This window comes from Aeromonas sp. s10 (assembly GCF_040907975.1).
Lineage (GTDB): Bacteria > Pseudomonadota > Gammaproteobacteria > Enterobacterales > Aeromonadaceae > Aeromonas > Aeromonas caviae.
This window is the reverse complement of the sequence record NZ_JBFOCV010000035.1, coordinates 54,649-109,263: the sequence shown is the minus strand read 5'-3', so window position 1 is coordinate 109,263 and position 54,615 is coordinate 54,649. Positions and strand designations below refer to the sequence as shown.

60 protein-coding genes (2 of these 60 cut by a window edge) are annotated in these 54,615 nt (G+C 61.7%); 14 read left to right on the top strand and 46 right to left on the bottom strand.

Annotated elements, in window-relative coordinates; genetic code table 11:
• Together pdhR and ampD are read right to left on the bottom strand one after the other, a co-directional pair.
• A protein-coding gene (gene pdhR, locus AB5Y59_RS11875; protein WP_010675815.1) for a pyruvate dehydrogenase complex transcriptional repressor PdhR crosses the window boundary here: on the bottom strand, window positions 1-233 show its 5' portion. It extends 532 nt beyond the left edge of the window; the window shows 233 of its 765 coding nt (coding positions 1-233); it begins with the start codon at window positions 231-233; its stop codon lies beyond the left edge, outside the window.
• A 276-nt stretch (window positions 234-509) separates the two neighbouring features.
• Window positions 510-1,082, bottom strand: a complete 573-nt coding sequence (gene ampD / locus AB5Y59_RS11870) for a 1,6-anhydro-N-acetylmuramyl-L-alanine amidase AmpD (RefSeq protein WP_239054130.1) — start codon at window positions 1,080-1,082, stop codon at window positions 510-512.
• Window positions 1,083-1,210: 128 nt separating this feature from the next.
• Between ampD and AB5Y59_RS11865 the strand changes: the two genes are divergently transcribed.
• From AB5Y59_RS11865 to yacG, 9 genes are all read left to right on the top strand, one after another.
• Window positions 1,211-1,681: a TIGR02281 family clan AA aspartic protease gene (locus tag AB5Y59_RS11865; protein ID WP_042015101.1), complete on the top strand. Its 471-nt coding sequence runs from the start codon at window positions 1,211-1,213 to the stop codon at window positions 1,679-1,681.
• Window positions 1,682-1,684: 3 nt separating this feature from the next.
• Complete coding sequence (gene nadC, locus AB5Y59_RS11860; RefSeq protein ID WP_368212023.1) at window positions 1,685-2,548, top strand: carboxylating nicotinate-nucleotide diphosphorylase; 864 nt, start codon at window positions 1,685-1,687, stop codon at window positions 2,546-2,548.
• A 310-nt stretch (window positions 2,549-2,858) separates the two neighbouring features.
• Window positions 2,859-3,293, top strand: a complete 435-nt coding sequence (locus AB5Y59_RS11855) for a prepilin-type N-terminal cleavage/methylation domain-containing protein (protein ID WP_139737860.1) — start codon at window positions 2,859-2,861, stop codon at window positions 3,291-3,293.
• A 3-nt stretch (window positions 3,294-3,296) separates the two neighbouring features.
• A complete protein-coding gene (tapB, locus tag AB5Y59_RS11850) occupies window positions 3,297-5,003 on the top strand; it encodes a PilB family type IVa pilus assembly ATPase TapB (RefSeq protein WP_041213997.1) in 1,707 nt (568 codons plus the stop codon).
• A 127-nt stretch (window positions 5,004-5,130) separates the two neighbouring features.
• A complete protein-coding gene (locus tag AB5Y59_RS11845; protein ID WP_010675822.1) occupies window positions 5,131-6,372 on the top strand; it encodes a type II secretion system F family protein in 1,242 nt (413 codons plus the stop codon).
• A gap of 77 nt (window positions 6,373-6,449) precedes the next feature.
• A complete protein-coding gene (locus AB5Y59_RS11840) occupies window positions 6,450-7,325 on the top strand; it encodes an A24 family peptidase (RefSeq protein ID WP_368212021.1) in 876 nt (291 codons plus the stop codon).
• Between the two features lie 18 nt (window positions 7,326-7,343).
• Window positions 7,344-7,958 carry a dephospho-CoA kinase gene (gene coaE / locus AB5Y59_RS11835; RefSeq protein WP_286701036.1) on the top strand — a complete coding sequence of 205 codons (615 nt, stop codon included), beginning with the start codon at window positions 7,344-7,346 and terminating at the stop codon, window positions 7,956-7,958.
• 37 nt (window positions 7,959-7,995) lie between these two features.
• Complete coding sequence (zapD, locus tag AB5Y59_RS11830; protein WP_180344884.1) at window positions 7,996-8,718, top strand: cell division protein ZapD; 723 nt, start codon at window positions 7,996-7,998, stop codon at window positions 8,716-8,718.
• 10 nt (window positions 8,719-8,728) lie between these two features.
• Window positions 8,729-8,923 (top strand): DNA gyrase inhibitor YacG, encoded by a 195-nt coding sequence (gene yacG / locus AB5Y59_RS11825; RefSeq protein WP_223953957.1) that lies wholly within the window; start codon window positions 8,729-8,731, stop codon window positions 8,921-8,923.
• Between the two features lie 57 nt (window positions 8,924-8,980).
• Here yacG and mutT read toward each other — a convergent pair whose 3' ends face one another.
• The 20 genes from mutT to AB5Y59_RS11725 all read right to left on the bottom strand — a co-directional run bounded on the left by mutT (window position 8,981) and on the right by AB5Y59_RS11725 (window position 31,893).
• A complete protein-coding gene (gene mutT / locus AB5Y59_RS11820; RefSeq protein ID WP_171864957.1) occupies window positions 8,981-9,385 on the bottom strand; it encodes an 8-oxo-dGTP diphosphatase MutT in 405 nt (134 codons plus the stop codon).
• Between the two features lie 8 nt (window positions 9,386-9,393).
• On the bottom strand, window positions 9,394-10,578 hold the full coding sequence (locus tag AB5Y59_RS11815) for a tetratricopeptide repeat protein (protein WP_319911634.1): 1,185 nt from the start codon (window positions 10,576-10,578) through the stop codon (window positions 9,394-9,396).
• A gap of 65 nt (window positions 10,579-10,643) precedes the next feature.
• Complete coding sequence (gene secA, locus AB5Y59_RS11810; RefSeq protein WP_041211791.1) at window positions 10,644-13,364, bottom strand: preprotein translocase subunit SecA; 2,721 nt, start codon at window positions 13,362-13,364, stop codon at window positions 10,644-10,646.
• A gap of 57 nt (window positions 13,365-13,421) precedes the next feature.
• Window positions 13,422-14,327 (bottom strand): M23 family metallopeptidase, encoded by a 906-nt coding sequence (locus AB5Y59_RS11805; RefSeq protein WP_039040495.1) that lies wholly within the window; start codon window positions 14,325-14,327, stop codon window positions 13,422-13,424.
• Window positions 14,328-14,467: 140 nt separating this feature from the next.
• Window positions 14,468-15,391 (bottom strand): UDP-3-O-acyl-N-acetylglucosamine deacetylase, encoded by a 924-nt coding sequence (gene lpxC, locus AB5Y59_RS11800; protein WP_010675831.1) that lies wholly within the window; start codon window positions 15,389-15,391, stop codon window positions 14,468-14,470.
• A gap of 102 nt (window positions 15,392-15,493) precedes the next feature.
• Window positions 15,494-16,645, bottom strand: coding sequence for a cell division protein FtsZ (gene ftsZ, locus AB5Y59_RS11795; RefSeq protein WP_005305686.1), 1,152 nt, complete (start codon window positions 16,643-16,645; stop codon window positions 15,494-15,496).
• Between the two features lie 39 nt (window positions 16,646-16,684).
• On the bottom strand, window positions 16,685-17,944 hold the full coding sequence (gene ftsA, locus AB5Y59_RS11790; protein WP_010675832.1) for a cell division protein FtsA: 1,260 nt from the start codon (window positions 17,942-17,944) through the stop codon (window positions 16,685-16,687).
• On the bottom strand, window positions 17,925-18,677 hold the full coding sequence (locus AB5Y59_RS11785) for a cell division protein FtsQ/DivIB (protein WP_029314839.1): 753 nt from the start codon (window positions 18,675-18,677) through the stop codon (window positions 17,925-17,927). Before AB5Y59_RS11785 ends, ftsA begins: the two co-directional genes overlap by 20 nt.
• A gap of 97 nt (window positions 18,678-18,774) precedes the next feature.
• On the bottom strand, window positions 18,775-20,229 hold the full coding sequence (murC, locus tag AB5Y59_RS11780; RefSeq protein ID WP_041211792.1) for a UDP-N-acetylmuramate--L-alanine ligase: 1,455 nt from the start codon (window positions 20,227-20,229) through the stop codon (window positions 18,775-18,777).
• A 110-nt stretch (window positions 20,230-20,339) separates the two neighbouring features.
• Window positions 20,340-21,407 (bottom strand): undecaprenyldiphospho-muramoylpentapeptide beta-N-acetylglucosaminyltransferase, encoded by a 1,068-nt coding sequence (murG, locus tag AB5Y59_RS11775; RefSeq protein ID WP_010675835.1) that lies wholly within the window; start codon window positions 21,405-21,407, stop codon window positions 20,340-20,342.
• On the bottom strand, window positions 21,404-22,588 hold the full coding sequence (gene ftsW, locus AB5Y59_RS11770; RefSeq protein ID WP_043154095.1) for a cell division protein FtsW: 1,185 nt from the start codon (window positions 22,586-22,588) through the stop codon (window positions 21,404-21,406). The genes murG and ftsW overlap by 4 nt, the downstream gene beginning before the upstream one ends.
• Window positions 22,585-23,868, bottom strand: coding sequence for a UDP-N-acetylmuramoyl-L-alanine--D-glutamate ligase (gene murD / locus AB5Y59_RS11765; protein WP_043154094.1), 1,284 nt, complete (start codon window positions 23,866-23,868; stop codon window positions 22,585-22,587). Before murD ends, ftsW begins: the two co-directional genes overlap by 4 nt.
• A gap of 3 nt (window positions 23,869-23,871) precedes the next feature.
• Window positions 23,872-24,954 carry a phospho-N-acetylmuramoyl-pentapeptide-transferase gene (gene mraY, locus AB5Y59_RS11760; RefSeq protein WP_010675838.1) on the bottom strand — a complete coding sequence of 361 codons (1,083 nt, stop codon included), beginning with the start codon at window positions 24,952-24,954 and terminating at the stop codon, window positions 23,872-23,874.
• Window positions 24,948-26,303, bottom strand: a complete 1,356-nt coding sequence (murF, locus tag AB5Y59_RS11755) for a UDP-N-acetylmuramoyl-tripeptide--D-alanyl-D-alanine ligase (protein WP_262000188.1) — start codon at window positions 26,301-26,303, stop codon at window positions 24,948-24,950. Before murF ends, mraY begins: the two co-directional genes overlap by 7 nt.
• Window positions 26,300-27,784, bottom strand: a complete 1,485-nt coding sequence (gene murE, locus AB5Y59_RS11750) for a UDP-N-acetylmuramoyl-L-alanyl-D-glutamate--2,6-diaminopimelate ligase (protein ID WP_139737868.1) — start codon at window positions 27,782-27,784, stop codon at window positions 26,300-26,302. Before murE ends, murF begins: the two co-directional genes overlap by 4 nt.
• Before the next feature lie 95 nt (window positions 27,785-27,879).
• Window positions 27,880-29,646, bottom strand: a complete 1,767-nt coding sequence (locus AB5Y59_RS11745; RefSeq protein ID WP_010675841.1) for a peptidoglycan glycosyltransferase FtsI — start codon at window positions 29,644-29,646, stop codon at window positions 27,880-27,882.
• Window positions 29,643-29,957 (bottom strand): cell division protein FtsL, encoded by a 315-nt coding sequence (gene ftsL, locus AB5Y59_RS11740; RefSeq protein ID WP_010675842.1) that lies wholly within the window; start codon window positions 29,955-29,957, stop codon window positions 29,643-29,645. Before ftsL ends, AB5Y59_RS11745 begins: the two co-directional genes overlap by 4 nt.
• Window positions 29,958-29,960: 3 nt before the next feature.
• Window positions 29,961-30,899, bottom strand: a complete 939-nt coding sequence (rsmH, locus tag AB5Y59_RS11735) for a 16S rRNA (cytosine(1402)-N(4))-methyltransferase RsmH (protein WP_042015088.1) — start codon at window positions 30,897-30,899, stop codon at window positions 29,961-29,963.
• On the bottom strand, window positions 30,900-31,358 hold the full coding sequence (gene mraZ / locus AB5Y59_RS11730) for a division/cell wall cluster transcriptional repressor MraZ (protein WP_039040489.1): 459 nt from the start codon (window positions 31,356-31,358) through the stop codon (window positions 30,900-30,902).
• Window positions 31,359-31,596: 238 nt separating this feature from the next.
• A complete protein-coding gene (locus tag AB5Y59_RS11725; RefSeq protein ID WP_041211797.1) occupies window positions 31,597-31,893 on the bottom strand; it encodes a hypothetical protein in 297 nt (98 codons plus the stop codon).
• A gap of 255 nt (window positions 31,894-32,148) precedes the next feature.
• Here AB5Y59_RS11725 and AB5Y59_RS11720 point away from each other — a divergent pair, with 255 nt between their 5' ends.
• Complete coding sequence (locus tag AB5Y59_RS11720) at window positions 32,149-33,006, top strand: lytic transglycosylase domain-containing protein (RefSeq protein WP_045522257.1); 858 nt, start codon at window positions 32,149-32,151, stop codon at window positions 33,004-33,006.
• On the opposite strand, the gene AB5Y59_RS11715 is transcribed toward AB5Y59_RS11720, so the two are convergent.
• The 11 genes from AB5Y59_RS11715 to lafA (AB5Y59_RS11665) form a co-directional block, all read right to left on the bottom strand.
• Entirely contained in the window at window positions 32,942-33,400 is a 459-nt protein-coding gene (locus tag AB5Y59_RS11715) for a PilZ domain-containing protein (RefSeq protein ID WP_042015087.1), read from the bottom strand. The genes AB5Y59_RS11720 and AB5Y59_RS11715 overlap by 65 nt on opposite strands.
• Entirely contained in the window at window positions 33,387-34,334 is a 948-nt protein-coding gene (lafU, locus tag AB5Y59_RS11710; protein WP_368212018.1) for a lateral flagellar motor protein LafU, read from the bottom strand. The genes AB5Y59_RS11715 and lafU overlap by 14 nt, the downstream gene beginning before the upstream one ends.
• The gene (gene lafT, locus AB5Y59_RS11705; RefSeq protein ID WP_041211799.1) at window positions 34,334-35,191 is read right to left on the bottom strand and encodes a lateral flagellar motor stator protein LafT; all 858 of its coding nucleotides are present in this window, start codon (window positions 35,189-35,191) and stop codon (window positions 34,334-34,336) included. The genes lafU and lafT overlap by 1 nt, the downstream gene beginning before the upstream one ends.
• A 50-nt stretch (window positions 35,192-35,241) precedes the next feature.
• The gene (gene lafS / locus AB5Y59_RS11700) at window positions 35,242-35,952 is read right to left on the bottom strand and encodes a lateral flagellar system RNA polymerase sigma factor LafS (RefSeq protein ID WP_045522170.1); all 711 of its coding nucleotides are present in this window, start codon (window positions 35,950-35,952) and stop codon (window positions 35,242-35,244) included.
• Between the two features lie 5 nt (window positions 35,953-35,957).
• Window positions 35,958-36,416 carry a lateral flagellar basal body-associated protein LafF gene (lafF, locus tag AB5Y59_RS11695; protein ID WP_368212017.1) on the bottom strand — a complete coding sequence of 153 codons (459 nt, stop codon included), beginning with the start codon at window positions 36,414-36,416 and terminating at the stop codon, window positions 35,958-35,960.
• A gap of 39 nt (window positions 36,417-36,455) precedes the next feature.
• A complete protein-coding gene (locus AB5Y59_RS11690; protein WP_368212015.1) occupies window positions 36,456-37,484 on the bottom strand; it encodes a flagellar hook-length control protein FliK in 1,029 nt (342 codons plus the stop codon).
• A gap of 11 nt (window positions 37,485-37,495) precedes the next feature.
• Window positions 37,496-37,834: a hypothetical protein gene (locus AB5Y59_RS11685; RefSeq protein ID WP_041214009.1), complete on the bottom strand. Its 339-nt coding sequence runs from the start codon at window positions 37,832-37,834 to the stop codon at window positions 37,496-37,498.
• 120 nt (window positions 37,835-37,954) lie between these two features.
• Window positions 37,955-38,347 carry a lateral flagellar export chaperone LafC gene (lafC, locus tag AB5Y59_RS11680; RefSeq protein ID WP_041211804.1) on the bottom strand — a complete coding sequence of 131 codons (393 nt, stop codon included), beginning with the start codon at window positions 38,345-38,347 and terminating at the stop codon, window positions 37,955-37,957.
• A gap of 39 nt (window positions 38,348-38,386) precedes the next feature.
• Window positions 38,387-39,670, bottom strand: coding sequence for a lateral flagellar capping protein LafB (gene lafB / locus AB5Y59_RS11675; RefSeq protein WP_202044632.1), 1,284 nt, complete (start codon window positions 39,668-39,670; stop codon window positions 38,387-38,389).
• 113 nt (window positions 39,671-39,783) lie between these two features.
• Entirely contained in the window at window positions 39,784-40,650 is an 867-nt protein-coding gene (gene lafA, locus AB5Y59_RS11670) for a lateral flagellin LafA (RefSeq protein WP_368212013.1), read from the bottom strand.
• A gap of 179 nt (window positions 40,651-40,829) precedes the next feature.
• Window positions 40,830-41,690, bottom strand: coding sequence for a lateral flagellin LafA (lafA, locus tag AB5Y59_RS11665; protein WP_323912326.1), 861 nt, complete (start codon window positions 41,688-41,690; stop codon window positions 40,830-40,832).
• Between the two features lie 210 nt (window positions 41,691-41,900).
• On the opposite strand from lafA (AB5Y59_RS11665), the gene fliB reads away from it, so the two are divergent.
• Entirely contained in the window at window positions 41,901-43,064 is a 1,164-nt protein-coding gene (gene fliB, locus AB5Y59_RS11660) for a flagellin lysine-N-methylase (RefSeq protein ID WP_368212011.1), read from the top strand.
• Between the two features lie 60 nt (window positions 43,065-43,124).
• On the opposite strand, the gene AB5Y59_RS11655 is transcribed toward fliB, so the two are convergent.
• From AB5Y59_RS11655 to lfgB, 12 genes are all read right to left on the bottom strand, one after another.
• The gene (locus AB5Y59_RS11655) at window positions 43,125-44,126 is read right to left on the bottom strand and encodes a hypothetical protein (protein ID WP_042015081.1); all 1,002 of its coding nucleotides are present in this window, start codon (window positions 44,124-44,126) and stop codon (window positions 43,125-43,127) included.
• 19 nt (window positions 44,127-44,145) lie between these two features.
• Window positions 44,146-45,045 carry a lateral flagellar hook-associated protein LfgL gene (gene lfgL / locus AB5Y59_RS11650; RefSeq protein ID WP_041214013.1) on the bottom strand — a complete coding sequence of 300 codons (900 nt, stop codon included), beginning with the start codon at window positions 45,043-45,045 and terminating at the stop codon, window positions 44,146-44,148.
• Between the two features lie 10 nt (window positions 45,046-45,055).
• On the bottom strand, window positions 45,056-46,375 hold the full coding sequence (gene lfgK, locus AB5Y59_RS11645) for a lateral flagellar hook-associated protein LfgK (protein ID WP_041211811.1): 1,320 nt from the start codon (window positions 46,373-46,375) through the stop codon (window positions 45,056-45,058).
• Window positions 46,375-46,773, bottom strand: coding sequence for a rod-binding protein (locus AB5Y59_RS11640; RefSeq protein ID WP_041211812.1), 399 nt, complete (start codon window positions 46,771-46,773; stop codon window positions 46,375-46,377). The genes lfgK and AB5Y59_RS11640 overlap by 1 nt, the downstream gene beginning before the upstream one ends.
• Before the next feature lie 8 nt (window positions 46,774-46,781).
• Window positions 46,782-47,888, bottom strand: coding sequence for a lateral flagellar basal body P-ring FlgIL (gene fgIL / locus AB5Y59_RS11635; protein WP_041214014.1), 1,107 nt, complete (start codon window positions 47,886-47,888; stop codon window positions 46,782-46,784).
• 8 nt (window positions 47,889-47,896) lie between these two features.
• Window positions 47,897-48,568, bottom strand: a complete 672-nt coding sequence (flgH, locus tag AB5Y59_RS11630; RefSeq protein ID WP_041211814.1) for a flagellar basal body L-ring protein FlgH — start codon at window positions 48,566-48,568, stop codon at window positions 47,897-47,899.
• Window positions 48,568-49,353, bottom strand: coding sequence for a lateral flagellar basal-body rod protein LfgG (gene lfgG / locus AB5Y59_RS11625; RefSeq protein WP_041211815.1), 786 nt, complete (start codon window positions 49,351-49,353; stop codon window positions 48,568-48,570). The genes flgH and lfgG overlap by 1 nt, the downstream gene beginning before the upstream one ends.
• Window positions 49,354-49,428: 75 nt before the next feature.
• On the bottom strand, window positions 49,429-50,163 hold the full coding sequence (gene lfgF / locus AB5Y59_RS11620) for a lateral flagellar basal-body rod protein LfgF (protein ID WP_041214015.1): 735 nt from the start codon (window positions 50,161-50,163) through the stop codon (window positions 49,429-49,431).
• Between the two features lie 10 nt (window positions 50,164-50,173).
• Window positions 50,174-51,367 (bottom strand): lateral flagellar hook protein FlgEL, encoded by a 1,194-nt coding sequence (gene flgEL / locus AB5Y59_RS11615; protein ID WP_041211817.1) that lies wholly within the window; start codon window positions 51,365-51,367, stop codon window positions 50,174-50,176.
• 17 nt (window positions 51,368-51,384) lie between these two features.
• Window positions 51,385-52,068 (bottom strand): flagellar hook assembly protein FlgD, encoded by a 684-nt coding sequence (locus AB5Y59_RS11610; RefSeq protein ID WP_042015076.1) that lies wholly within the window; start codon window positions 52,066-52,068, stop codon window positions 51,385-51,387.
• Window positions 52,069-52,494 carry a lateral flagellar basal body rod protein FlgCL gene (flgCL, locus tag AB5Y59_RS11605; protein ID WP_041211819.1) on the bottom strand — a complete coding sequence of 142 codons (426 nt, stop codon included), beginning with the start codon at window positions 52,492-52,494 and terminating at the stop codon, window positions 52,069-52,071. It abuts the gene before it with no gap.
• Window positions 52,495-52,496: 2 nt separating this feature from the next.
• Window positions 52,497-52,886, bottom strand: coding sequence for a lateral flagellar basal body rod protein LfgB (gene lfgB, locus AB5Y59_RS11600; protein ID WP_041211820.1), 390 nt, complete (start codon window positions 52,884-52,886; stop codon window positions 52,497-52,499).
• A 61-nt stretch (window positions 52,887-52,947) separates the two neighbouring features.
• Here lfgB and lfgA point away from each other — a divergent pair, with 61 nt between their 5' ends.
• The 3 genes from lfgA (at window position 52,948) to flgN (ending at window position 54,531) form a co-directional block, all read left to right on the top strand.
• On the top strand, window positions 52,948-53,739 hold the full coding sequence (lfgA, locus tag AB5Y59_RS11595; protein WP_368212008.1) for a lateral flagellar basal body P-ring formation protein LfgA: 792 nt from the start codon (window positions 52,948-52,950) through the stop codon (window positions 53,737-53,739).
• A gap of 79 nt (window positions 53,740-53,818) precedes the next feature.
• Window positions 53,819-54,091, top strand: a complete 273-nt coding sequence (gene flgM / locus AB5Y59_RS11590) for a flagellar biosynthesis anti-sigma factor FlgM (protein ID WP_041211822.1) — start codon at window positions 53,819-53,821, stop codon at window positions 54,089-54,091.
• On the top strand, window positions 54,088-54,531 hold the full coding sequence (gene flgN / locus AB5Y59_RS11585) for a flagellar protein FlgN (RefSeq protein WP_042015073.1): 444 nt from the start codon (window positions 54,088-54,090) through the stop codon (window positions 54,529-54,531). The genes flgM and flgN overlap by 4 nt, the downstream gene beginning before the upstream one ends.
• A gap of 4 nt (window positions 54,532-54,535) precedes the next feature.
• On the opposite strand, the gene lfiJ is transcribed toward flgN, so the two are convergent.
• Window positions 54,536-54,615 carry the 3' portion of a lateral flagellar protein LfiJ gene (gene lfiJ / locus AB5Y59_RS11580; protein WP_201890386.1) on the bottom strand. 337 nt of this gene lie beyond the right edge of the window, so the window shows 80 of its 417 coding nt (coding positions 338-417); its start codon lies off the right edge, out of view; it ends in the stop codon at window positions 54,536-54,538.

The window sequence follows — 54,615 nt, the reverse complement described above, 5'->3', positions numbered from 1 at the left end:
AGGGCATTTTGTACGTAAGTGCCACCGCCCTGACGACGATACAAGAGTCCTCTCGCTTCCAGGCGCTGGATGGCTTCGCGCAAGGAAGGGCGCGACACCTGAAACTGGATGGCGAGTTCCCGCTCGGGCGGCAACTTCTGGCCCGGCTGCAGGCTGCCTTCCAGAATCATGCTTTCCAGCTCGGCGACAATGGCGTCGGCCAGCTTGGGCTGAGTTATCTTGATATAGGGCATGAGGCTACTTTGTTAAATTGGTATTACCAATTTTATGATTGGGGCGAAAATTAGCAGAGGGCTTGAAAAAAGTCCACCCAAAAGATGATCTGAATCAAGAAGCTCGGTTGCCACTTTGGGGGTAAAAACGCGGAATCATGATATAGCTCATAGAAAATGGTCTGACCAATATTTGTGAGCTTGCTCATCGATAACATTTGGCCAACAGCATGAAAAATGGCTTGCCAGACAAGGCAAGCCATTGATTCTAAAAACACAAAATAATTTTTAGATTTTTCACTCAAAGTTAAGTTTTTCCCGATAGCGAGGCCATTCGAAACTGTCACCCGGATCCGTCTTGCGGCCCGGCGCGATGTCGCAGTGACCGACAATACGGTCCGCCGTGATGGCGGGATAACGGTGCACAATCGCCCGGCTAAGGTCCGACAGTACCTCGTATTGCTTGTCGCTGTAGGGAAGCTCGTCGGTCCCTTCCAGTTCGATCCCGATGGAAAAATCGTTGCACGCCTCCCTCCCCTCCCAGCTCGAGACTCCCGCATGCCATGCCCTGGCGCCAAAAGGCACGTACTGTACCAGTTCCCCATCGCGGCGGATCAGGCAGTGGGCCGAGACCCTCAGTTGATGAATACCGGCGAAATAGGGGTGAGCACCGGGATCGAGCCGCCCCAGAAACAGATCGTCGATAAAGGGGCCACCAAACTGCCCGGGGGGCAGGCTGATGCCGTGTATCACCAGCAAGGAGACATCCTCCGGGCTGAGCCTCTCATTGTGATGGGGGGAAGGCACCTTGCGGGCCTGCTCGCACCATCCTTCTCGATCGATGGAAAACAGGGTTGTGGGTTGTGTCATCGTCTGCTCGACTCACAAATGGAAGCGATGTGCCTCTGGCGGGATGGGAAAACTGGGAACAAGTCTCTGAATTCATGGATAACGCTATGTTAGGCTGAGCCATTCACTCGCGCGATATGGGACACACTATGCACCCGATGGCACGCCGTCTCTGGCTGCTCGCCTGGCTCTCGCTGCTGGGTCTGCTGACCCTCTACTTTCATGGTCGTGAACAACCGTCGGTGACCGCCAGCGGCGATCTGCTGCTCAGGGCCGATGCCAGCGGCCATTATCGTCTGGAGGGTGCCATCAACGACCAGCCGGTGCAACTGCTGCTGGACACAGGAGCAACCCGGGTGACCATACCGAGCCAGGTGGCCGCCCGGCTCGGCCTCGTCGCCACGGGCCGCAGCCGTGTCAATACGGCAGCCGGAGAGATCCAGGTCGAAACCGGCCGGATCGAAAGTCTGGCGATGGGTCCGCTGACCCTGTACGATTTGTCCGTCTTTATCAATCCGGCTGCCGACGGGGAGGAGATCCTGGTGGGCATGAATGCCCTGGGCAGGCTGGAATTGCGCCAGAAAGACAGGCAATTGCTTCTCAGACCCTTGCAGGAATAAGGCATGTTACAACAGGACATCCGCCGCGCCGTGCGCGCCGCACTTCTCGAAGACTTGGGCGATGCCCTCACCGCGCTGGATCAACCGGATGCCGGCGCCGACATCACGGCCCAGCTGATCCCGGCCGATCGCATCTCGACCGCGCGAGTCATCACCCGCGAGGCGGGCGTCTTCTGCGGCCAGCCCTGGGTCGACGAGGTGTTTGCCCAGCTCGGTGGCGAAGTGAAGGTCGAGTGGAAAGTGCAAGATGGTGAACGCCTTGCCCCCAATCAGGAGCTGTTCCGCCTCCATGGCCCCGCCCGCGTGCTGCTGACCGGCGAGCGCAATGCGCTGAACTTCGTGCAGACCCTTTCCGGGGTCGCCACTCTGACCGCCCGTTATGTGGCCGAGCTGGAAGGCACTGACTGCCGCCTGCTCGATACCCGCAAGACCCTGCCCGGCCTGCGCAGCGCCCAGAAATATGCGGTCACCTGCGGCGGCGGCAAAAACCACCGTATCGGTTTGTTTGATGCCTACCTCATCAAGGAGAACCACATTCTCGCCTGCGGTGGCATCGCTGAAGCAATCAGCGAAGCGCGCCGCCTCAATCCGGACAAACCGGTGGAAGTCGAGGTCGAATCCCTGGCCGAGCTGGAGCAGGCCCTGGCCGCACGGGCCGACATCGTGATGCTGGACAACTTCGACATCCCCATGATGCAGGACGCTGTTCGCCTCAATCAGGGCAGAGCCAAGCTGGAAGTCTCCGGCAACGTCACCCTCGATACCCTTGCCGGATACGCCGCGACCGGGATCGACTTCATCTCGGTGGGAGCGCTGACCAAGCATGTGCGGGCACTGGATCTCTCCATGCGCTTTGTCGCGGCTTGAGCAAGCCCCATCCGTTGCTCGTGCCCAAAAATATTACAGGGCTCGAAACTTGCAAAAGGCGCCATCGGCGCCTTTTCTTTATGCAGGATCCCACGACATAAGGAGTGTGAAGATGGGCCCTCCCGCCTCATGACAAGTGCCAATGGAAGCCATTTAATCTTTGATTTTTCTACACATTTCACTAAATGACATAAAAGTGGCTAACAAGCTCCCCGCCTCTGTTGCCAACCCGAAGCGCTCGGATAAGATACCAGCGTGGATAGCATTCCACCGGTGCTTATCAGGAAACATGGAAAAAAGGATATTTCACATGAAAAGACAGTCAGGGTTTACGCTAATCGAATTGATGATCGTCGTTGCGATCGTCGCCATCCTCGCCGCTATCGCCTTGCCGGCGTATCAGAGCTATACCAAACGCGCCAAATTCTCCGAGGTCATTGCCGCTGTAGGTCCGGCCAAGACCGCCGTAGAAGTCTGCGTTCAAGGGTGGGCTGGCACATCTGCAGCCCTTGGTAACAGTTGTGCAGCAGCAGGTAACAATGCAGTATCTGGTGCCAGTGCACAAACCGATAATTTTGATAACGTCGCTGTTTCCAATGCTGGTAGCATCATTACCATTACCGGTACAGCAGCCGAAGCTCTGGATAATTCCACTTATCAGCTGGTAACTTCTGGAGCAGTCCAAGCCGGACGGCAAGTTTTGTGGAAAATTTCTGGCTCTTGCGTCACCGACGGCAAATGCTAACGCATGACCTCTAGCCTCAATAGCGGCCTGGCCACCAGCTTGGCCGCTTCTTCCCTCCTCAGTGAGCCGGACTCACAGCGCTATCTGAGCCAGGCCAAGGCGCAGCGCAAGCCCTTTGTCACCTTCCTGATTGAAAACGACATCCTCGACAGCAAAGCCCTCGCCGATTTCTGCGAGCTGGAATATGGGGTACCTCTGCTGGATCTGGCGGCCTTCGATCTCGCCGAGATCCCGCAGAAATACCTCAATCAAAAGCTGATTGAAAAGCACCATGTCCTGCCCATCTACACCCAGGGGCATACCCTCTATATCGCCATGTCCGATCCGACCAATGTGTCGGCTCTGGAGGATTTTGGTTTCAGTTTTGGCCTGCACACGGAAGCCCTGCTGGTCGAAGAGAGCAAGCTGACCGCCGCCATCGGCAAGCTGATGGAGAGCGAGCAGGATACCCTGGGCATGGATCATATCGACGAGGCCGAGATCTCCGAACTCGAGGTCTCCGACGAGAGTTCCCGCCTCGACGAGAGCGTCAACACCGCGGACGATGACGCCCCCATCGTCAAATACATCCACAAGATCATGATGGATGCCATCAAGCGCGGGGCCTCCGACCTGCATTTCGAACCCTACGAGACCAAGTACCGGATCCGCTTTCGGGTAGACGGCATACTGCACGAAGTCGCCACGCCGCCGGTCAACCTGGCCAACCGCTTCGCGGCTCGCCTCAAGGTGATGGCGCGGCTCGACATTGCCGAACGGCGCCTGCCCCAGGATGGCCGGATCAAGCTCAAGATCTCACGCAACAGATCCATGGACATGCGGGTCAACACCCTGCCCACCATGTGGGGCGAAAAGATCGTGATCCGGTTGCTGGACTCCTCGGCCGCCCGGCTCAATATCGATCAACTCGGCTTTGACGACCGGCAGAAGACGCAATACCTGCACGCCCTCTCCAAACCTCAGGGCATGATCCTGGTGACCGGCCCGACGGGGTCAGGCAAGACGGTCTCACTCTATACCGGCCTCAACATCCTCAACACCAGCGAGGTCAATATCTCCACCGCCGAAGATCCGGTCGAGATAAACCTGCCCGGCGTCAACCAGGTGCAGATCAATCCCAAGGCGGGGCTCACCTTCGCCAGCGCCCTGCGCTCCTTCCTGCGCCAGGATCCCGACATCGTCATGGTGGGGGAGATACGGGATCTGGAAACCGCCGAGATCGCTATCAAGGCCGCCCAGACCGGTCACCTGGTGCTCTCCACCCTGCACACCAACTCGGCGGCAGAAACGCTCACCCGGATGATGAACATGGGGGTGCCGGCCTTCAACATCGCCTCTTCGGTCACCCTCATCATGGCCCAGCGCCTTGCCCGCAAACTCTGCGATCACTGCAAGGCGCCGGAAGTGGTGCCGGAAGCCGAGTTGCTGGAGCTGGGCTTCACCCAGCAGCAACTGGCCGCCGGGTTGCGGCTGTTCAAGCCCGTGGGATGCAAGGAGTGCTCGGGAGGCTACAGAGGCCGGGTCGGCATCTATGAGATCATGCTGATGTCCGACAACATCGCCAAACTCATCATGCAGGGAGCCAACTCGCTGCAGATTGCCGCGATAGCCCAAAAGGAAGGGATGCGCACCCTGCGCACATCCGGCCTCGAGAAAGCGCGTCTTGGCGTCACCAGTCTGGCCGAAATCAACAGGATCACCACCAACTGAGTTCGCAGTGCCCGAGTCATCTCGCCGGGTGAAGCCGCTGTAATCACCCCGATGACCTTCTTCAAGCCAAGATGAGCCGGACAGGCAGCAGCATCCGGCCACCGTCGCCCAATTGCAGGATGCAGTGATGGCCACATTAGCTCAAAAACGCAACGCACCGAAAAAAGTCTTCTCCTACCGCTGGCACGGCGTCAACCGCAAGGGACAGAAGGTCTCCGGCGAGCTGCAAGCCGACAGCATCACCACCGTCAAGGCCGAGCTGCGCAAGCAGGGCGTCAACGTCACCAGGGTCAGCAAGCAGAGCCAGGGGCTCTTCTCCAAGGGCGGTGCCAAGATCAAGCCGATGGACATCGCCGTCATCTCCCGCCAGATCACTACCATGCTCTCCGCCGGCGTGCCTCTGGTGCAGAGTCTTCAGATCATCGCTCGTGGCCACGAGAAAGCGGCGGTGCGCGAGCTCATCGGCCAGATCGCCGCCGATGTGGAAACAGGCACCCCGCTCTCGGAGGCGTTGCGCCGCCATCCCCGCCACTTCGACGACCTCTATTGCGACCTGGTCGAGGCCGGGGAGCAATCCGGTGCACTGGAGACCATCTACGACCGTATCGCCATCTACCGCGAGAAGAACGAAGCCCTCAAATCCAAGATCAAGAAGGCCATGTTCTATCCGTCCATGGTCATTCTGGTAGCCATCGTCGTCACCTCCATCCTGCTGCTCTTCGTCATTCCCCAGTTCGAGGATATCTTCAAGAGCTTCGGTGCCGAGCTGCCCGCCTTCACCCGGTTCGTCATCGCCATCTCCCGCTTTATGCAGGAGTGGTGGTACGCCATCTTTGGCGGCGCTGCTCTCGCCGTCTTCCTCTATGTGCGGGCCTGGCGAAAATCCCAGAAGGTCAGGGACAACACGGACAAGTTCATCCTCACCATTCCCGTGGTGGGCAACATACTGCACAAGGCGGCCATGGCCCGCTTTGCCCGCACTCTCTCCACCACCTTCTCCGCCGGTATCCCGCTGGTGGATGCCCTGGTCTCGGCGGCCGGAGCATCCGGCAACTATGTCTATCGCACTGCGACCATGGCCATTCGCAACGAGGTGGTGGCCGGCATGCAGATCAACGTCGCCATGCGCACCGTGGATCTTTTCCCCGACATGGTGACCCAGATGGTGATGATCGGTGAGGAATCCGGCGCCATCGACGACATGCTCTCCAAGGTCGCCGCCATTTTCGAACAGGAGGTGGACGACATGGTCGACGGCCTCACCAGCCTGCTCGAACCCATCATCATGGTGGTGCTCGGGGTGCTGGTCGGCGGCATGGTAGTAGCCATGTACCTCCCCATTTTCAAGCTGGGCTCTGTGATACACTGACCCCCTCGACAGAGGGCCAGGCGGTGCATTTCCCCCGGCCATCTGTCATCCCCGTTCCCGACACAAGCGATTGATCTATGGTGCCTTTGATCGAACTGGCCCAGGGCTTGCCCTGGCTCTATCTCTCCTTGATTTTCCTTTTCTCCCTGATGGTGGGCAGCTTCCTGAACGTGGTGATCCATCGCCTGCCCATCATGATGGAGCGGGCCTGGCATGCCGAATACAGCGACTATTTCGGTGACGGTGAAGAGACTCCTCCTGCAACCGGACGATACAACCTCATGGTACCTCGCTCCCGCTGCCCCCACTGCGACCACTCCATAGGGGCGCTGGAGAACATTCCCCTGCTGAGCTGGCTATGGCTCAGGGGGCGCTGCCGCAACTGCCACGCCCCCATTTCGGCTCGCTATCCCCTGGTCGAGCTGCTCACCGCCCTGCTGTCGGTCTCGGTAGCAGCCGCGCTTGCCCCCGGCTGGGGCACCCTTGCCGCTCTGCTGCTCACCTGGACATTGGTCGCACTGACCTTCATCGACCTGGACAAGATGCTCTTGCCGGATCAGCTCACCCTGCCCCTGCTCTGGGGTGGCTTGCTGTTCAATCTGGCGGGCGGTTTCGTGCCCCTGGCCGATGCGGTGATCGGTACCATGGCGGGCTATCTGGTGCTCTGGAGCCTCTACTGGGCCTTCAAGCTGCTGACCGGCAAGGAAGGGATGGGCTATGGCGACTTCAAACTGCTGGCGGCGCTGGGCGCCTGGCTCGGCTGGCAAGCCTTGCCCATCGTGCTGCTGCTTTCCTCGCTGGCAGGCGCCATCATCGGCATCGGTCTCATCCTGCTGCGCAATCACCACCAGGGCAAACCCATTCCCTTTGGCCCCTATCTCGCCATCGCGGGCTGGATAACGCTGCTGTGGGGCGATAGCATCACCCGCTGGTATCTTGATGTCGTGCTCTAGCAAAAGGATCTCTGACCCATGTATGTAGTCGCAATCACAGGGGGAATCGGCAGCGGCAAGACCACGGTTGCCAACCGCTTTGCCGAGCTGGGCATCGAGGTGGTGGATGCGGACATCATCGCCCGCGAGGTGGTGGAGCCCGGCACCCCTGCTCTGGCTGCCATCGCCGCCCATTTTGGCCCGGATGTCGTTGCCCCCGATGGCCAGCTCGATCGCCGCCGGCTGCGAGAGCGGATCTTCACCGACTCGCAGGCTAAGGAGTGGCTCAATGCCCTGCTCCATCCCCTCATCCGCAGCGAGATGCTGCGCCAGTGTGCGGCAACCCGCTCCCCCTACTGCCTGCTGGTCGTCCCCTTGCTGGTGGAAAACAGGCTCACTTCCCTCGCCGATAGGGTACTGGTGATCGATGTGGACGAAGCGACGCAAATCGAGCGTACCTGCCACCGCGATGGCGTCAGTCGGGAACAGGCCCAGGCGATACTGGCGTCCCAGGCGAGCCGCAGCGAGCGCCTGGCGATGGCCGACGACGTCCTGGACAACCAGAGTGGTACGAGTGAGACCATCGGGCAGCGAATTTTCGCCCTGCACCAGACATATCTGGCATTTGCCTCTCAACAAGCCCACCAACTGTGAGTACACTAGGCCGGTTTATGGCTGGCCAGGATTAGGCATGATTTACGATTTCCCCCTCAATGAAAAAAGCCGGACCTATCTTCGTCTGGAGTCCCTGTTTTCCCAGATCCGCGACAATCTGGAGAGTGACCAGTCCTGGGCACATATCGCCTTCTTCAAGGGGTTGTTCGATTTGCAGGAGTTGCTGGAGCGTGGTGACCTGCGTGCCGATCTCATCAAGGATCTGGAGCGCCTCGGCCAACGCCTAAACCACTGGGCCAGTCTGCCTGACGTCGATCTCGAGCAGATCCAGCGGATGCAGCAGGAGAGTACCCAGCTCTCCCGCAACCTGCTGAACTCCCCGCGCCCCGGCGCCCGTCTGAAAGAGGATCGCCTGCTCGGCTCCATTCGTCAGCGCTTCTCCATTCCGGGTGGTCTGTGCGCCTTCGATGTGCCGCAACTGCACCACTGGCTGGCGACCCCGGCCGTCATCCGCCACCAGCAGATGCAGCAATGGCTGAGTGACATCACCTTGCTGATGAACGCCATCTCCCTGTTGCTGCGCCTGTGGCGCGAGTCGGGCAACTTCAGCGACCAGGTGGCCACCAACGGCTTCTTCCAGGATACCGCCGAAGGGGCTGAACTGATCCGCATCCGTCTGGCGGGCACCCAGCCCTGCTATCCGACCCTGAGCGGCCACAAGAACCGCTTCGCCCTGCGCTTCCTGCCGACGACGGAACAGCAGATAGGCGACGTTTCCTTCCAGCTCGCCTGTTGTTGAGGAGCGCCCCATGGTGACCAAGGTAAAGTGCCCGACCTGTCAGAGCGAGATCGAATGGGGCCCGCAGAGCCCGTTTCGCCCCTTCTGCAGCAAGCGCTGCCAGCTGATCGACCTCGGCGAGTGGGCGGATGAACAGAAGCGCATCCCGGGCGAGATCAACCCGGATCTGCTGCCCGACCCGGAACAGAGCGATCCCTGGCAATAAACACTTCACGATCAAAAAAGGGCCCTCAGGCCCTTTTTCGTTGGTATCGATTCCCTTTCAGGCTAGCGAGGCCTGCAACCGCGCGACGATGGGGCCGTTGGCATCCGGGAAGCGGTATTCGTGCAGCGAGGCCAGTGGCACCCAGCGGCACTCCTGTCCCTCCTTGCCAAAGGGCTCGCCGTGGAAGCGGGTCACCTTCCAGATATCCAGCAAGACCTGCTTGTCGGGGTAATCGTGGTGCAGCTCCATGAAGGGGGCACAATCCTGCACCCGGATCCCGATCTCTTCCCACAATTCCCTGTCCAGCGCGGTGAGCAGATCCTCCCCCGACTCCACCTTGCCGCCGGGAAACTCCCAGCGATCCCCCTGATGGCGATCGGCTGAGCGTTTGGCGATGAAGATATCGCCCCGTTCGTTCTCGATGACGCCCACCGCCACCCAGATCCGTTTCTTCTGTTCCATCATTGTCCTCAGCGTAAACACGGCAAACGGGCGATCCAGGGGGCAAGCCGAATGGCCTGCTGATCCCCCCAGGCCCTGAAGAGATCCTGCCCGACATGCTCATTGCCCGGCGGCGCAACCTGCGGCCAGGGCACCGCACCGGGCGGAGTGAAACAACGATCGTGTACCCGCGCGCTCTGGCGCAGATAGCGCCATAAACAGTCTCGCAAGAACCACTGGTCGATGTTCGGTGTTTCCATGGTACTGGGCTGATAGCTCGCCATCAGCGGCGCAAGGGGAGGCAGCACACCGGCCACACCGCCCCACATGCCGGCCAGCACCAGATCGGTGTGGCTCCACCAGTCACGCATGATATGGAACCAGCGCCCCGATGCAAGCCAGTCATCGACCGCAAGCCGCTCCCGCAGATTCAGCACGGAGTCCGCATCGCGCACAAGAAAGCGCCCCACTCCGGGATCATTGGCGACCTGGAAGCGCCAGCAGAGGCGCTGACGCTGGGATTGGCCATCGGGCTGCACCTTTATCTCGGCGCCATGTTCTTGCAGGCAGGCCAGAAACCCCTGAGGGACACTGCCATCCACATAAAAACGCACCCGCCAGCCCGGATAGAGGTAAGCTGCGGCCAGCACATTGTCGAGCGCTCCCCGCAAATAGCGGGGCTGTACTCCCCACAAGGAGAAGGCGATGACTGCCTGCTTCTCCCCCTGCTCCGCGAGCCAGTCATCCGGCCCCTCTGCCGGCAGCACCCACCCCGCGACAGGCTGCGAGACGGCCTCATCCTTGAGAGTCAGGGCACGGGTTCCCGCTTGTGCCGCTTCTTCATGGCGTCCTAGCTTGGCAAGGGAAGTGCAAAGCCCGTCATGGACCAGATAATCATCCGGCTCGCGCCGCACCAGTTCGACCAGGTGCATCACGGCCCGCTCATGTTGTTCGGAGCGCGAGAGGCAGACACAGAGATTGCGCAGCACCTCAGTGTTATCGGGCGCGGACCGGTACGCCAGCGTCAGCACCTGGGCCGCCGAGGCGGGATCGCCGGACAAAAAGAGGTAATAGGCAAACTGCAGTTGCAGGGGAACAGATTTGTTCGTCTCTGCGTTCAGCCTGCTCAGCACACAACGGATCGCCTCCTGGCGTCTCTCCTGCAGCCAGTGCCCATGTGCCTCCCCATCCCATCCCGCCGGCAATCTGCTCATCGTCCCCTCCTTGGTCCGAAAATGAATACACCGCCCGGAGGCGGTGTATTCATCATGGCAGGGTGTCAGGTCAGCTGACCGTGACAGTGCTTGTATTTTTTACCCGAACCACAGGGGCAGGGATCATTGCGCCCGATCTTCTGCTCGTCGCGCACGAAGGTGGTATGGCCCTCGGCCCCACCCGTATCCTCGTCAGCCAGCTGGTTTTCGGCCGTGGCATGGGTGTAGGTACGGGGAGCTGCTTCGGCCTGCTGGCGCTGCTGCTCTTCCATCGCCTCCACATCCCGCTCCTGCACCTGTACCCGGCTCAGGATGCTGACCACGTCGCGCTTGAGGGTCTCCAGCATCTGGGTGAACAGATCGAAGGATTCGCGCTTGTACTCCTGCTTGGGGTTCTTCTGGGCGTAGCCGCGCAGATGGATGCCCTGGCGCAGGTGATCCATGGCCGCTAGGTGCTCCTTCCACAGACCATCCAGCGTTTGCAGCATCACCGCCTTCTCGAAGTTGCGCAGCACCTCCTTGCCGACCAGCTCTTCCTTGTGGGCATAGAGCTTGGTGGCTTCATCCAGGATGCGTTCGCGCAGCTTCTCTTCATACAGCTTGTCGTCTTCCGCCAGCCACTGCTGCAGCGGCAGATCCAGGGCGAAATCGGACTTCAGACGCGCTTCCAGACCCGGCACGTCCCACATTTCTTCCAGGGACTGGGGCGGGATGTACTCGTCGATGATGGCGCCGTAGACGTCGTCACGGATGACGTGAATGGTCTCGGAGATGTCGTTGGTGTCCAGCAGTTCGTTGCGCTGCTCGTAGACCACCTTGCGCTGATCGTTGGCCACGTCGTCGAACTCGAGCAAGTTTTTACGGATGTCGAAGTTGCGACCTTCCACCTTGCGCTGGGCATTCTCGATGGCCTTGGTTACCCAGGGATGCTCGATGGCCTCGCCCTCTTCCATGCCCAGCTTCTTCATCATGCCGGTCACGCGGTCGGAGGCGAAGATCCGCATCAGGGTATCTTCCATGGAGAGGTAGAAGCGGGAGGAACCCGGATCACCCTGACGACCGGAACGGCCGCGCAGCTGGTTGTCGATACGACGGGATTCGTGACGCTCGGTACCGATGATGTGCAGGCCACCGGCCGCCAGCACTTCGTCATGACGCACCTGCCAGGCCGCTTTCAGCTCGGCAATCTGCTCGCTTGACGGGTTTTCCAGCTGGGCGATCTCCGCCTGCCAGTTGCCGCCCAGCACGATGTCGGTACCACGACCGGCCATGTTGGTGGCGATGGTGACGGCGCCGGTCTGGCCGGCCTGGGCGACGATCTCCGCTTCCATGGCATGGAACTTGGCGTTCAGTACCTTGTGCGGGATATTTTCCTTGGTCAGGATGCCGGAGAGCAGCTCGGAGTTCTCGATGGAGACGGTACCGACCAGCACGGGCTGGCCGCGCTTCACGCACTCGCGGATGTCCTGCACGATGGCCGCGTATTTCTCCTGGGCGGTCAGGTAGACGAGATCGCCCATGTCCTTGCGCACCATCGGCTTGTTGGTCGGGATGACCACGGTATCCAGGCCATAGATCTGCTGGAATTCAAAGGCTTCGGTATCCGCAGTACCGGTCATGCCTGCCAGCTTGTCGTACAGACGGAAGTAGTTCTGGAAGGTGATGGAGGCCAGGGTCTGGTTCTCGTTCTGGATCTTGACCCCTTCCTTCGCCTCGACCGCCTGGTGCAGACCGTCTGACCAGCGACGACCCGGCATGGTGCGGCCGGTGTGCTCGTCGACGATGACGATCTCGTCTTTCTGGACGATATAGTCGACGTTGCGCTCGAACAGGGTGTGCGCGCGCAGGCCGGCATTGACGTGATGCAGCAGGCTGATATTGGTGGCGGAGAACAGGGAGTCATCCTCGGCCAGCAGTCCCTCTTTCTTGAGCAGCTCTTCCACGAAGATCTGGCCGTTTTCGGTCAGCAGCGCCTGGCGGTTCTTCTCGTCTACCGTGTAGTGGCCGTCGCCGGTGTACTCCTCGGAGTCTTCCTTGTCCTGCTTGACCAGCAGCGGGATCAACTTGTTGATCTGGGTGTACATGGCGGAGCTGTCTTCCGCCGGACCGGAGATGATGAGCGGGGTGCGGGCTTCATCGATGAGCACCGAGTCCACCTCATCCACCAGCGCGTAGTTGAGCGGACGCTGTACACGCTGCTCCGGCGAGAATGCCATGTTGTCGCGCAGGTAGTCGAAACCGAATTCGTTGTTGGTACCGTAGGTGATGTCGGCAGCGTAGGCATCGCGCTTCTGGGACGCATCCATGCCGGGCACGTTGCAGTCCACCGTCATGCCGAGGAAGGCGAACAGCGGGCGGTTGGCTTCCGCATCACGCTTGGCCAGATAGTCGTTCACCGTCACGACGTGCACACCGCGGCCGGTCAGGGCGTTCAGGTAGGCCGGCAGGGTGGCCGTCAGGGTTTTACCTTCACCTGTCTTCATTTCGGCGATGCGGTTGGAGTTCAGCACCATGCCGCCGATCAGCTGGACGTCGAAGTGACGCATGCCGAACACACGGCGGGAGGCTTCACGGACGGTGGCGAACGCTTCCGGCAGCAACTGCTCCAGTGTTTCGCCCTGCTCCAGACGCTGACGGTACTCGGCGGTCTTCGCCTGCAGTTCCTGATCGGACAGTGCCTCGAACTGAGGCTCCATCGCATTGATTTGTTTTACAATTTTGCGCAAAGCCTTGAGCGTTCTGTCGTTCCGGCTGCCGATAATCTTGGTGAGCAGTGTGCTAATCATGGGTACCAACTGTTTTGGTTATATAAGCGTTCCGTCACTGGAACCTGAAGAAAAAACCTAACCCCGTCTGGCATTCAGAAAGCGCGCGGGGTTGACCTGACGACCATCTTTCAACACTTCGTAATGCAAATGAACTCCGGTTGCACGACCGGTTCGCCCCATCAGGGCAATCTTCTGGCCCTCATCGACCAGGGTGCCCACATCCACCAGTAACTTGGAATTGTGGGCATAGCGGGTGACCAGACCATTGCCATGGTCAATCTCCACCATGTTGCCAAACTCCGGATGGCGCCCCGCCCAGCTGACAATCCCCTTGCCTGTCGCCAGGATGGGGGTGCCGGGCCTGCCGCGGAAATCCACCCCTTTGTGCATCTTGGCGCGACCGTTGAACGGATCGACCCGCCCACCGAAACCGGAGGAGATCCAGACACGCTCCTGCTTGACCGGTGAGCCGGGGATGAAACCCGCATCGGTGATATGGTGGTTCATGATGAAGGATTCAAGTACCGACAGCTGTTCTTCGCGGCTGCTGAGCTGACGGCTGAGGTGTTCCATGGAATCTTGCAGTTCACCCAGGCTGACTTCCAGGTCTGCATCGTAGGAAGGGCCGCCCATGGGGGGCAGCTCCTTGAAGTTGAACTCCTCGGGATCGAGGTCCGCCTTCTCGGTCAGGCGCTCGCCGAGGGCGTTGAGGCGACCAAGTTGTCCCTGCATGGTGCCCACCTGGGCGGCCAGCATGGCAAGCTGTTCGCGGGCTTCATCGGCCCCTTGCGTGGATTTTTGCTGCTGCGCCAGGGTCAGCGCCACTTCCAGCGCCTCCATTTTCTGCTGCCAGCTCTGCCAGAGCCAGCCGCCCCCCAAGGCCAATACAGTGAAGAGAATACCGCCGACCCAGGCCAGACGTTGTTTGGGTAAGTGCAACCTGCGGCGCTGCTTACCGTGGAGGATCAGGGTAATGCTCATAGAAATCTGTCTTCTCGGTCAGGTGAGGCCAAGGGCCTGCACGGGCAATAAAACCGGGAGATAATCGGTATTAAAGGATGGAATAAACAAATGACAGGACGTCGGTGCGGAGAGATGACCGACGTCCTGTTGCACAGCTATCAGGCCAGAACCAGACCGTTGTCGTAGTAAGCGATAGGCGCTTTGTCGCCCTCACCCTCGAAGGTCACCAGTTCCCAGGCCTCCTGCTGGGCCAGCAGGGCACGCAGCAGCTTGTTGTTCAGGGCATGGCCCGTCTTGTAGGCACGGAATTCACCGATGATACTGCGATTGCACATGTACAGATCGCCGATGGCATCCAGCATCTTGTGCTTCACGAACTCATCTTCGTAGCGCAGACCATCTTCGTTCAGCACCCGGTAGTCATCCAGCACCACGGCGTTTTCCAGGCTGCCGCCCAGTGCCAGGTTCTGGGAACGCAGGTACTCGATGTCACGCATGAAGCCGAAGGTACGGGCACGGCTGATCTCTTTCACGAAGGAGCTGCCGGAGAAGTCCAGCACGCAACGCTGGTTGCGGCCTTCAAACACCGGATGCTGGAAATCGATCTCGAGATCCATCTTGAAGCCGTTGCGATAGGGGTGGAATTCCGCCCACTTGTCGCCGTCTTCAACCCGGATGCTCTGCTTGATCCGCACGAACTGCTTGGGCGCGTTCTGTTCACGAATACCCACTTCCTGCAGCAGATAGATGAACGGATGCGCACTGCCGTCCATTACCGGGATCTCGGGGGCATCAACCTCGACATAGAGGTTGTCGATCCCCATCCCGGCCAGAGCGGCAGACAGATGTTCGATGGTCGACACGCGAACACCGGCTTCGTTCACCAGAGCGGTACAAAGCACGGTATCACGCACCTGATCGGCGTTGGCTGGCAGCGCGACCACAGGATTCAGATCGGTACGCAAGTAAACGATCCCTGTGTTAACAGGCGCCGGACGGAACGTCATAGTGACTTTCCGGCCCGAATGCAGGCCCACACCGGTGGCCTGGACACTCGTTTTCAAGGTTCTTTGTCTAATCATGGGCGTATCCGCTTTAACAGCTCAAATTCCTGACCAGATGGTCGTTGCCGGGCCATCTTAGCACAATCCTTAAGCAACAAACAAACCAGAGCCATCAGAGGCTTAGTCTGCCTGCTTGCGCAGAAACGCAGGAATATCGAGATAATCCGGTTCGCGACGAGCTTGCGGCTCGGCGTTCACCACCTTGGCCGGGGCCTCTTCCATCACGCGAGACTGCAGGGCTTCGCTGATCAGGGGCTGACGGGCCGGACGCTCTTGAACCATGTTGTTCTTGACCAGGGTGATGTCGGGCTTGCGCTCGGCACCGATACCGGTCGCCACTACGGTAACGCGCAGTTCGTCGTGCATTTCCGGGTCGATTACGGTACCCACCACCACGGTGGCGTTCTCGGACGCGAAGGCCTTGACCGCGTTACCCACGGTCTCGAACTCTTCGATGGTCATGTCCATGCCGGCAGTGATGTTGACCAGGATGCCGCGGGCACCGGCCAGATCCACGTCTTCCAGCAACGGGCTGGAGATGGCCTTCTCGGCCGCTTCTTCGGCACGGTCGTCACCGGAGGCGGAGCCGGTACCCATCATGGCGGTACCCATCTCGCGCATCACGGTACGCACGTCCGCGAAGTCGACGTTGATGAGGCCCGGGCGGGTGATCAGCTCGGCGATGCCCTGTACTGCACCCAGCAGCACGTCGTTGGCCGCCTTGAAGGCGTCCAGCAGGGAGATGCCGCGACCCAGCACCTTCAGCAACTTGTCGTTGGGGATGGTGATCAGGGAGTCGACGTTCTTGGAGAGCTCTTCGATGCCGTGAGCGGCGAAGCCCATCCGCTTCTTCCCTTCGAAGGAAAACGGCTTGGTCACGACGGCAACGGTCAGGATACCCATCTCGCGGGCCACTTCGGCCACGATCGGTGCAGCACCTGTACCAGTACCACCACCCATGCCGGCAGCGATGAACACCATGTCGGAACCGGTCAGCAGCTCGCGCAGCGCTTCCCTGTCTTCCATGGCGGCGTCACGACCCACTTCCGGGTTGGCCCCGGCACCCAGACCCTTGGTGATGCCACCGCCGATCTGCAAGGTGGTATTGGCACTGGAGTTGCGCAGTGCCTGGGCGTCGGTGTTCACGGTGATGAACTCGACACCCTCGATGTTTTGACGAACCATGTGCTCGACTGCGTTGCCGCCGCCGCCACCCACACCTATCACCTTGATGACGGCTTCGTCAGTGTGGCTATCCATAAATTCAAACATGTTGTCTCTCCGCTTTATTTGCCTGACTCAGCAAAATCTTTAGAACTCGCCACGCAACCAGTTGCTGACCCGTTTGACCAGCCCACCTACGCTTGCCTTGGCGGCATATTCCTTGTTACTGCCGGTGGATTGGTTGGTGCGGCCGTACTGCAACAACCCGACCGCAGTCGAGTACACCGGTGCCTGTACGTAATCACTCAATCCCCGGATATTCATGGGCTCGCCCACCCGGACCTGGCTCTGGAAGATCTGCTCTGCGCACTCCACAATGCCTTCGATCTGGGCCGCGCCACCGGTCAAGACCACACCGGCGGCCAGCTGATGCTTGACCCCCTGTGCCTTCAATTCGCTCTGCACCCGCACCAGCTCGTCATTCACCATGGAGAGCAACTCGGTGTAACGGGGTTCAATCACTTCCGCCAGTGTCTGCCGTTGCAGGCTGCGCGCCGGGCGACCGCCGACACTGGGCACTTCGATATTGTCTTCCTTGCTGACCAGGCGGCCGAGGGCGCAGCCGTAGCGCACCTTGATCGCCTCCGCATCCAGCGGCGGCGTGCCGAAGGCATAGGCGATGTCGCTGGTCACCGTGCTGCCGGCATAGGGAATCACCTTGGTGTGACGCAGGGCGCCGCCGGTAAAGAGCGACATGTCCATGGTGCCGCCACCGATGTCCACCACGCAGACACCCAGCTCCTTCTCGTCTTCGGTCAGCACGGCGTAGCTGGAGGCCAGGGCGGAGAAGATCAGCTGATCCACCCGCAGACCCACCTTCTCCACACACTTCTCGATGTTGCGCGCCATGTCGTTGTGGCAGGTGATGAGATGCACCTTGGCTGCCATCCGCACGCCGGAGAGACCGACCGGGTTCTTGATCCCTTCCTGATAGTCGATGGCGAACTCCTGGGGCAGCACGTGCAGCACCCGCAGCTCGTCCGACAACCGCACCGACTTCGCGGTGTGGATGACGTTGTCCACATCCTCCTGGGTCACCTCTTCGTCGGAGATGGGCACCATGCCGGTCTCGTTGCGGCAATCGATGTGCTTGCCGGACAGCCCCAGATAGACGGAACTGATCTGGCAGTCGGCCATCATCTCGGCCTCTTCCACCGCGCGGCGCAGGGACTTGACCACGGAGTCGAGGTCATTGACCCCGCCCTTCTCCATCCCGCGAGAAGCGTGGCTGCCCATGCCGATGACATTGAGTTCGCCATCAGGCAATACTTCGCCAACCAGTACCGCCACCTTGGTCGTGCCGATATCCAGTCCGACAATCAAATTTCTATCTGCGGTGTTGGTCATTCACTTTCTCTTCGCTTTTCTTCCAGCCAACTGCCATCCCGGTGTCGTATCGAAGATCCACGTAAGCAACCCGCTCACGGGGCTCGATGACCGGAAAGGCATCGATAAACCGCTGCAGACGAAGCGCGATATCCGAGCGCCCCACAAACAGCTGAATGTTGCCATCCAGGGTCAGTTCCCAGGCATGGCGGGGGGTCAGATTCACCCCCAGCAACTTGTATCCCTTGGCCGCCAGCAGCGTTTCGTACTGATGGCTGGCTTCCAGCACCTTGGCGGCCTGATCATCGGGCCCGGACAACTGCATCAGGGGCTTCTTCACCCTGTCCGGGGCACTGAATACCTCACCCTTGGTGTTGACGAAGCGGTTGCCGTTCCAGCGAGCCGCCACATCCTGTTCCGTGAGATAGACCTTGATCTTGTTCGGCCACTTCTTTCGTACCGAGACCTGGGCCACCCAGGGCAGAGCGTTCAGACGCGCCTGCAATTCGTTCACATCCAGCTCGAAGAAGTTGCGAAGTTCGGCACCATCCAGCACGGCAGCACGCAACTCATCGGCCTTCAAATATTCGTGTTGCCCCTGCAGCAACAGCTCGCTCATGGGCAACCGACTGGCATCCGTCAGCCAGTCTTTAACATCCAGCGCAGTCTGGTAGAGCCCCCACATGACCAGGATGAAAAATGCCACCCCGGCGATGAAGCCCCCCTTGGTGCGCCCTTGTGCCCTTGCCTCCACCCGATCGATCCCCGTAAAACGCGCCATGCCGGCCACTTGCAGACCGGTTCGCCATTATATAGGCCTCGGCTTGGCGGTCAAAATACTCATTGGGCCCTCAGGCACCGGATTTCATGCTATCCACGCTCAATTTCATCTCGCCGAGACGACGGGCCAGCGCACCGACGTTCCCCGCCCCCTGGGTCAATACCAGATCCCCCTCGCCAATCAGGTCGGCCAGCACCGCGGGCACATCGTCCGGCGTTGCGACAAAGATGGGCTCCAGGGTGCCGCGGGAGCGGATGGAACGGCACAGGGCACGACCATCGGCACCGGGAATGGGCTCCTCACCGGCGGCATAGACCTCCAGCATCACCAGCACGTCCACCTTGGAAAGCACGTCCGCGAAATCTTCGTAGAGATCCCGGGTCCGGCTGTAGCGGTGCGGCTGGAACACCATCACCAGCCGCTTCTCGGGCCAGCCGGCGCGAGCGGCGTTGATGGTCACCTTCACTTCGCTCGGGTGATGACCGTAATCGTCCACCAGCATGGCCTTGCCACGGCCGGTTTCAAACTCGCCATATTGCTGGAAGCGGCGCCCTACCCCTTCAAACTTGGAAAGTGCCTGGATGATGGCCTCGTCGCCGATGCCGTCTTCGGTTGCCACCGCGATGGCGGCGGCGGCGTTGAGGGCGTTGTGGATACCGGGCAGGTTGAGAGTCACCTCCAGCTCACCCGCCCCTGCACGGCGCACCCGGAAGCGGCTGCGATTGCTGGTCTGCACGAAGTCCAGCACCTGCACATCGGCATCATCGCTCAGACCGTAGGTGAGGGTAGGACGGGCGATCTCCGGCAGCATGCCGCGGATCACGGGGTCATCCACGCACACCACGGCCAGGCCGTAGAACGGCAGGTTGTGCAGGAAATCGATGAAGGTGGCCTTCAACCTGGAGAAATCGCCACCATAGGTGTCCATGTGATCCGCTTCGATATTGGTCACGATGGAGACCATGGGTTGCAGATGCAGGAAGGAGGCGTCGCTCTCGTCCGCCTCGGCAATCAGATAACGGCTGCTGCCCAGGCGGGCATTGGTGCCAGCGCTGTTGAGCAGACCGCCAATGACGAAGGTGGGGTCGCGATCCGCCTCGGCATAGATGCTCGCCACCAGACTGGTGGTGGTGGTCTTGCCGTGGGTCCCGGCGATGGCGATGCCGTGACGGAAGCGCATCAGCTCAGCCAGCATTTCGGCGCGGCGCACCACGGGAATACGTAGCTCGCGGGCAGCCAGCAGCTCGGGGTTGTCCTGCTTGATGGCGGTGGAAACCACCACCACGCTGGCACCGTCCACATGCTCGGCACTGTGACCGACAAAAATGTGTGCGCCCAAAGAGGCCAGGCGTTCGGTCACCCCGTTGCGGGCCAGATCCGAGCCGGTCACCTGATACCCTTCATTGGCAAGCACTTCCGCAATACCGCCCATACCGGCGCCACCGATGCCGATGAAGTGGATGCGACGCACGCGGCGCATTTCGGGGATAACGGTACGCAGTTTTGCCAGTTCAACCTTGGTCATAGTTCTTTCTCAATTCGCGGCCACAGGCCATTTTCATTCGGCGACATTCATCAGTTCGAAGACAGAAGCGGGGCCTTGGCGGCACATTTTGGCCTTCCATCTCGTTTGGCTCAGCCGGTGGCGAGCCGTTTGCACTCATCGGCAACCCGTTCGGCAGCATCGATGATGGCGACCCGGCGCGCGGCCTGGGCCATGTTCAACAGAGTTTCCCTGCGCCCGGCGAGCCAGGAGAGGCGCGACGCCAGCGCCGCCGGCGTCAGCTCGGACTGGGGCAGGAACTCGGCCGCACCGCCGTCGACCAGGGTCAGGGCGTTGCGGGTCTGGTGATCGTCCACCGCATGGGGCAGGGGCACGAAGATGGCGGCCACACCGGCGGCGGCCACTTCGGAGACGGTCAATGCGCCGGCGCGGCACACTACCAGGTCCGCCCAGGCATAGGCATCCGCCATGTCCTTGATAAATTCACTCACCTCGGCCTCGACCCCCAGCCCGGCATAGGAGGCAGCCACGGCCTCCCCGTTGCCCTTGCCGCACTGGTGACGCACCTCGATGGGCACACCGGCAGCTGCAACCGCAGGAGGCACCTGCTCGTTGAGGACCCGGGCCCCCAGGCTGCCACCGACCACAAGCAGGCGCAGAGGATCGCTGCTGCTGCGCAGTTGGGGATCCGGCAGCGCTACCACCTCGGGGCGCACCGGGTTGCCCACCACGGCGGTACGGGCATTGGGGGCGAAGGCACCGGGGAAGGCCATCAGTACCCGCCTGGCGATACGGGCCAGCAGCTTGTTGGTCAGGCCGGCGGCGGCATTCTGCTCGTGCAGCAGCAGCGGAATGCCGGACAGCCAGGCGGCCACGCCACCCGGGCCGGAGGCGAAGCCCCCCATGCCCAGCACCACATCGGGCTGGATGGTCTTGAGCACCTGGCGGGCCTGCAGCACGGATTTGATGACACGGTAGGGCGCCGCGAGCAGACGCTTGATGCCGTTGCCACGCACCCCCTGGATGTCGATGAAGGAGATGGGATAACCATGGGCAGGCACCAGCTCCGCCTCCATCCGGTCGGCAGTACCGAGCCAGTGGATGGTCCAGCCCTGGGCCTTGAGGCGATCGGCGACGGCCAGGCCGGGGAACACATGCCCCCCGGTACCACCCGCCATCACCAGTAACGTCTTGCTCACGCAACCTCCCGCACGCGCGCCTGGGCACTTGCCTGGCGCAACTCGAAATCGATACGAATCAACATGCTCACCGCCACCATCATGATGATGAGACTGGAGCCGCCATAACTGACCAGCGGCAGGGTCAGCCCCTTGGTAGGCATCATGCCGCTGGCGGCACCGACGTTGACGAAAGTCTGGAAGCTGAACCAGATGCCGATGCCGATGGCCAGATAACCTTCATAGAGCCGCTCGGCCACCAGCGCCTGGTGACCCAGCTTGAGCGCCTTCACCGCCAGCGCAAAAATCAGGAAGAGTGCGCCAAGCACCCCCACGTAGCCCAGCTCTTCGCCCAGAATGGCAAACACGAAGTCGGTGTGGGCTTCCGGCAGGTACTCCATCTTCTGGATGGAGTTGCCGAGCCCCTCGCCAAACCAGCTCCCCCGACCAAAGGCCATCAGGGACTGGGTCAGCTGATAGCCGCTGCCAAAGGGATCGGCCCAGGGGTCGAGGAAGGAGGTCACCCGCCGCATCCGGTAGGGCTCCGCGATGATCAGGGTCACTACGGCGCTCACCCCCACCAGGATGAGACCGATGAACTGCACCAGCCGGGCTCCGGCCAGGAACAGCATCCCGAGGGAGGTGACGAACATCACCACCACTGACCCGAGATCCGGCTGGGCCAGCAGCAGGATGGCCACCACGAACAGCACCGCCATGGGTTTCATGAAACCGATGAAGCGCTCGCGCACCTCGCTTTGACGGCGCACCAGATAACCCGCCAGATAGACGAACAGCGCCAGCTTGCCGAACTCGGCCGGCTGCAGGTTGAAGGGGCCCAGCGGCAGCCAGCGTACCGAGCCGTTGACGCTGCGCCCCACCAGCAGCACCATCACCAGCAGCACGATGGCCAGCAACAACATGGGGCCGTTGTAGTGCTGCCAGCGTGCCATGGGCACCTGCAACACGAACCAGGAGATACCCAGCGCCATCACCAGGAACATGCCGTGGCGCTTCACGAACATGAAGGGATCGTTGTTGATGGCGATCCCCTCAGGAATGGAAGCGGACGCCACTATCACCAGCCCGACGCCCATCAGGGCGAGGGCCAGTACCACCAGCTGCCGATCGTAGAGACCGGCGGGGCGCGCCGGTAGCAACCAGCGCTGCAAGAATCCTGCGACGGCGCGAAGGGCGTTCATAGTGCCAGCACCAGTTCGGTGAAGCGATCGCCGCGCGCTTCGAAGGATTTGAACTGGTCCAGGCTCGCGCAGGCCGGTGCCAGCAGCACCCAGTCACCGGGCCTGGCATCGGTCGCCGCCTTGGCGACAGCAGCGTCAAGATCGGCAACCCGCTCGGTCTGTTCGCCCAGGGCCAGCAGCACCTCGGCATCCTGACCAAAGCAGTACATGTGATCGATCTGGCTGCCGAGCAGCGCCTGCACCGGGCCGAAGTCCTGCCCCTTGCCCTGGCCACCGGCCAGCAGCAGCAGGCGGCCTTTGACCGCTTCACGCACCCCGGCCACGGCGGCCAGGGTCGCCCCCACGTTGGTGGCCTTGGAGTCGTTGATCCAGCGCACCCCATTTACCTCCCGCACGAAGCGGGCACGGTGAGGCAGGCCTTCAAAGCGGCGCAGCACGGCAAGTTGTGCCTCGCGGGGAATGCCCACCGCATCGCACAGGGCCATGGCCGCCAGAGCATTGGCCTGGTTGTGGGCACCCACTATCTTCATCTCGTCCACCGCCAGGAGCGGCTCGCCGTGCAAAGTCAGCCAGTGACGGCCCTCCAGCTCGCAGCGACCGTAGCCGTTGCAGTCGAGGCCGAAACTCTGCCAAACCTGACCCACATCGGGCAGGGTCTGGGGATCGTCGCGATTGATCAGGATGTGCTGGGAGTGCTGATGGATCTCCATCTTGGCGGCGCGGTAATCCGCCATGCCGGCATAGCGATCCATATGATCTTCACTGAGGTTCAAGACCACGGAGGCGGCGGCCCGCAGGCTGTAGGTGGTCTCGAGCTGGAAGCTGGAGAGCTCCAGCACGCAGAGATCCATGGGCTGCTTGAGGAGTGACAGCGCCGGGGTGCCGATATTGCCCCCCACACCGACCTTGAGTCCCGCCTCGGCGATCATCTCACCCACTAGCGTGGTGACCGTGCTCTTGCCGTTGGAGCCGGTGATGGCGATGACGGGCGTCTGGGTTTCACGCACGAACAGTTCGATGTCACCGACGATGCGCACCCCGAACTCGGCGGCGGCCTTCAACTCCGGAGTCGCCAGGGCGATGCCCGGGCTCGCCACTATCATGTGCGCCTGCTTGAGCCGCTCAGCGTCCAACCCGTGGATGAGCTCCACCTCGGGGGGAAGCTCGTCCTTGCCCGGCGGATTGGCACGGGTGTCCATCACCAGCGGCGTGACGCCGCGGTCGAGGAAGTAATCGACGCAGGAGAGTCCGGTTTTGCCGAGTCCGATGATGATGACCATGGCTTACCTCACCTTCAGGGTGGCGAGGCCAAGCAGCACCAGCATGAGGGTGATGATCCAGAAGCGCACGATGACGCGCGGCTCCGGCCAGCCCTTCTTCTCATAGTGGTGATGGATGGGGGCCATGCGGAAGATCCGCACGCCGCGCAGTTTGTAGGATCCGACCTGCAGGATCACCGAGACGGTCTCCATCACGAAGACGCCCCCCATGATTACCAGCAGGAACTCCTGGCGCACCAGCACGGCGATGGTACCGAGCGCGCCGCCCAGGGCCAGGGAACCCACGTCCCCCATGAAGACCTGGGCCGGGTAGGTATTGAACCAGAGGAAACCCAGGCCCGCGCCCACGATGGCGGTACAGACGATCACCAGCTCGGAGGTGTAGGGCACGTAGGGAATGTGCAGGTAGTTCGCGAAGTTGACGTTGCCGGTCGCCCAGGCGATCAGGGCGAAGCCCCCCGCCACCATCACGGTGGGCATGATGGCGAGGCCATCCAGGCCATCGGTCAGGTTGACCGCGTTGGAGGTACCGACGATGACGAAGTAGGTCAGCAGGATGAACATCAGGCCGAGCTGGGGCATCACATCCTTGAGGAAGGGGACCACCAGCTGGGTCTGACCATCGTGGGTGGCCGTGGCGTAGAGGAAGACCGCTACACCCAGCGCGACCGCGGACTGCCAGAAGTACTTCCAGCGGGCGATGAGGCCGTCGGTGTTCTTGCGCACCACCTTGAGATAGTCATCGGCAAAACCGATGGCGCCATAGGCCCCCAGCACGAACAGCACTAGCCAGACATAGGGGTTGTCGAGGCGGCACCAGAGCAGCACAGACGTGAAAATCGCAGCAATGATCATCAGGCCGCCCATGGTCGGGGTGCCCTTCTTGCTGAGGTGGGACTCGGGACCGTCGTTGCGGATCACCTGGCCGAACTTCATGATCTGCAGGCGACGGATGAGACGCGGCCCCATCCAGAGCGCCACCACCAGACCTGTGATGATCGACAGGATGGCGCGAAACGTCAGGTAGGAGAAGACGTTGAAGAAGGTGAAGTGCGGGGTGAGCAGTTCCGCCAGCCAGACTAGCATGTGGCTGACTCCTGATGGCCCTTGACCATCTCGACGATATCTTCCATGCGGGAGCCACGGGCGCCCTTGACCAGAATCGAAATTTCCTGATGTGTCTTTATCATTTGCGCAAGCACTTCAAACAACGACGCCTTGTTATCGAAATGTCGGCCAGCCGCGGCATCTGCGGTGTGGCGACTCTGTTCCCCTACGGTCAGCACGGCATCGAGGCCCTGCTCACGGGCGTGGTATCCGACCCGGGCATGCTGCGCGGCGGACTCCTCACCCAACTCTTTCATGTCACCGAATACCAGCACCTTGTAGCCGTTCATGGCGTTCAGGGCATCGATACCCGCCAGCACGGACTCCACGCTGGCGTTGTAGGTGTCATCCACCAGGGTGAGGCCACCCCAGCGTTGCACGCAGAAACGGCCCTTGACCGGCGCCATCTGCTCCAGCCCCGCCTTGACGGACGCAAGCGATGCGCCCAGGGCCAGGGTCCCGGCGGCAGCAGCCAGGGCGTTGGCCACGTTGTGGCGACCCGGAATGGCCAGAGTCAGGTTCACCTCTCCCTGGGGCGTCACCATCACGAACCCGGCACAACCCTGCTCGTTGAGCACGATGTCGCGGGCGTGGAACGGCTGACGCTGATCCTGGAGGGAGAAGGCGCACTGGATGCCCTTTTCACGCCACTTCGGCCAGAACTCGTTGTCGGCATTGACGATGGCAGTGCCGCCCTCGCCTAACCCTTCGAAGATTTCGCTCTTGGCATGGAACACCCCTTCCAGGGAGCCAAAGCCTTCCAGGTGCGCGGCAGCGACGTTGTTGATGATGGCGGCGTCGGGTCTGGCGAGCGACGTGGTCCAGGCGATCTCGCCCGGGTGGTTGGCTCCCAGCTCCATCACCGCGAACTGGTGTTGCGGCTCGAGGCGCAGCAGGGTCAGCGGCACCCCCACCTCGTTGTTGAAGTTGCCGGCGGTGGCCAGCACCTCCCCTTCACAGCGCAGGATGGCCGTCGCCATCTCCTTCACCGTGGTTTTGCCACAGCTGCCTGTGATGGCGAGCACTTTCGGATTGATGCGCTCGCGCACCAGCCTGCCCAGACGCCCAAGCCCCTTGAGGGTGTCGGCCACCACCAGTTGTGGAATGGCCAGCGGCAATTCGCGCTCTACCAGCAGGGCACTGGCGCCGGCGGCAACCGCCTGGTCGCAGAAATCGTGGGCGTCGAAACGCTCGCCGCGCAGGGCTACGAACAGCGCCCCCGCGCCCAGGGTACGGGTGTCGGTGCTGACCGCCGTGATCTCATGGTCGCCCCCGATCAGACGGGCATCGAGCACCTGCGCCAGGTCGGCAAGCCTGAGGGTCATCATTTGAATGACTCCATTAATGTGTGCAAGGCGGCTGCGACGGTTTCCCGATCGCTGTAGTGCCGCTTGTCGGTTCCAATGATCTGATAATCCTCGTGGCCTTTGCCGGCCACCAGGATGATGTCCTCTTTGCTCGCTTGGCTCAGTGCCAACTGGATTGCCTTGGTCCTGTCGTGTTCGATCTGCACGGCGCCGGGATCGCGAAGACCCGCCACCATGTCGGCCATGATCCGGGCCGGCTCCTCGGTACGGGGATTGTCGTCGGTCAGGATCACGCAGTCCGCATGCTGCTCCGCCATGGCAGCCATCATGGGACGCTTGCCGCGATCCCTGTCGCCGCCGCATCCCACCAAGCACCAGAGCCGGCCGTGACAGTGCACCCGCAGGGCCTGCAATGCCTTCTCCAGCGCATCCGGGGTGTGGGCGTAATCGACCACGGCGAGCGGCGCATCGCCACCGCCGAAGCACTCCATGCGACCGGTCACCGGTTGCAGTCTGGGGGCCGTCGCCAGCAGGTCATCGAAGTCGTAGCCGAGCACCAGCATGGCGCCCATGGCGCCCAGCACGTTGCTGACGTTGAAGCGGCCGAGCAAGGGGGCGGATAATACACCATTCCCCCAGCTGGAGTTAATGCGCGTATCAAAACCTTGTTGGTGGAAATAGGGATCCTGCGCCGTCAGTTGTCGTCCAGCATGGTTTTCAATCGGACCATGAACCCCGAAGGCCACCGCACCGGGATAGGTCGCCAGCCATTGCCGTCCCAGATGATCATCGGCGTTGATGACGGCGCAAGGCTCATCCACCAGCTTCAGCAGCTCCTCCTTGGCGGCGGCATAGGCCTCCATGGTGCCGTGATAGTCCAGATGATCCCGGCTCAGGTTGGTGAAGACTGCCGCGGCAAACGGCAGGGCCGCCACGCGATGCTGCACCAGACCGTGGCTGGAGACCTCCATCGCCACCAGATCGGCCCCCTGCTGCTGCAAGGCGGCCAGATTGGCCTGCACCTGGACCGCGCTGCCCGTGGTGTTCTCTGCTTCGATGAGCTCGCCGAACAGACCGTTGCCTATGGTGCCCATGACCCCGGCCTTGCCCCCCAGCAGGGTGCGCCAGTTGGCCACCAGCAGGGCCGTGGTGCTTTTGCCGTTGGTGCCCGTGATGCCCACCAGTTGCAGCTTTTGCGCAGGGTGACCGTAGAAATGACCGGCCAGCTCGGAGAGACGAGCGGGAAGATCCCTCATGCCGATGCAGGGGATCTGGGTCGCCGGAGGGACGAATTCTCCGTCCTCCTCAAACAGCACGGCGGTCGCTCCCTGAGCCACCGCCTGTTCGATGAAGCGCCTGCCATCCACCTGATGGCCACGAATCGCCACGAAGAGCGAGCCGGGACCGACCCGCCGGCTGTCGAGCTGGAGATCGGTGAGGGAAAGCGCCGGGGCATCGATGCCGAAGCGGCTCATCAGTTGATCAAGTGTGCGGGGCGGCATGGGAAGCCTCCGAAAATGCGGGAATGCGGGCGCTCGTACACGCCATGGAAAACGCCCCGACAGCAGCGGGGCCGATGGAAAAAGCCGGATGCCCGTCAAGTACGCGGTGCGCCATTGTTGGCCTCCGTGCGGGCAAGCTTGGCGGGTACCTCGGGCGGGATCGCATCGGGACGGATGTTGAAGAGCTGCAACACGCCTCCCATGGCCTCCGCAAAGGGCGGGGTCGCCACGGCACCGCCGTAGTAGGCATCCCCCTTAGGCTCGTTGATCACCACCACCATGACGAAACGGGGATTGCTGGCCGGCGCGAAACCGGCAAACCAGGCCATGTAGTCCTTGCCATAGCCCCCAGCCACGGCCACCTTGGCGGTACCACTCTTGCCACCGACCCGATAACCGGGGATCTGGGCCTTGGGAATGGCATTGCTGACCACGTACTCCAGCGCCTGCAACATGGCAGCGGCGTTGTTGTGATCGATGACCTGCTCACCCTTGGGCGGCTTGGTCACCTTGATGATGGAGAGCGGTACCCGCTTGCCCTTGTTGGCCAGGGTGGCGTAGGCGGAGGCCAGCTGCAGCGGGGTCACTCGCAGACCATAACCGAACGACAGGGTGGCTCGCTCGATGTCGGACCAGCGGCGACGCTGGGGCAGCATGCCGCTGCTCTCCCCCATCAGGCCGCTGCCGGTGTCCATGCCGAAGCCCACCATGCTCAGGGTGTTGATCATCTCCTGGGCCGGCATCCGCAGCGCGATGCGCGACATGCCGATGTTGGAGGAGTAACGCAGGATGTCGTACAGGTTGGTCGCCTTGTGGATACTCACGTCACGGATCTGCTTGGCCCCGATGAAGAGGGGGCCGCCCGGGATGAAGTCCTTCCAGCTGGTGACACCGGCTTGCAAGGCACTAAGCAAAATCAATGGCTTGACCGTGGAACCCGGCTCATAGGTATCGGTCACCACCCGGTTTCGCACCCGGAAACTCTGGTATTGGCCGCGGTTGTTCGGGTTGTAGGAGGGGGTGTTGACCATGGCGAGCACCTCGCCGGTCTTCACATCCAACATCACCATGGAGCCGGAGGTGGCCTTGTTCTCGTCGGTAGCCCGTTTGAGGGCGCGATAGGCCAGCGCCTGCACCCGCTGATCGATGCTCAGTTGCAGATCGTTGGCGTGCTTGCCCTCTTTCACCAGGCCCAGGCGCTCGATGACGCGGCCCTGCCTGTCCTTGCGCACTCGCATCTCGCCAGGGGTTGCGGTCAGCCACTCGTTGTAGCTGCGCTCAATCCCCTCGATGCCGCTGCCATCGATGTTGGTCACCCCCACCAGGTGGGAGCTTATCTCGCCGGTCGGGTAGAAACGGCGCGCCTCGGGGCGCAGATAGATGCCCCCCAGCTTCAACCCCTTGATGTACTCGGCCACCGCAGGCGTCACCTGCCGCTGCAGATAGACGAAGCGCTTGCTCGGGTTGGCGATGCGATGCTTGAGGGTGTTGATGTCGAGCTTGAGCACGGCGGAGAGTGCCAGCCAGGCACGCTCGTTGTGGATGGCACCGGACTCATGCACCGTCTTGGGATCAGCCCAGACCGCTTCGACCGGTACGGATACCGCCAACTGTTCGCCATTGCGGTCCGTGATCATGCCGCGCACCGCCTGGGTGGAGGTGGTGCGCAGGGAGCGCATGTCCCCCTCCTGGCGCAGTCTGTCAGGATCGATCACCTGGATCCAGGCCAGCCGCAGGATCAGCCCCGCAAACGCGATGCCGATGAAGAAAACCAGGGTACGAAAGCGCCACGGGTAGAGTGAGGGTGCTTTCGCCTTGGCTTTGTCCTTTGCCGGAGCCTTGGTGGCGGCCTTGCGTGTCATGGTTGTGTAATTACCTTTTCAGTGGTCACCAGGGGACGAGCCATCTGCAACTTGTCCATGGCCAGACTCGCCACCCGGGAGTGCTCAGCCAGTGTGCCCTGTTCCAGCAAGAGGTGGCGCCACTCGATGTTGAGCCTGTCCTCCTCCGCCATCAGATCGTTCTGCTTGGCCGTCAGACCCCGGGTCATGTTGGTCACCAGGATCACCGCAAAGGCGGTGACCAGCACGGCGACGGTCAACAGGACCTGCAACTTGTGGCGCCAGAGATCCGCAACGATCTCCCTGGCGAGGTGAACGCGCACATCGCTCATCGTTTACTCCGCAAGACGCTCTGCGACCCGCAGCACCGAACTGCGGGACCGGGTGTTTTCATTGACCTCGTGGTCGGAAGGCTTGAGCGCCTTGCCGATCGACTTCAGCTTGCGACCACCGGCAAGCTGGGCTTCAGTCAGGGGGATGCCGTGGGGTACTTCAGGACCTTTCTCGTGCTTGCGAATGAAATGTTTCACCAGCCGATCTTCCAGAGAGTGGAAGCTGATGACGGAGAGACGGCCGTGAGGAGCCAGCACGTCCAGCGCGCCGTTGAGGGCGGTTTCGATCTCGTCCAGCTCGCTGTTGATATAGATGCGGATGGCCTGGAAGCTGCGGGTCGCCGCGTGCTTGCCCTTCTCCTTGCTCGGGTTGACCCGGGCAATCATCTCCGCCAGTTGGCGGGTGCGCACATAGGGCTCGGTCACCCGATCGTGTACGATGGCGCGAGCAATCTTCTTGGCGAAGCGCTCCTCACCGAAGGTTTTCAGCACCCAGGCGATGTCGTCCACATCGGCACGGGCCAGCCACTCGGCGGCGCTCTGACCGGAGGTGGGATCCATCCTCATGTCGAGCGGGCCGTCCTTCATGAAGCTGAAGCCACGTTCGGCATCGTCAAGCTGGGGGGAGGAGACACCGAGATCCAGCAGGAAGCCATCGACCTTGCCCAGCAGGCCGCGCTCGGTCAGATAACGGGTGATGCCGGAGAAGGGACCGTGCACGATCTCGAAACGGGGATCCTGGATCTTGGCCGCCTCGGCAATGGCCTGGGGATCCCGGTCGATGGCGATCAGACGGCCGTTCGGGCCCAGATGCTGGAGAATGAGACGAGAGTGACCACCCCGGCCAAAGGTACCGTCGACGTAGATACCGTCCGGCTTGATGGCCAGCCCTTCGACGGCTTCGTGCAACAGCACTGTGATGTGTTCAGCGGCTTGGGTCATTTATAAAGAAAAATCCTGTAGTCGTGGTGAACTTGCCCAGTCGTCCTCGGGCAGGCCCAGGATGTCGTCGTTGATCTGTTGTTGCCAGCGGGCTTCATCCCACAGCTCGAATTTGTTGAGCTGGCCCACCAGCATGACTTTCTTGTCCAGCCCGGCATGGCTGCGCAGCGGCTGGCTGAGCAGCAGACGGCCGTTGCCATCCAGTTCGCATTCGGCCGCGTGGCCGAGCAGCAGACGCTGCAGGCGGCGCTCCGCCGGGTTGGTGCTGGAAAGGGTCTTCAGCTTGCGCTCCACCTCTTCCCATTCATTCAGGGGATAAAGCAGCAGACAGGGATGGGCGATGTCGATGGTGCAGACCAGCTGGCCGTCGCATTCGTCGCGCAGCCAATCACGAAATTTGGTCGGAATCGCCAACCGCCCCTTGCTGTCCAGGCTGATGGCGTGAGCGCCACGCAACAAATTGCAGTCCCCGAAGGTGAGTTATGGGGGCTAGATGCCCAATAAAACCACTTTGATCCACTTTTCTCCACCATGAAGTTTAAGGACGAGCAGGGGGCTTTTCAAGCAAGGATCTCGGGCATGGGGAACATATTGACGCAGCGTGATGGGACTACCGATTAAATGAATTGATTTTCCACAAGTTATTCATGGGGGAATTAAATCATCCCGGCGAAGTGCGCCTCGTAATTAATCGATTTCACGGGGAAATGATGAAACGGAACAGCACGACGGCGCACAGGATAATGCTGACGCCCACCACGGGATAGATGATATAGCCATCCCCTACCCGACGGGCTCGCAGCACCACCAGCTGGCAGAGCAGCAGGTTATAGACGATGAGAAGAAAAGTCAGCAGTAGATTGGCGCCCAATGTCAGCTCGTCGGCATACATGATATAGAGCCACATCAAACCAAAATTAACGAGGATCAGATAAAGCAGAAATTTCTGAATCGCCCTGCCCGCCTTTGGGGTCTTTTTTACTCGTGTTATCATGCTTATCACGTCCTGGATACCACATGAACAGTCGACAGATATTGTCAAAAACTGTTGAGATACATCGTGTTTTTATCATTTTCCCGCCAGGCTCTGTCCGCTGTTGCCAAAATATCCCTGCGCCTTCTCCCCGGGCTCTCGCTACTGAGCAGTGCCGTTTGTTACTCCTATGATCATTATCACTGGCAGGCGGGTTTTCCTACCCCCGTTGTCGGCCCGGGTGCCGAGCTGGTCAACGAGCAGACCCGCTTTCTGCTGCGCCAGCGCAGCCACCTGCAGACGAGGCTCGCCGAGTCCCAGCCCATGATCCGCTGGGTCACGGAGCAGGTTCAGACGCGAAAACTCCCACCCATGCTGGCTCTGCTGCCCCTGATCGAGAGCAGCTACCGGCTTGACGTGATCTCCTCGGCGGGCGCCGCCGGGCCCTGGCAGCTGATGCCGGATACCGCAGCCCGCTTCTCCGTCCCCATGACAAACGGCTTCGATGGCCGCTACTCCCTGCCATTGGCGACGGAGGCGGCGCTCTCCTACCTCGGCTGGCTGCATCAATTCTTCGGGCAGGACTGGTTGCTGGCACTGGCTGCCTACAACGCGGGAGAGGGAAGAGTACTGAAGGCGGTGCTCAACGGCGGGACACGCAATGTGTGGGAGTTGCAATTGCCTACCGAAACGCGCCTCTATGTGGCGCGCTTCCTCGCGCTCTCCCAATTGCTGGACAGAGCGGCGCAGCACGGGTTTGTCCTGCCGCCCTGGCAGGCGGGAGAAAATATCCGGGTATGGCGGCAGCCGGGGGGCTGCTCATTGCTGGAGTGGGCCATGGAACGGGGGGTTGCCATGAACGAGGCAAGCCGGTGGAATCCCGCCTGGCGATTGCCCGATCCCCGGGAGGTGAGTGACTGCCCCATCGTTTATGGCGGAGGCAAGGCCCCTCCTGCCCCGCGCCATCAAGAGACACGCCCGCAGCTGGTGCGGGCCGTGTCCCTGGAAAGCCTGCACGATCCCCTGCTGTTGCTGCCTGCACGGGGACTGGACATGGGGCGGGGAGGCCTCACTCTTGAGCGGTTGCCGGATCCACTGGGATTGGAGCAGGCTCGCCCTCTGCTGGCGCCATGAAACAGTGGCGCCAGTGGCTCAGAACAGGCGCGAGATCCACCGAGTCAGGATCGACCCATCGCGCGCCGTAGAAGCTGAGGTACTGTCCTATGGCCCTGCGATGGGTGATATGACACGCCAGCACGATCCGCGGTGACAACGACAGGCTGACGTTATCGGGCAAGGTAAAACGGGCGGGGGCGAGGAAACCGACCCCACCCGGTCCGATATCCTTGATCACCGCCCGTCCGATGCGCTTGTCGAACAGCAGGCCGGAGACCATGAGCCGGGCCGCGATGCCGCAACTCTGGGATTCCAGGGGCGTGGTCCCGTCATGGAGATACCAGCGCGGCAGTTTGCGCCTGGGATCCTTGAACGGTGTCACGGGGGGCAGATCGGCGTCAGGGGTTTCCATGGGCAACGGCATCCTTGGCTGTCCGGGTGGCGGCTTGGGTTTGGGCACTGAACAGCTGCTCCAGGCTCTTTTCCGCCTGGGTCGTCATCACCAGCAACTCGATGCGGCGGTTCTGGCTGCCTTTGGGATCGGCGGTGTTGTCCAGCATGGTATCCGACATGGCGACCACCTGACCCACCCGCTCGGGGGGCATGCCGCCAGCAAGCAGGACACGCCTCGCCATCATGGCGCGATCGGAGGAGAGCTCCCAGTTGCTGTAGTTGTCACCGGCAAAGGGGGTGCTGTCGGTGTGGCCCGAGATCATGACCCGGTTCTCCACTCGCTGAAAGACAGGAGCCAGTGCCATCAGCAGATGGCGGAAATAGGGGCTGATGCGGGCGCTGCCACGGCTGTACATCTCGCGCTCGTCATCGTCGCGGATCAGGATCCGCAGACCCTGGGGCACCAGTTGCAGCTCCAGGTTGTTTCTGGCCTGCATCTGATCCGCCATGGACCCGATGAAACCGGCCAACTGCGCCATCTGCTTCTCTCCCTCAATCTTGCCCGCCAGCAGGCTCTCATAGCCTCCCTTGGCGCCATCGGTAAAGATGCTGCGGTCACGCTCCATGTGTCTGGGCATACGCTGCCCCTCCTCCACGAACTGGGGACTCAACTCCTCCAGTACCGAGGGGTTGCCGCCAAGATCCACCGGATAGGGACTGTTGCGGATATCGAAGGGGTTGGCCTCGCTGTCCATGATGCTGTAGTCGCGTAGACGGCTGGCCACCAAATCACGCTCCTCCTGGCTGGAGACGGCCAGGATCCAGAGCACCATGAAGAAGGCCATCATGGCCAGGGTGAAGTCGGCGAAGGCCACCTTCCATGCACCGCCCCCCTTGGGAGCGCTGCTGCGCCGCTGCTGGCGCTTGATGACGATCTGCTCGTGGTTGCGCATCACATGGCCCTGTTGGTCACCCAGTCTTCCAGTTCGAGGAAGCTGGGTTTCACGTCAGGCTCCAGCATCTTGCGGCCGGAATCGACGGAGAGCAGCGGCGTCTTGCCCCTCAGCTGGGCGATCAGGATCGACTTGATGCACATCAGCATGCCGATACGGCGCTTGACCATCTCTTCCATCGCATTGCTGATGGGCTCCAGCAGGCAATAACAGAGGAAGATACCGATGAAGGTGCCCACCAGGGCGGCTGCCACGTGCACGCCGATATTGCTCAAGGGGCCGTCGAGCTGCTGCATGGTGATGATGATCCCCATCACCGCCGCCAGGATCCCGAAGCCGGGGCAGGCCTCCCCGGTCTTGTGCAGCGCATGGGCGGGCTTGAGCATGTCCTCCTCGATGGCCATGATCTCCTGCTCCAGTATGGTGTCGAGCTCATGAGGCGTGATCTTGCCCATGCCCAGCAGACGCAGGTTGTCAATGATGAAGCCCAGCAGTTGCGGATCTTCCGATACCTGGGGATACATGAGGAAGACGGAGCTCTGCTGCGGATTCTCCACGTGCTCGTCCAGCGCCTTCATCCCCTTGTTGCGGGTCTCTTCCAGCAGTTGGTGCATCAGGGTCAGCAGTTCGCGATAGATCTCCTTCTCGTCCTTGTTGGACTTGAAGCAAAGCTTCATCTGGCGCCACATTTCATGCATCACCTCCTTGGAATTGCCAAGGAACATGGAACCGACCGCCGCCCCTATGATGATGATGAGTTCGGCAGGCTGCCACAGGGCGATGGGGCGCCCCCCGGCCATCATGAAGCCGCCGATCACACACACGAAAATGACACCAAGACCAATCTGTTTTTGCATGGATGCTCCCGCAGAAATCAACAAGACTCCCCCCGCGGGGAGAGGCATAACTATATGGAGTCGACCAATCGCTGCTTGAGCTGAAGGACGCACTGCTTGTGGAGCTGGCACACCCGCGACTCGGTCAACCCGAGCACCAGTGCAATCTCCTTCATGTTCAATTCCTGCTGGTAATAGAGGGAAAGCAGCAGCTGTTCACGCTTGTCCAGGGTGCCGAGCACCTTGCCAAGGGTCATGGCCAGATCCTGATCGTCAGACTCGGATGCGGGCGCCCTGCCTCCGTTCTCCAGCCACTCCTCCAGACTCTGCAACGCCTCGGCCTGGCTCGCATAGGCGAGCTGGCGCACCTCCTCAACGGTGCAGGAAAGCGCCTGTGCCAGCTCCTGCTCGGTCGGGTTGCGCCCCAGACGGTTGAACAGCTCCCGCTGTACCTGGTTGTGACCGTGCACCTGCTGGCGCAGCTGACGGGGGCGCCAGTCGAGGCGCCGCAGCTCGTCCAGCATGGCTCCCCGCACCCGCTTGAAGGCATAGCTCTCGAACTGGGCATCCGGTTCACCCCCATAGCGACGCCAGGCTTCCAGCAGCCCCATCATGCCGACCTGCTCCATGTCCTCCTGATCGAAGCTGGCGCTCACCTGACTGCGCAGGTGAGTGGCTGCCCGCTTCACCAGAGGCAGATAACGGCTCAGGATCACCTGCTCACCGGTGCGGGGAGCGGAGGCGGTCAGTTCGCAGGGAGTATCCCAACCAGCGTCCATCATGTTCGCTACTGCACCAGGACCTTGGTGACCAGCACTTCATCCAGATAGGGCTTGTAGCCATACCCCTCCAGGGTTCCCACCAGTTTGCCGAGCAGAGAGGTCTGAAGGGCCGAGATGTTCTGCAGCTCCTGCTTCACCGCCTCATGGGAGCGATGGCTGAAATATTGCACCATGGCATTGCGGATCAGGGGGGTCAGCTCGTTGAGCGTTTCCAGTTGCTGGGGATGGTGGGTGACCAGCGCCAGCTCCAGCACCAGATAGTGGGGCTCTCTGTCCCCCTCCAGGCTGATGACGAAACGCTCCATCGGTTTGAACAGCGGCGTCTTGCTCAGCTCGGGCTTGGCCTCTGCCAGGCCCAGCCAGACGGCAACCATATCCCGCTTGAGATAAGCGCCATAGGCCAGCCCCGCCAGCAGGCACAGCGCCATCATTATCACCATCAACCACTTCATGACACGCCGCATAATTTGAAATCACTCTCGCTATTGCCAGATCTTGAAATGTCACACCAGGGTGTTGAGCCAATCCTGGCCAGCACTACCCGATGCGTCCTGTTCTTCCTGCCACTGTCGTCGACCTGCCAGGATCTTCTCCTGCTGCCAGCGATCCCCCCGCTCCTGCTCTCCCCCCTGGCCCACGTTCACCTCGACACCACCGGCATGATGGGGAGCCAAACTCATGCGAAGCCGCTCCATCGACTGGATCAGGGCTTCACGCACCGCCGGGTTGGTCACGTTGAGCTGCACGTTGAGCCGATCCCCTTCCATCCTCACGGTCAGTTCGACGCGACCCAGCTCGGGGGGATCGAGGCGGATATGGGCCTGCTTGATGCTATGGTTCACCTGCAGCTCGACCCTGTCTTTGAGCACATCGACCAGTTGCTGGCCCCACTGGGCCTCGCTTGCGGCAAGACGCGCCGGCGCCCACTGGTATTCCGCAGGCCTGGCGGCAGAGAGCGCGGGCGGCAACCCCCCCATTACCTTGAATTCGGTGACGCTGGCCTCCCGCTCCGGGGCGGGCTCCCCGGGAAGAGGCACCACCACTGCCGCACTCCGGGTCGTCGGCCGCTCGCCCTGGGGGGTCGGCTGGAGCATTCGCATGGCCAGCTCCCCGGCGGGTTGAGGGAGGCTCTCCTTGCCAACGGAAACCGGCGGCACCGGCATCCGTTCCCCTTCCATTCGCTCGAACCCGCTGAGGGCGCGCAGCACAGGCGAGGAGGCGGGTTGCATCTCACCGACGGGGGCAAGGCCGGCACTCGATGACAAACGGACTGGAGGAAGGCGTCCCTCCTCCTGTCGGACAAAAGGTGGTGGCATCTGGTTGAAGGCGGCGAGTTGCTCGGCGACATCCGCAGCCACTTCGACGCTCTCCTCCTGCTCCGTCTCGTCGACGGGGGCGGAAGGGGCGGTGGACGGAGGAAGCATCGCCTCCTGCGGAAGATCCAGAGGCTGGTACTCTTCCCCCTGCCCGTCAGGCTGGCGGGAGAGGCGGGTAAAACCACCGGATGGGGAAGCGGGCAGTGTCTCTGCCACGGGGAGAGGGATCATGCCCATGTCTGCGCCTCGTCGTAGGCCTGCAATCCTTCCCGCTTGCGGGAGAGGCTGTCCCACTCCTGCTTGCGCAGCGCCGTTTCCTGCTCACAGAGCGCGAAGGCTTCCCGATGCCAGTGACGCACCTGATCCCGGGCCGGCATCAGGGATTGCCACAATGCAGGCTGGCTGTTCAGATGCGCCACCAGCTGGGCCAGACGCTGATCCGCCAGCCGCACCGCATCCCACTGTCCGGCGCGGGCCTGCTGCAAGATAAGACGCCCGAGCCCCAGGAGCTGGCGCTGACGGGTCTCGCGTTCCGCACCGGGGGGCACGGCTCCTGTCATGGACATGATGATGGCCTCAAAATAGGACGACCTTGCGGGCAAGCAAGGAGCAGGCCAAATATATATACATCATATTTCAATACGTTAGCTCCAACCTTTGCCCCATGAGGAAGGTGGATTTCCGCATCAACGGGGATGGCGGGCCATCGCTTCCCAACCCTCTTTCAGCTCCAGCAGGATGCGACGCACCTCTGCAAAGCCCGCGACATCGTTGGCCACACTGATCTCGAACAGCCGCTGGCCGCAGTAGTCGTAGAGACGGTGCAGGTTGCTGGCCAGCTCCCCGCCCTTGTCCATATCGAGGGCACTGTCGAGCCCTCCCAGGATCTGCAGACACTTGTTGATGGACTGCCCCTTGCGCTCGTACTGCCTGGCCAGAATGTGGCCCTCGGCCCTGGCTATTTCGTCCAGCAGGCCATCCATCAACATCAGCACCAGCTGGTGCGGATCGGCGCTCGCTGCCTTGGCCTGGGTGGCGGCGAACTGGTAGGCGTCATAGCCTTCTTGGGGTTCAAACATAAAAAACTCGCTTATTCAAAGTGTTACGGGCTATCCGTCTCACAAGCCGCCCATGGTCTGCAACATCTGGTTCATGGTGGTGAACTGATTGAGGTAGCGCTTATACGCGGAATCCATGCGCCGATCCAGCGCCTCCATCCGCTCATTCACCCGCTTCTCGTTCGCTTCAAGACCTGTCTTGCGCCCCTTGAGTGCACCGTCCCGCTTGGTATAGGGGTCCAGGGCATTACTCATCCGCTTGAGCAGACCGTCATCGCCCATGAGTGCCTTGCCGAGCAGCTCGGGATCCTTCTCCAGCGCCTTGTTGAAGTCGGTCTCGTTGAAGGAGAGCTTGCCCGCCTTGTCGGTCTTGATCCCCAGGCTCCCCAGGGTCAGATCATCGGGCAGCTCCCGCACGCTGCGGGCAATCACGCTCTTGAGGCTGCGAACCCCGCTGTCGGAGGAGAGGGCTCCCGGTGCCTTGGGATCGCTGGAGGTCATCTTGGCCAGCTCGTCCACCAGCTCGTTGTAACTGTCGACAAACTTCTTGAGGGAGCCGGTAACCGCCTCCTTGTCCTGATCCACCGTGACCAGCAGCGGAGCGTCATCCGCCTTTTGCGCCTTGGTCAGCTGGAACGTCAGGCCATCCACCACGTTCTCTATCTTGTTGCTGGCAGAGGTGATGGTGAGAGGGTTGTCCCCCCCCATGCGCAGCTTGGCGTCCTGCGCCTGGGTGATGTCCGTCTTGCCGGCCATCGCCACCCCGAGGGCATTGGCGCCATCCCCGCTGTACCCCAGGGTGATGGCGTTCTCCACACCGCTCTCCTTGCTGGTCAATACCATGCTGACCTTGCCGTCGGTACGTACCAGGGTCGCCTTCACACCCGGGTTGTCCTTGGCATTGTTGATCTGGGAGACCAGATCCTTGACGGTGGCGCCTGCCGGGAGGGAGGCCAGGTCGATGTCCAGGGTCTTGCCCTTGACGGTCAGGGAGAAGACGCCGTCTGCCGGCAGCGGTGCCGTGTCACTGTCAAGCTGCAAGCCGACCTGATGGGACTGGGCAAGCTGCTCCACGAAGAAGCTGTACTGACCCGAGCTGGCCTTGCCGTTGCTCGTCACCGTCATGAGTCCTTCCTGGGACAGGGTGGCCTTCTGAGCCTGCAGGCTGCTCGCCTTGTTCAGATCCTTGAGCAGGGTCTGGAAACTCGACAGCTTGGTGGTGAGGCTGCTGATGGCGCTCTGCTGCGCCTTGACGCTGTCCAGCTGCTTCTTCAGCAGCTTGTCCATGTTCTGGCGCTCGACGGCCACCAGTTGCATCGCCGTGCTGGCCGGATCTATTTGCATCTTTATCCCCTTATTCGGTGGCATGCCCGTTGGAAAAGACCGGCTCGGCCCTTTCCAACCGGCAAGCGGTTGTCAAACAAGAGCCGCCCCTATCGGGGCGGCCCGGCAAACCATCAACGCAGCAGGGAAGTCACCATGCCGGTCATCTGGTTGGAGTTGGACAGCACGGACATGCCAGCCTGCATCAACATCTGGTTCTTGGTCATGTTGGTGCTCTCCTGGGCGAAGTCGGCATCCATGATGCGGCCGTTCGCCATGTCGGTGTTCTCTTTCATGTTGGAGAGGTTGTTGACGGTGTGCTCCAGACGGTTAATGTTGGCACCGAACTGGGAACGGGCGGTACCGATGGCATCCAGGGCATCTTCCATCTTGGTGATCTGCGCATTGAAGTCAGTAGAGGCCAGGGCGGTGGCCGCCACATCGGCCGTGGCCAAGTCGGTGGTCGCCGTGGTGATAGCGGTGTTGACGGCCTTGACGTTGGTGTCGGCCTTGACGTCCAGCTTCTCGGCGGCAGTACCACCGATCTGGAAAGTCACAGTACCGGCTTCGAACTTGCCACCAGCGCCGATCAGAGCCTCACCACCGAAACGGGTGTTATCGCTGATGTTCTTCAGCTCGGCGGTCAGTTCCTTCATTTCGGTGCCCATGGCCAGACGGTCTTCCGCGCTCGCAGTGCCGTTGGCGCCCTGGGTGGCCAGGTCTTTCATGCGCTGAACGATGTTGGTCATCTCGTCCATGGCACCTTCGGCGGTCTGCATCATGGAGACGGCGTCCTGGGCGTTGCGCATGCCGACCTTCTGGCCGTTGGACTGGGCTTGCAGGCGGGTGGCCATCTGCAGACCGGCGGCATCATCGGCGGCGGAGTTGATGCGAAGACCGGTACCCAGGCGCTGCATGGCGGTGCCCAGCATCTTGTTGGTGTTGTTCAGCTGGTTCTGAGTGGTCAGAGAAGCGAAGTTGGTATGAATGGACAAACCCATGATCTATTCCTCGAAGAAGGCTGCTACCGCAGCGGATAACCGTACGAAGGAGAGAAGCGACAGGTGCGAAGCAAGACTTGAGCTGCGGGTGAAAAATATGATGAAAAAAGAGGGCGCGGGAGGAGCTGGGAGGGGAAACGGGAAAAAGGCACCCACCAGGGGGATGGGTGCCACCAGGATCAACGCAGCAGGGAAGTCACCATGCCGGTCATCTGGTTGGAGTTGGACAGCACGGACATGCCAGCCTGCATCAGCATCTGGTTCTTGGTCATGTTGGTGCTCTCCTGGGCGAAGTCGGCATCCATGATGCGACCGTTCGCCATGTCGGTGTTCTCTTTCATGTTGGAGAGGTTGTTGACGGTGTGCTCCAAACGGTTGATGTTGGCACCGAAGGAAGAACGAACAGCACCAATTTGATCAAGCAGGTTGCTTGTGGCGGTAATCGCGTCACTGGCTTTGGTTTGATCACCAATACCCGCGACAATATCAGCGTCCGCAATACCGCTAGTTGCTGTAGTGCCAGTAAGGTCCTTCATCGCGGTAGCTACATCAACCTTCAATGTTTCAGTGCTAGAGCCACCAATCTGGAAAGTCACACCAGCGGCAGCCTCGAACGACCCGCCTTTCAACAACTTCTGGCCACCAAAGCTGGTGTTATTAACAATATTACCCAGCTCCTTGGTCAGTTCGCCGAACTCGGCGTTCAGGGCGGTATAGTCATCAGCGCTGGTAGTGCCGTTGGCACCCTGGGTCGCCAGATCCTTCATGCGTTGAACGATGTTGGTCATCTCGTCCATGGCGCCTTCGGCGGTCTGCATCATGGAGATGGCATCCTGGGCGTTGCGCATACCGACTTTCTGGCCGTTGGACTGGGCTTGCAGGCGGGTAGCCATCTGCAGACCGGCCGCGTCGTCGGCGGCGGAGTTGATGCGAAGACCGGTACCCAGGCGCTGCATGGCGGTGCCCAGCATCTTGTTGGTGTTGTTCAGCTGGTTCTGGGTGGTCAGGGAGGCGAAGTTGGTATGGATGGACAAGCCCATGATGTATTCCTCGAGTTAAACGCTGCACAGCAGCCCGTTAGGTTGACATCAGATAGAGACGACCCCTTTCGCGCAGAAATGTAATCTTCCCTCCGCATATTTTTCTTCTGGCCCCCTCCCGGGCATTCCGGTATCCCGGGTGCTCGCCGCCTCTCCCATCCGGCATGCTTATTGCTTTTAAAACGTCCTCTCTCACTACCGGATGGCGACATGGCTGCTTCGCTCTACACACCGCATTTCGTTCAACATTTCCAGTGCATCGGCGATCGCTGCGAGGACAACTGCTGCCACAGCTGGGCCATCAGCATCGACAAGCAGACCTTCCGCAGCTATGAACGCCACCCCGACCCCACGGTCAAATCCCTGAGCAAGCTGCACATCATCAAGGTGAAGCAGAGCAACGAGCGCTGGGGGGAGATAAAGCTCGACGAACAGGGCGCCTGCCCCTTCCTCGATGAAAACCGCCTGTGCCAGATCCACAGCAAGGCGGGTCCGGATGCCCTGAGTCACACCTGCAAGACCTACCCCAGAGCCCAGACCCGCATCGGCAACCAGCTCAAGAGGTCCCTGATGCTCTCCTGCCCCCAGGTGTGCCGCCAGTTGTTGCTTGACCCCCTGGCGATGCAGACCGAGGTCACCGAGCTCACCCAGCCCCTGCCCTTCGCTCCGCCCCCCTCCAACGCCATGGCGACGTTGCACAGCCTGAGCATTCACGTGCTGGCCGCCACGGATATCCCCGTGGCGATTCGGCTATGGCTGGTCGGCATGCTGATCCATCGGGATCCTGCGCAACTCTCCCACGAGGCCTTCCTCGATCAGGTGGCGGTACTGGCCGAACGCGGGGAGCTCAACACCATGTTCGAGCAGTTGCCCGCCCTGCCCAGACTGCAGTGGTGGGGCCTCAGAACCATGACCCACCAGTTGCTGGCCTATTCCCAGGGGAGACGGGGGCGGCAGACCATGCAGGTCTGCCTCGACAAGATCAACGGGGTACTGGAGGGAACCTACGACGAGGACAAGCTTGCACGCCTGCAGCAGGTCTGGCACGACAGGGTCGCACCCTTCCTGGCCAGCCATCCCCAGATCCTGGACAACTACCTGCTCTACTACGTCTATCACCACAACTTCCCGCTGCAGCAGGGCGACAAGTGCCAGGCCTATCAGCTGCTGGTAGTCGACTACTTTCTGCTGCGCAACTACCTCTGCCTGCTGGCCATGGACAAGGAGCTGGACGAGCAGGACGTGGTCAACCTCTTCTACAGCTACCACACCATACGCCAGCACAATGCGAGCTTTATCAAGACCATAGAACAGGGGCTCAATGACTCCGGCTTCGCGTCGGACATCTCCCTGTACGCCCTGCTCAAGCCCTGAAAACAGAAAACCGCCAGCGAGCTGCATGGCGGTTTTCTGTCGTGAACGGGACCTGGCACCCTAGGTGAGCAGCGCCACCACGTTCTGGCGCGAGACGTTGGCCTGGGCAAGCAGACCGGACATGGTCCCCATGAAGCCCCCTTCCTTGAGCTGGAGGCTGAGCTTGCCCTGCAACTGGACCAGCTCCTCCTGCTGCAGGTTCTGGCTGCGTGACTTCACCCGATCGAGCTGCTTCACCATCCGCTGGCGAAACTGCTTGAGCTCGCGCACCGACTGCTCTATCTCCCCGAGCAGTCGCTTCAACCGTTGCTGCTCCTGTTTGATCTCCCCCTTGTCGAGCCCCTCGCCGAGCTGGGTCAACTGCCCCGCCTTTGGCTTGAACTGCACGGGTACCGGGTTGCCGGCGGGAATGCGGATGCCCTCACCGCTCAGCAGCACGGGTTCATCCAGCTTGCGCCTGTGCTGATCCGGCACGCTCAGCTCCAGCTTGCCCAGCTCGTTCAGGCGCGCCTGGATATGCTCCTTGCGCAGCGCGCGATCCAGACGGGCGGCCGCCTCCGCTTCACTGGCATCAGCGGGCAGCAGCACCTCGACGGCGCTGCTGGTCTGAGGGAAGGAGAAGACAAGACGCTCGGCACTCGCCCTTGGGCTCAGCAGATCGAGCCGCTCCGCGCTGTAGTGCACCCTGCTGTCCGTGGCCGACGCCAGCAGGCGTGGCCTGAGCTCGCTCGTCAGTGGCGCCTGCGGCTGGGTCAGCTTCTCTTCCAGTACCTTGAGACGGGAGACCAGATCCCCGCTCGCCGCCTTCTGCTGGCCGAGCTGCTGCTCCAGGCGCTTCAGCTCGCCCCACACCTGGCTCAGGGCCTGCTCGCCCCCCTGGGCATGGGCGATGCGCTGCTGCGCCGTGCCGATCAGGGCCCAGCGATCGAGCCGGATGACATTGGGCTGGCGTTCATTGCGAGGAGTCTGGGGAGAAGTAGCCTGGGCAGTCGAACGACCTTGCAACCTGGGTTGGGCCGGCGTTTCGGCCACGCTCCCCGGACGGGTTTGTTGAATCTGCATCCTGGCTCCTTAGACAGATTTAGGGCATGTAGTTGAACAGACTCAGGCCATTCACCTTGGCGAAGGCCTGCTGTTGCACCTGCAGAGCCATCAGCACATGCGCCTGCTGGGTCACGGCCCCCGCGTAGTCGAGGGACTCTATCTGATTGCTCACTTCCTTGCTATAGGTGCTCTTCTCGGCATGACCCTCGTCCACCTGGTCCAGCAGATTGATGCGCGCCCCTATGGTGCTCACCATCTGGCTGATGTCATCCTGCAGGGTCTTGCTGCGATCCAGCATGGCTCTGGCCTGATCCGCCGCATCCGGTGCGCCGGCATCGAAGGCCGCCACCATGTCGTCCAGCTGCTTGAAGAAATCCCCGTTCTGGATGAACAGGCTGTCTGCGGTCTGGTTGAGGGACACCGTCACCCCCCGGGCAATCTCCACCTCCCGCACCAGGGCATCCCCCTGATAGAGATAGCCGCCACCCGGACCCTGGACGATGGGGGTCTTGTCCACCTGGCTGCCGCTGAACAGGCTTGAACCGTTCTCGTTGCGGGCATTGGCGAGATCCAGCAGTCCCTCCTTGATGATGGCTGCCTCGCTGGACACCGCCCGGCGATCGTCCTCGGAGAGGGAACCGTTGGCTGCCGTCTGGGTCAGCTCCCGCAACCGGCTCAGCATGTTGGTCATGGTCTCGAACTGCAGCTCCCCCTGGGATAGCTGGCTCTTGGCATTGGCGATGTTCTTCTGGTACTGGGCCATGGCCACCTGCTCTTTCTTCAGACCGAGCAGTTGCACGCTGCCCACGGGATCGTCCGAAGGCTGCAGGATCCGCTTGTTGGAGGAGATCTGGCGATCCAGCCGGGCGTAGTCGCCAAAGCCCCGCTGCAGGTTGTCGAGCATGCTGAGCTGGATCTGGTTGGTGCTGATGCGCATGCGGACTCCGTCAGAACATGTTGAGAATGGAATTGAAGAGTTGATCCGAGGTGCTGATCACCTTGGCATTGGCCTGATACGCCTTGGTGTAGGCCATCACCTTGACCCCTTCCTCATCGAGGTTGACGCCGCTCACGCTGCTGAGCTTGGTGGCGAGCTGTTTCTCCATGTTGGCATCGGCCTCCATGGTCGCCTTGGCCTGACCGCTCTGCACCGCCATCTTGCCAAGCAGGGCGCTGTAGGCATCGTACTGATCATCCTTGATGGTCAGCAGCTCCTGCAGGTTGCGGTTGTCGCCGTTGCCGCCCCCCGCCTTGGCGAAGGCGAGGTGATCCCCGGTAAAGCCGTCGGCCACCTTGAGGGTGCCGGAGGGATTGAGGGGGTCGTAGCTGAACAGGGGTTTGCCGGGATCGCCGTTCAGATCGACGCCACCCGCCTGCTTGGCGTTGAAGTCATCCGCCAGCTTCTTCGCGATCTGGTTCAGCTCGTCGCGCAGGGGGCGTAGCACTGTGGTGCGATATTCCAGCACGCCCGCCAGGGTGCCGCCCTGAAGTCTGGGGACCTCGAAGGATTGCGGCCCGAAGCTCAGGCTCAGGGTGTCACCGGCCAGAGAGAGGGTGCTGCTGCTGCCGGCCAGCACCAGGGGCTGGCCCTGGGGCAGGCTCAGGGAGAAGGAGCCGTCGCTCTGACGGTTGACCCGCACCTCCATGAAGGTCGACAGCTCGCGCACTATCTGCTCGCGGCTGTCTTCCAGCGCCGAGGTGTTGACCCCCTTGGAAGCCTGCTCGCCGATCTGGGTGTTGAGCTCCGCCACCTGCTTGAGATAGCTGTTCACCTGGGTAATGGTGCTGCCCAGCTGATCGTCGATCTGCTTCTCCTGGGTCAGCAGGCTCTCGTTCAACTGGCCGAAGCGGTTGGCCAGGGCACCGGCCGAGCTGACGATCTGGCTGCGCTGCGCCGGTGTTTCCGGGCTGTCGAGAGCGGCGCTCAGGGACGCGAAGAAGCTGTCCAGCCCCTTGGTGATGTTCATCGACTCGCTGCCGAGCAACTGCTCCGTCGTATTGATGTACTGGTGAAAAGCATAGGAGGAGCCGGTCGCGGAGCGGCTGCGCCAGTGCTGGGAGACCAGATAGTCATCGGTGATCCTGCGAACCCCGGTCACCTCGACCCCCATGCCGTTGTCCATCCGGCCAAAGCCCGACAGGCTGCCCATCATGGCCTCCTGGCGGCTGTACCCGATGGTATTGACGTTGGCGATATTCTGGGCAGAGATGTTCAATGCGATCTGCGATGCATTGAGTCCGCTAAAACCGATACTGAGCAGCGACATCAGTCAACTTTCCTCATTTTTGCCGAATTCAGAGGCTGACTGAAGGCAGCCAGGGTCTGGGAGTCTGAAGCGACCACCGGCTCGGCATTCTTTAATGTGGGGGCCAGTTGATTGACCATCTGCTCCTTGAGCCCCATGCCGCCGCGCTTGACCAGGCTCATCGCGAGCTGGCTGTCGTACATGTCGCGGTAGAGGGACTCCCCCTTGATAAGCCTGTCCTCTTCATCCTGCATGGCGTCGGACGCCGAACGCATGTGCTTGAGCACCGTCTGCAGGAAGCTCACCTCGAACTGGCCGGCCGCCGCCTCCAGGGCCGCGCGCTGATCCGGGTTGCTCTTTATCTGCTGCAGTTCATTGAGATCCTGATAGAAACCAGGCTCCGAGGTAATTCTGGTCATAGAGATCCTTAGATGACCACCAGCTCGCCTTCGAGGGCTCCCGCCTCGTCGAGGGCTTGCAGGATGGCCATGACATCATCCGGGGTCGCCCCCAGGGAATTCACCGCCTTGACGATCACCTCCAGGGAGGTGCCATCCGGCCAGACAAACATGTTGTTGCGCTCCCGGTCAACCTGGATCTGGGAGTTGGGCGTCGTGGTGGTCCGCCCGTTGGAGAAGGCGTTGGGCTGGCTCACCGTCTGGCTCTCCCCTATGGTCACCGTCAGGCTGCCATGGCTGACCGCCGCCTTGTGCACCTTGACCCCCTGCCCCATGACCACGGTGCCGGTACGGCTGTTGAAAACGACTCGCGGCCGCTCCTTGCCCATGTCCACCTGGATGTCCTGCAACAGGGCCATGAAGGAGATGCGCTGGCTCTCATCGCGGGGAGCCGCAATCTGGATGCGACCGGCGCTGACCGCCTTGGCCACGGGGCCGAGCTGGCGGTTGATCTCCCGTTCCACGTTGCGGGCCGTCTTGAAGTTGGGCTGGTGCAGGTTGAGCGTCACTTCCGGCTTGTCCGAGAAGTTGCTGGCCACCTCCCGCTCGATGATGGCGCCGTTCGGGATGATGCCGGCCGTCGGCACGTTGATGGTCACGGAGGAGCCGGATTGCCCCTCCGCCTTGACTCCGGCCACCACCAGGTTGCCCTGGGCGACCGCATAGACTTCACCGTCGATCCCGCGCAGGGGAGTGAGCAGCAGCGAGCCGCCTCTCAGGCTCTTGGCATCGCCGATGGAGGTCACGGTCACGTCCATCTGCTGACCCTTGCCGGCGAGGGCAGGCAGCGTCGCCTGCACGGAGACGGCAGCCACGTTCTTGAGCTTGGGATCGATGTCATCGGGCAGCTGTACCCCGAACTGCTTGAGCATGTTGGTCATGGACTGGCCGGTGAATTTGACCTGGCTGCGATCCCCGGTACCAGAGAGGCCGACCACCAGGCCATAGCCCACCAGCTGGTTGGCTCTCATCCCCTGCACGTCGGCAATGTCCAGCAGGGCCCGTTTGGCGGGGGCAGCGGCGCCGGCCACGCCCGACAGCGCCAGGCAGAGCAGGGCGATATACCATCTGTTCATCGAAATCCTCACAAGGGGGAGAAGGCGGAACTGAAGAAGCGCGACAGCCAGCCCATCTGGTTGCTGTCGGCCAGGGCGCCGCGACCGGCATAGGTAATGCGGGCATCGGCGATGCGCTGGGACGAGATGCGGTTGCTCTGGTCGATGTCCTCGACCCGCACCATGCCCCCCAGACGGATGTACTCATCCCCCTGGTTGAGGCGGATCCACTTCTCCCCCCGGATCCCCAGCACCCCGTTGGGCATCACTTCAGCCACGGTGACCGTGATGGCCCCCGCCAGAGTATTCTGCTGGCTGGAGGTCGCCCCGCCGTCGAAGTCGCGATCCGCCTTGATAGAGGCGCTCCAGTCCGGTCGGGAAACACCACCGATGGAAGGCACAGGCACGCTCAAATTGCTGTTCTTGTTCATGCTGGTGTTGGCCTTCTTGCTGGACTGGGTGCGCTCCTCCAGCATGACGGTCAGGATGTCGCCGACCCGGTAGGCACGGCGATCCTGGAACAGGGTCATCATGTAGTCGTTACGGTAGAGGCTGCCATCCTCCCCCACCCCGGCTTTCGTCAGCTCGGAGCGGGAAGGGGCCCACTTCTCGTCACCGGGCTCGGGGGCCTGCAACTCATAGGTGGAGCAGCCCCCCAGCAGCAGGGCGAGCACGACGCAATACCACACCGGCCTCATCATCACAGCGCCTGGGTCACGAACTTGAGCATCTGATCGGCGGAGGAGACCACCTTGGCATTCATCTCGTAGGCGCGCTGGGTGGTGATCATGTCCACCATCTCTTCCACCACGTTCACGTTGGAACTCTCCAGGGTGAACTGCTTGATGGCCCCCATGGCCTCTTCACCCGGGACCCCTTCGATGGCTTCACCGGAGGCACCGGTCGCCCGGTAGAGGTTGCCCCCCAGGGCTTCCAGACCGGCCGGGTTGGAGAAGTTGGTCAGGGTGATGCGCCCCAGCTCCACGTTCTCCTGCTGTCCCGGCAGGGTGGCGCTCACGGTGCCGTCGGTGCCGATGGCGATCTTGGTGGCGTTGTCCGGGATCTGGATCTGCGGCAGCATGGGCAGGCCGTCGGCATTGACCAGCAGCCCTTCCGCATTGCGGTGCCATTGACCGTTGCGGGTATAGGCCGTCTCGCCATCCGGGCGCTCGACGCTGAAGAAGCCGGCCCCCACCACCGCCATGTCCAGCTCCTGGTTGGTGTTCTGGAACTGCCCTGGCGTGAATACCTTCTGGGTGCCGACCACCCGCACACCGTTACCCATCTGGATGCCGATGGGGGACAGGTTCTGCTGATCCTGCTGGGCACCGGGCTGGCGCTGAACCTGATAGAACAGATCCTCGAACGCCACCCGATCGCGCTTGAAACCGACCGTGTTGACGTTGGCCAGGTTGTTGGAAATGCTGGCCATCTTGGCATCCTGTGCCGACAGACCCGTCTTGCTCACCCAAAGCGCTGCATGCATCTTCGTTTCTCCACCTGATTCGTTCGAACGGGGTGCATCCCGTCAGTATTCATTCCCGGCCGCCATGGCCGACCGTCAGCCCTGGCCAGAGATCAGCCTGGCACCCTGCCTGGCCTGCTCGTCCGCCGTCTTCATCAACTTGACCTGCAACTCGAAATTGCGGGTCAGGGACATGCTGCCGATCAGCTCGTCCACCGCGTTCACGTTGGCCCCCTCGAGGAAACCGGACGCCAGCACCACCTGCTCGCTGATCTCCGCATCCCCGCCCTGGCGCTGGCGGAACAGGCCGTCAGCCCCCTTGACCAGCTCGGCCGGATCCGGGTTCACCAGCTTGAGCCGGCCCACGTCCAGACGGGCACCGCCCCCCGGCGGGGTGATGCTGAGGGAGCCATCCTTGCCAAAGCTCAGATCCCGATAGGCGGGCAGCACCATCTCGCCGCCATCCCCGAGCACGGGACGGCCGTTGAGGGTCAGCAACCCCTCCCCGTCCACCTCCAGGTTGCCGGCGCGGGTGTAGGCCTCCTTGCCGTCTGCGGTCTGCACGGTGAGAAAACCGTCGCCGCGGATCGCCACGTCCAGCTTGCGGCCGGTCTGCATCAGAGCGCCCGCCCGAAAGTCGGTTCCCGCCTGCTCTTCCCTGGCCATGACCCGGCTCTGGTAGCCATCGCCGGTCAGGGCATAGGCGGACGCCCGCTCGAAGTCGGCACGAAAACCGGCGGTATTCACGTTGGCCAGGTTGTTGGCCCGGATCTGCTGGGCCATGAGGGTGTGTTGCGCCCCCGACATGGCGGTATAGATAAGCTTTTCCACGGATCACGCCTTAGAAGGAGTTGAACAGGACCTGGGTCATCTTGTCCGCCGAGCTGATGGTCTTGGCGTTGGCCTGGTAGTTGCGCTGGGAGGTCATCAGGCTGACCAGTTCCCCGGTCAAGTCGACGTTGGATGCCTCGTAGGCTCCCGCCGTCAGGCCGCCCAGGGTCCCGCTGCCCGGTGCCCCCAGCACGGGCTGGCCCGAGCTGAACGACTGCTGCCAGGTGGTGTTGTTGGCTTGCAGCAGGCCCTGGGGATTGGCGAAGTTCGCCATCACCACCTGACCCTGGAGCAGGCTCTGGCCGTTGGTGAAGGTGGCGTAGACGCCACCGTCCGCATCCACCCTGACCCCGGTCAGATCCCCGGCGGTATAGCCGTTGGACTGGTTGCGCGTGGCGTTGAAATCGGAGGCGTACTGGCTGACCCGGGCCAGATCGGCGGTGAGGGTGATGGGCTCGGCACCGGCGGGGGCCAGGTTCAGCACGGGGGCCGTGGTCGGCGACTTCAGGGTGCCGTTGGTGTTGAACTCCATGGTCACCGGCGCACCTGTCTGGGTCCCGTTGAAGGCATAGTTGACCTGCCAGGTGTTCTCGCCGGTCTTTACGAAATACTGGGTGACGGTGTGCTCGACCCCGAGAGAGTCATACACCTTGCTGGACTGGGAGTAGCTGAAGCTGTCCGCCTTGGCGGGATCGAAGGGGTGCAGCCCCTGGTCGATGACACTGGCGTCCGCCTTGAGGTTCGCCACGAACTCCAGGGTGTCAGACGGCTTGGCCGCCAGGCTGCCCGCCTTGACCTGAATGTCACCCACCACGCCGGATTGCAGCTCACCCGCATCATTGGTCACATAACCCTGCAGACGGTTGCCGCTGGCGGTGATCAGGTAGTTGCTGGCATCACGCTGAAACAGGCCGGCCCGGGTATAGGAGGTCTGACCGTTGTCATCCTTGAGCACGAAGAAGCCGTTGCCGGAGATGGCCAGATCCAGGCCCCGCCCGGTACGGGTCACATCCCCGTTGCGATCGAAGTTCTGGGAGACGTTGCTCATCTCCACGCCGCCGGCCTGGCCGCCACCGTAGATGGCGGCAAACTCGGCACGGCTGGACTTGAAACCGGCGGTGCTGGCGTTGGCCACGTTGTTGCTGATGACGCTCAATTCCTGGTTGACGGCGCGCAGGCCACTCAGTCCGATATTAAAAGACATGTTTCGCTCCTATCTGGTTACGCCGACTTGCCAAACTGGACGGCGCTGAACAGGGGAACCTCCCCCACGCCTGCCACTTGCAGCATGATCTCGCCCGTGCCCGGCAAGCTGACACGCTCCACCTGGCTGGCTACATAATTGCGGGTGGTGGTGGCGACTCCCCCCAGGGAAGCCTTCACCTCGAAGCTGTATTCGCCAGCGGGCAGTACCGGCAATTCGTAATCCAGTGCCCCCGCCTTGCTCTCGCCCCAGTTCTTGGTGGCGACCAGGGTGCCGTGCTTGTCATAGACCTTGAGCTCGACCGTGTCGGCCGCGCCGCCCAGCTCCACCTGACCGCGGATCGCCTTCTCCTGCTCCTGGCCAAGGGTCTGGCTCGGCACCATCACTTCCTTGTCGATGAGATCCGTGCTCTGGAGCACCTGCTGGGTGTCCATCATGTTGATGGACTTCTGCTGCAGCACTTTCAGGCTCTCGACCCCTTCCACCATGCTGAACTGGGCCAGCTGGGTAACGTACTGGGCACCATCCAGGGGGTTGGTGGGATCCTGGTTCTGGATCTGGGCCACCATCATCTGGAGGAATTCGTTGCGAAGCTGGACCCCCTGCCCCTCGGAAGTACCGTTGGCGGCGATCTCAGGGGTGGCGGCGCGCTGGCTGGCACTGCGGGCGGTATCCAGGCTGCTGACTTGAGGCAGGCTCATTTACACCCCCTGACCAAGACGCAGCAGCCCTTGCTGCATGCTGTTGATGCGGTTGATCACCTCGACCGAGGTCTCGAATCCCCGGGAGGCGCTCATCATGTCCGCCATCTCTTCCACCGCGTTGACGTTGGAGTAGTAAACGAAGCCATCCCCGTCGGCCAGGGGATTGGTCGGCTCCAGACGTTTCTCCACCTGGCGGTCAGACTGGACGATACCGGCGATCTGCACCTGGGCGGCCCCCAGCCCCTCGGCCTCCTGCACCCGCTGATAGAGGGTGGAGAAGACGGGCTTGATGGCGCGGAAGGCGGCCTCTTCGCTGCCGGCGGCGCTGTCGACGTTGGCGAGGTTGGAAGCCACGGTGTCAAGGCGGACGGTCTGCGCCCGCATGGCGCTGCCGGCGATGTCATAGATGCGATTGAACGACATGATTAACGGCCCTCGATCGCCTTGGCGATCCCGGTGATTTTCATATTCAGGAAGGTGAGACTGGTCTGGAAGTCAGTGGCATTGCTGGCAAACTTGCTCTGCTCCACGCTGAGCTCTGCGGTGTTGCCATCCATGGAGACCTGATAGGGTATGCGGTAGAGGGGATGTTGCATGTCATTGCCCATGGTGCCCTCGCTGATGGTGCTGCCCGGCTCTCCTGCCTCCACCTGCCGGGCGACCCGGCCGAGGATGGCCTTGTAATCCACATCCCGTGCCAGATAGCCCGGGGTATCCACATTGGCCAAGTTCCCTGCCAGAATACGAGCCCTGTCTGCCCGCACATCGAGGGCATAGGGGTGTACGCCAAGCGCACTGTCAAATGAGATACTCATGCTTCATCCTTCTTGTGAACCAGTCAGACCGGTGCATCCTTTATCAAGACTCATGCCAATCATGAAAAACCGTTGTTTCCGCTGGTCAGGCCATCCCCCCAGTCTGACAAGAGTGACAAAAGGGGAAGCATTGTTTCCCATAGGGAAGCGAGCAGGTCTCTTTGCCCTGCTGCTCCTGGCACTCCCTTCGTGGGCGGCCCCTTCGTCGCTGTCGCAGCAGTTGACCGACGGTCTGAGGGCGGATGCCGAAACGGCACTGGGGGAGTATCAGCGCCAGCAAGGCTGGCCAGAGACCCGGGCCGACTATCAGGTCTGGCTCTCCCCCGCCGTGGCCCACCTGCCGGCATGTCGTCAGGCGGTTCGCTTCCAGGCTGGCGGGCAGTATCGCCAGCCCTGGGGGCGGCGCCCCTATCTGGTGGAATGTACCGAGCCCGCCTGGCAATTGCGGGCCCGGGTGGAGGTCACCCTGATGTTGCCGGTCTGGGTGGCGGCACGGGACATCCCCAAGGGACATGTCATCGCCCCGGAGGATCTGCTGGAGAAATCCCTCGATGCCAGCCGGTTGCAGCGGGGCTTCACCCACAGCTCGCAGCCCCTGGCAGGCAGCAAGAGCCTTCGCCATCTGAGGATGGGGCAACTGGTCGGTGAACTCGATCTGCAACAGGCCTGGGCCGTCCGGGCAGGGGAAGGGGTGCTGATCCGGGCCGGGCAACCGGGCTTTTCCGCCACGACCCGTGGAACGGCCTTGTCAAACGGCGCCATCGGTGAAGGGGTGAGGGTCAGGAATCTCGGCTCCGGCAAAGAGATCCAGGCCTGGGTGGTTGACAAGGGGGAAGTCGAAACCCGCTTTTAGCGCAGAAATGGCGAGTTTGATTCAAGTTCGGCCACCTCAGGGTCGCCTGTCACAAGAGAGACCACCAGGAATTCACGTTATGAAAATCACACGCACCGACCCTGTCTACGTTCAACCCCAGTCTCAGCGCAAGGCGGGAGCCACACCGGCACCTCAGCCCCAGGCCAGCCAGGGGGAAGCCAGGATCAGCGCCACCGCCCAAACCATCAATCAGGCGAGGGTCGAGCTGGCCTCCACCTCTGATGTGGACATGGAGAAGGTCAACCAGATCCGCCAGGCCATCAGCGAGGGTCGGCTCGAACTGGACATGGATGCCCTGAGCCAGGCCATCCTGGACATGCATCGCCGATGAGTCTGCCTCCCAAACAACGGATCCAGCAGTTGATCATCGGCATCCGGCAGGATTGTGGCCGCTACGCCGACCTGCTGCAGTTGCTGCTCAATCAGTACCGTCTGCTGGCAAGCCACGACGTGGCCGGGCTGACGGAACACAACCGGCAACAGACCCGGCTCATGGGCGAGATCCAGCACCAGGTCAGGCTGCGCTGCGAACATCTCCAGGCATTGGGGCTCAAGCCTGACGAACGGGGCATGGCCATCCTCATCGGCAAGCTCCCCTCCCCGCTACGCCAGCAAGTGGACGAGCAGTGGCAGCGGCTGGAGCAGTTGCTGCTACAATGCCGCCGCCAGAACGAGCAGAACGGCCGCCTGCTGGCAGGCCAGATAGAGACCATCCACACCCTGCTGGGCCAGGAGTCATCCTATGGCAGGCAGGAGCACTTCCCCGACTGACCCTTTACGTTCCCTGCCGGGCACGATGACCCAGTGCGGCGAGTTCGTCGAGCTGTCGCTGCTCACCTGACTCCTGACGCTGAC

What these genes read in the sequence shown, in the direction of transcription:
- ampD (WP_239054130.1), bottom strand. Translation starts at nt 1,082, where the DNA reads ATGACACAACCCACAACCCTGTTTTCCATCGATCGAGAAGGATGGTGC.
- AB5Y59_RS11865 (WP_042015101.1), top strand. Translation starts at nt 1,211, where the DNA reads ATGCACCCGATGGCACGCCGTCTCTGGCTGCTCGCCTGGCTCTCGCTG.
- nadC (WP_368212023.1), top strand. Translation starts at nt 1,685, where the DNA reads ATGTTACAACAGGACATCCGCCGCGCCGTGCGCGCCGCACTTCTCGAA.
- AB5Y59_RS11855 (WP_139737860.1), top strand. Translation starts at nt 2,859, where the DNA reads ATGAAAAGACAGTCAGGGTTTACGCTAATCGAATTGATGATCGTCGTT.
- tapB (WP_041213997.1), top strand. Translation starts at nt 3,297, where the DNA reads ATGACCTCTAGCCTCAATAGCGGCCTGGCCACCAGCTTGGCCGCTTCT.
- AB5Y59_RS11845 (WP_010675822.1), top strand. Translation starts at nt 5,131, where the DNA reads ATGGCCACATTAGCTCAAAAACGCAACGCACCGAAAAAAGTCTTCTCC.
- AB5Y59_RS11840 (WP_368212021.1), top strand. Translation starts at nt 6,450, where the DNA reads ATGGTGCCTTTGATCGAACTGGCCCAGGGCTTGCCCTGGCTCTATCTC.
- coaE (WP_286701036.1), top strand. Translation starts at nt 7,344, where the DNA reads ATGTATGTAGTCGCAATCACAGGGGGAATCGGCAGCGGCAAGACCACG.
- zapD (WP_180344884.1), top strand. Translation starts at nt 7,996, where the DNA reads ATGATTTACGATTTCCCCCTCAATGAAAAAAGCCGGACCTATCTTCGT.
- yacG (WP_223953957.1), top strand. Translation starts at nt 8,729, where the DNA reads ATGGTGACCAAGGTAAAGTGCCCGACCTGTCAGAGCGAGATCGAATGG.
- mutT (WP_171864957.1), bottom strand. Translation starts at nt 9,385, where the DNA reads ATGGAACAGAAGAAACGGATCTGGGTGGCGGTGGGCGTCATCGAGAAC.
- AB5Y59_RS11815 (WP_319911634.1), bottom strand. Translation starts at nt 10,578, where the DNA reads ATGAGCAGATTGCCGGCGGGATGGGATGGGGAGGCACATGGGCACTGG.
- secA (WP_041211791.1), bottom strand. Translation starts at nt 13,364, where the DNA reads ATGATTAGCACACTGCTCACCAAGATTATCGGCAGCCGGAACGACAGA.
- AB5Y59_RS11805 (WP_039040495.1), bottom strand. Translation starts at nt 14,327, where the DNA reads ATGAGCATTACCCTGATCCTCCACGGTAAGCAGCGCCGCAGGTTGCAC.
- lpxC (WP_010675831.1), bottom strand. Translation starts at nt 15,391, where the DNA reads ATGATTAGACAAAGAACCTTGAAAACGAGTGTCCAGGCCACCGGTGTG.
- ftsZ (WP_005305686.1), bottom strand. Translation starts at nt 16,645, where the DNA reads ATGTTTGAATTTATGGATAGCCACACTGACGAAGCCGTCATCAAGGTG.
- ftsA (WP_010675832.1), bottom strand. Translation starts at nt 17,944, where the DNA reads ATGACCAACACCGCAGATAGAAATTTGATTGTCGGACTGGATATCGGC.
- murC (WP_041211792.1), bottom strand. Translation starts at nt 20,229, where the DNA reads ATGACCAAGGTTGAACTGGCAAAACTGCGTACCGTTATCCCCGAAATG.
- ftsW (WP_043154095.1), bottom strand. Translation starts at nt 22,588, where the DNA reads ATGAACGCCCTTCGCGCCGTCGCAGGATTCTTGCAGCGCTGGTTGCTA.
- murD (WP_043154094.1), bottom strand. Translation starts at nt 23,868, where the DNA reads ATGGTCATCATCATCGGACTCGGCAAAACCGGACTCTCCTGCGTCGAT.
- mraY (WP_010675838.1), bottom strand. Translation starts at nt 24,954, where the DNA reads ATGCTAGTCTGGCTGGCGGAACTGCTCACCCCGCACTTCACCTTCTTC.
- murF (WP_262000188.1), bottom strand. Translation starts at nt 26,303, where the DNA reads ATGATGACCCTCAGGCTTGCCGACCTGGCGCAGGTGCTCGATGCCCGT.
- murE (WP_139737868.1), bottom strand. Translation starts at nt 27,784, where the DNA reads ATGCCGCCCCGCACACTTGATCAACTGATGAGCCGCTTCGGCATCGAT.
- AB5Y59_RS11745 (WP_010675841.1), bottom strand. Translation starts at nt 29,646, where the DNA reads ATGACACGCAAGGCCGCCACCAAGGCTCCGGCAAAGGACAAAGCCAAG.
- ftsL (WP_010675842.1), bottom strand. Translation starts at nt 29,957, where the DNA reads ATGAGCGATGTGCGCGTTCACCTCGCCAGGGAGATCGTTGCGGATCTC.
- rsmH (WP_042015088.1), bottom strand. Translation starts at nt 30,899, where the DNA reads ATGACCCAAGCCGCTGAACACATCACAGTGCTGTTGCACGAAGCCGTC.
- AB5Y59_RS11725 (WP_041211797.1), bottom strand. Translation starts at nt 31,893, where the DNA reads ATGATAACACGAGTAAAAAAGACCCCAAAGGCGGGCAGGGCGATTCAG.
- AB5Y59_RS11715 (WP_042015087.1), bottom strand. Translation starts at nt 33,400, where the DNA reads ATGGAAACCCCTGACGCCGATCTGCCCCCCGTGACACCGTTCAAGGAT.
- lafU (WP_368212018.1), bottom strand. Translation starts at nt 34,334, where the DNA reads ATGCGCAACCACGAGCAGATCGTCATCAAGCGCCAGCAGCGGCGCAGC.
- lafT (WP_041211799.1), bottom strand. Translation starts at nt 35,191, where the DNA reads ATGCAAAAACAGATTGGTCTTGGTGTCATTTTCGTGTGTGTGATCGGC.
- lafS (WP_045522170.1), bottom strand. Translation starts at nt 35,952, where the DNA reads ATGATGGACGCTGGTTGGGATACTCCCTGCGAACTGACCGCCTCCGCT.
- lafF (WP_368212017.1), bottom strand. Translation starts at nt 36,416, where the DNA reads ATGCGGCGTGTCATGAAGTGGTTGATGGTGATAATGATGGCGCTGTGC.
- AB5Y59_RS11685 (WP_041214009.1), bottom strand. Translation starts at nt 37,834, where the DNA reads ATGTCCATGACAGGAGCCGTGCCCCCCGGTGCGGAACGCGAGACCCGT.
- lafC (WP_041211804.1), bottom strand. Translation starts at nt 38,347, where the DNA reads ATGTTTGAACCCCAAGAAGGCTATGACGCCTACCAGTTCGCCGCCACC.
- lafB (WP_202044632.1), bottom strand. Translation starts at nt 39,670, where the DNA reads ATGCAAATAGATCCGGCCAGCACGGCGATGCAACTGGTGGCCGTCGAG.
- lafA (WP_368212013.1), bottom strand. Translation starts at nt 40,650, where the DNA reads ATGGGTTTGTCCATTCATACCAACTTCGCTTCTCTGACCACTCAGAAC.
- lafA (WP_323912326.1), bottom strand. Translation starts at nt 41,690, where the DNA reads ATGGGCTTGTCCATCCATACCAACTTCGCCTCCCTGACCACCCAGAAC.
- fliB (WP_368212011.1), top strand. Translation starts at nt 41,901, where the DNA reads ATGGCTGCTTCGCTCTACACACCGCATTTCGTTCAACATTTCCAGTGC.
- AB5Y59_RS11655 (WP_042015081.1), bottom strand. Translation starts at nt 44,126, where the DNA reads ATGCAGATTCAACAAACCCGTCCGGGGAGCGTGGCCGAAACGCCGGCC.
- lfgL (WP_041214013.1), bottom strand. Translation starts at nt 45,045, where the DNA reads ATGCGCATCAGCACCAACCAGATCCAGCTCAGCATGCTCGACAACCTG.
- lfgK (WP_041211811.1), bottom strand. Translation starts at nt 46,375, where the DNA reads ATGTCGCTGCTCAGTATCGGTTTTAGCGGACTCAATGCATCGCAGATC.
- AB5Y59_RS11640 (WP_041211812.1), bottom strand. Translation starts at nt 46,773, where the DNA reads ATGACCAGAATTACCTCGGAGCCTGGTTTCTATCAGGATCTCAATGAA.
- fgIL (WP_041214014.1), bottom strand. Translation starts at nt 47,888, where the DNA reads ATGAACAGATGGTATATCGCCCTGCTCTGCCTGGCGCTGTCGGGCGTG.
- flgH (WP_041211814.1), bottom strand. Translation starts at nt 48,568, where the DNA reads ATGATGAGGCCGGTGTGGTATTGCGTCGTGCTCGCCCTGCTGCTGGGG.
- lfgG (WP_041211815.1), bottom strand. Translation starts at nt 49,353, where the DNA reads ATGCATGCAGCGCTTTGGGTGAGCAAGACGGGTCTGTCGGCACAGGAT.
- flgEL (WP_041211817.1), bottom strand. Translation starts at nt 51,367, where the DNA reads ATGTCTTTTAATATCGGACTGAGTGGCCTGCGCGCCGTCAACCAGGAA.
- AB5Y59_RS11610 (WP_042015076.1), bottom strand. Translation starts at nt 52,068, where the DNA reads ATGAGCCTGCCTCAAGTCAGCAGCCTGGATACCGCCCGCAGTGCCAGC.
- flgCL (WP_041211819.1), bottom strand. Translation starts at nt 52,494, where the DNA reads ATGTCGTTCAATCGCATCTATGACATCGCCGGCAGCGCCATGCGGGCG.
- lfgB (WP_041211820.1), bottom strand. Translation starts at nt 52,886, where the DNA reads ATGAGTATCTCATTTGACAGTGCGCTTGGCGTACACCCCTATGCCCTC.
- lfgA (WP_368212008.1), top strand. Translation starts at nt 52,948, where the DNA reads ATGAAAAACCGTTGTTTCCGCTGGTCAGGCCATCCCCCCAGTCTGACA.
- flgM (WP_041211822.1), top strand. Translation starts at nt 53,819, where the DNA reads ATGAAAATCACACGCACCGACCCTGTCTACGTTCAACCCCAGTCTCAG.
- flgN (WP_042015073.1), top strand. Translation starts at nt 54,088, where the DNA reads ATGAGTCTGCCTCCCAAACAACGGATCCAGCAGTTGATCATCGGCATC.